This is a genomic window from Mycoplasma tracheobuteonis (genome assembly GCF_054456995.1).
On record NZ_JBTKTG010000001.1, the window covers coordinates 115,343 to 168,912 of the forward strand.

Genomic DNA, 53,570 nt, shown 5'->3' on the forward strand with positions numbered 1-53,570 from the left:
CAAATATCTTTAATGCAAAATTCAATCCTAAGAATGGAAAAATTAAATTACTTGGAAAAGAATTTAAAACTATTCACGAAGTTGATGAATTTGCTCCTAATGAAATGTTAGATGCTTTAATTCGTCCTGAGGATATTGATATTAATGCAAATCCATCAACAACCAAAGATAAAATTGCAGGAAAAATAGTAGATATCTCATATCGTGGTTCATACTACTATTTAAAAGTTGAAATTGCTGATGAAGAATACATTTATGTTGAAACAGCCAAAAAATTTGATTTAGATGAAAAAGTATATATGAGTTGAACAATTGACTCAATTCACTTAATGAAAAAAGATCCTAAGTGAGATTATTCAAATCATGATTTCCAAAATTAAAGAAAAATTAACGCTTAATCGCAAGCTTTATTTGGCGCTACCATACATTCTAGTAGCTATTCTTCTTATAATCCTTCCACTAATTATGATTATTTATTCAGCATTTTCTGTTTCAGGAAATGACTTTAATTCATGAGAATTAGTAACAAGTAAAAACACTTGAAGAATAATGGGACGTAGCTTGTGAATTGGGTTGGTATCAGCGATTTTTTGCCTTATTATTGGCTTTCCGTATGCATACTTTATTTCAACATCTAAATCCAAAGTTTTCAGAATTTATGCTTTAAGCTTAATTCTTTCTCCAATGGCAATTTTCACTATCGCTAGAGTTTATTCAATTAAAGCCTTATTTTTAGCGATATTTGCTTCAGATCCTAAAAGCTTAAATAATGAAATGTTTATAGTTTTCGGACTTACATACTTAAATTTACCTTTAATGATTATGCCTTTATACACAGTGTTTAAGGATATGCCTAAAAACATTGTGGAAGCAAGTAATGATTTAGGATACAACAATGTGCAAACTATCTTTAAAGTAATTATTCCTTATGGAACTAAAGCTATTTTAAGTGGACTAGCAATGATATTTCTAGCTAGTGCAACCACCTTTATTATTTCGGCTAAATTACTACCAGATGGTTCTCAACACCAGTTAATTGGAGATATTATTAACTCTAAAATTAATCCAGGTAACAAGTTTGATCTTTCTGCAGGATCTTCTCTTGTTATTGTTGTTTCTTTAGTCTTTATTTCAATTTATGCTTTAATGCTCTTTATTCCTAAACTAATCTTTAAGCTTAAGAAAGGAGCACACTATGAGTAAACTTGGAAGTTTTTTAAGAAAAACATACATATACATCATTTTATCAATTGTATATATACCACTATTTTTTGGTGCTATCTTTACCTTTAACCAAGCCACACCGAAAGGTTTATTTAACACAACTTGAACTAAGGGTACTGTAGAAAACTGAATCCATTTATTTGATAATGATCGTATTTCTGCTTTAGTTAACTCAGTGTTACTAGCTATTATTGTTTCATTCTTAGTGTGCTGTATTTCACTTGTTACAGTTTATGCACTTTATCGTCAAAAGAACCGTGCAGTAAGAGGATTTGTTACAGCGAGCTCAAATATTCCTTTAATTAATCCAGATAACATTACAGCTATTGGGCTTGTACTTGTGTTTGGAGCTTTCTTTGGAGTAGTTCAAACAGATAATGAAGGATTTATTCGTGTAATTATTGCTCATACAGTTATGGCACTTCCATATGGTATTTCTTTAATGCTACCACGTAGTGAAAAATTCAATAATAACCTATTTGAAGCAAGTCAAGATTTAGGATATTCAAAAATTAGATCTTGATTTAGAACATACTTTGTTTATATGATACCTTCAATCATTATGGCTGTAGTGGTATCTTCTGTATTAAGTTTTGATGACTTCATTATTACTCGTACAGTATCAAACTCACCTACTCTTGGAACTAAATTATACGAAGGTTCATTTGAACCTTGAGGACTTGTTTTAGGAACTATTATTCTCTTTATTACAATAGTTGCTAACATAATTTATACTTTAGTTAAAAAGAACAAAAAATAATGAAAAAGTTATATCGTAATTTATTAATTAGTTCCACATTACTTGCTTCAGGAGTAGTTGTAGGAAGTGCAATAGCTTACAAAGTAACACATCAATATAAACCTGCTTTTTATAATTTCAAATCATATATGTCTGAAGATAACCAAACTATCTTAAGAAAACACTTTACCTATACACAATTCAGTGAAGTAGGAGAGTTCAATAATGCTTTAATCAATCACAAAGCAGCTGCTGGTGTAGGAACAGACTTTTTAGCAGCTCAATTAGTTACCAAAGGGCTAATAGGAAAAATTGATTATGCAACCTTATTTAAAGATGAAAGCTTAAGAGATAATCCTACTAAAACCAAAAATATCGTACGTTTATTTCTAAGAGATGAAATCTGAAACCATCTTGCTTCATATAATGAATATTTAGCAAAATATAACAAAGGTGAACTATGAGAATACTTTTTTCCATACTATTCTCAAGATACTGTTATAGCTTATAACACTAGAAAGAATCCTATAGCAGAATCACGTAGAGAAGATAAAGAAGATCCTTTATCAGGTATATCTACATCTTGAATTAAACAGCAAAATTTCGCTAATGGCGAAGCTTACAATTCCTTTATTAATGTCCTAAAAGCTGTAAGTTGAAATGGTTTTGATACATATGTAATAACGGATGCAATGCGCGATAATATGCTTTATGGTTCATCATACTGATTACTTCCAGATGGAGAAAGAACTTCTTCTCGTTTTACAGGAGACGTAAATTCAGATACTTATAAAATACTTATTGATTCATTTAAACAACTAATTAAAGATGGAACTGGTTATGATGTTAGAAACAATCGTCACATTTCTTTTGAAGGTGATGGTTTAGAACTTTTAAACCAATTAATTAACCCTAAACGTCCTGATATCAAAGCTGCTATTATGTATAATGGTGACGCAATTGATGCTTATTATGGATCAGATAATTATCCAGCTACTGAATGAGAAAAAAATAATGGATTTACTCATGATGGTGATATTAGAGTTATCAAACCTAAACAAAATCTTCTTTTAGTTGACGGAATTATGCTTTCTGCATCTAATTCAGAAGAAGAAAATAATCAATATATCGATATCTTAAGTAATAGTGTCTATAGCAATTTAAATCGTTATTGAGAATTAGGAAAAGATAAGGTAAAATTAGAATCCTACAGTAAAGAGGAAAAAGCTAAATTTAATGAAAACTTAGTTGCTCTAACTTGAAAACAAATTCAACAAGAAGGTGCTTTTAATCAACTATGAGATCCTAAATTCTTGAGTAAAGATATCTCACAAGTTCAAATTAATAACGTTATTACTAAATACAGTGATCTAATTAATTTATCACTACCTGCTAATGCTAAATGACTTGAAGAATACAATAAAGCTCAAACTAAAGAAGATAATGAGATAGAAAACTATGATGATAAAATAAATATCGCTCCAAGTATTCTTCAAAAGTACTTTTTAGCTAATTTATCAACTTTATTAGATCGGTTTTTAGAATTTACAAATAATCAAAACGCTTCTGTACTAGATATAAAAGGTGATCAGGAAGCTCAAATATTATCTGCTATAGTGCAAAGTAATAAATCTGAAATTAAAAGCTTTCTTTCTGATAATGAATCAGAGGAGCTCAAAGATGTTTTAGCCTTGTATTTAGCTAGAAAAATAGCATTTATTGATATTTCTAATGAAGAAAATATCGAAGGTTGAGGCAACTTAACTAATTTCAACTATATCAATTATGTACCGACACAAGAAATAGATTATCAATTAGTGTTGCGCAACTATTTTGCAGATGTGATTGATGGGCAAGATAAAAACGTTATAGATATATATAAAATTAGCGATATATCTAGCAATTATGATAAATTAGAAATATTTGTAAAAGAATTACAAATTCTAATTAATCAATATGAACAAAAAACTAATAATACCCATGAAATAGCTGAATATCTAATTCAAGCTAAAGAAAAACTTGCTGAAATTAATCAAGCATTAGTAAAAAATCAAGAAAGTGAATTAGATGATTTAATAAATAATATTGAAAAAGAAAAGAACAATGTTATTATCGCTAAGGCATGAAAAAATAATGGCATTATCGAACATAAAGCTTTATCACCTGTAAGCGAACAAATTTCATCAGAATCATCACAATATTATTTTATGGAAACAAAAAGTTAAGATCGGGTATTCGGTCTTTTCTTTTGCAATATATCATTTAACTTTATACAAGTAATTAAGAATGCATAATTACGGATAACACTATGATATAGGAATATATGTATTTATAATATTTTAAACTCCGAAATTCTAAATTTATTTTTAAACAATGTTTTATGTTGATTTTACTAGCTAAAATAGCTCAGTAAAAGAGTAAAAGCCATATATTTAATATGTTCCACATTAGATTTCCATTTTCATCTATTTTGTAGAGATTAAAGTACAATATATAAATATAAAAGAAAGGTATTTTATGTTTGATAAGAAAAATAAAAATTGGTTTATAGTTTTCTCTATTTTATTAGCTATAATGATCGTGTTTGTGATTGCATGTTTTACATTAATAATTTTAGGATCAACAAAATATGCTAATACTGATTTATTTGAGCCATTACTTTATTCAGGCTTAGGTTTCAGCCTTGGTGTTGCATTGATTAGAATAGTAACTATGTTTTACTTTTCAGCTTTCCGTGATACATATAGCGATAACTGATATGATGCAGCTAAATATTATATGAATCTAAATAAATTTGCAAAAGCAATTTATGTATTAATGATTCTATTTTATGGATTTATGTGAGGATATTCAATGCTCAACAAAAGTATTGATGATGTTAAAAATAATAGAAAACCAGAAGATAGTCAAAATGTCACAATGTTTAAAGATTAATTTAATACTTTAAAAGTATTCATTATAAGATAAAAACCGAATAGTCTTGCTTATGGGACTATTCGGACTTAATTGCAATCTCCAGTGCAACACTTTTATTAAGGTGTAATAAAAGTGGAGCACTGTTTTTTATGCTCCACCGAAAACCCCTCAGAAAGAATTTCATATAAATTATACAAGAATAACTTTGAAAATAAGGTATCTTATAGAAACCTTATTAAAAGAAAATTATTCAATAAATGAAATAGCAGAAATTACCAAATTTAATAAAAGTTCTATATCAAGAGAGATAGAATTAAACTCAGATTTGTATGGATATTCAGCAGAATATGCAGAAGAAAAAGCACGAATTAGATATCATTGAAAATGCTATTTTCAATTAAGAAATGAAATCGAAAGTTATCCTGAATTTACTGATGTCTTTATCCATAAATACAATAAAAAGACTTTTGGAATTAAGTTAACTTATATGTATATTAAGTTTAACTATTCATTCAAAATGTCTTCTTTGAGAACAGTTTTTAACTGAATTAATTCATATGCATGAGATATAACCAGGCAAGAAAGATTAAGAAGATTCTACAAAAAAGGTGGCAAAAGAGTAAAAAGTGCATCTGAGAAATTAGTTGGACTAAGAAGATTAAGACCATTTTGGTGTAGACCTCAAAAAATAAACGATAGATCTGACTTTGGTCATTGAGAAATCGACTTTATTATAGGCAAATCTGGAAAAGATAACTACAATTTAATCACTTTTACAGAGCGAATGACTCGATATGGATTCATCATCAAATACAAAGGAAAAAATCCTTGAAATGTAGGAAAAGTTATTTGAGTTCTCATTCGAAAAAAAGAATTAAATGTTAAAAGTATTACCTGTGATAATGGAGTTGAATTTTCAAAATTGTTTTATCTTGCTTATCGACTTAACATATACATTTATCGAGCTGTTCCTTATGCTTCATTTCAAAAAGGTAGCAATGAACATTTTAATGGATTAGTCAGAAGAGAATATCCTAAAGGCACTAATTTTAATAAAATTCCCGAAGAAGAAATATTGCAAACACAGAACAGAATAAATTCAATGCCGAGGGAAATTCATGATTGGCAATCAGCTGATGAATTATTTTTTGACTGGAATTATTATAAGGATAAATGAACACCAATTCCAAGTGATGAAAAATACTTTATTAGGTCAAAACTAAAACAACCATCTAATACCAAAAGAAACAAATTTTTTAAAAATAAATACTAAATGGAAAATTGAAGGAAAGAAAAATATCTGGTGTAAAAGCCAGATATTTTGGTGTTGCAATGGAAATTGCATTTTAGTAAGTGGAGCACTTTTTTTGTGTTCCACCAAAACCCCTTCGAAAGGATTTCATATAAATTATACAAGAATAATCTTGAAAATAAGGTAGCTCATAGAAGCTTTATTAAAAAATATTCAATAAATGGAATAGCATAGCACAAATCACCAAATTTAACAAAAGGTCTATATAAAGAAAGCTGGAATTAAACTCAGATATATATATGGATATCCAGCAGAATACATACTGAATCCCTGTTTTTATGCCACTTTATTTAAGTAATCATTTCGATGCTCCACTGAAGTTCAGTAGATTCCATGAGATGAATAATAATATATTAACTCTAAATTAAAACGACCATCAAATACCAAAAGTTTTATTTTAATATTTTGAATCAATAACTCAAGAGTCATTTATTTTAGCACCACTATACTTATCGTTTATTTGGAATTTTTGTAAAGAAGGAATCTTCATTAATTGTTCGCTTATTGCTTCCGCTCCATCTTCATTAAGAGATGGATTATCTATAATAAATTCTTTTAGATTAGTAATTGAAGCAAAGTCTGTATTAAGTATGTTTAATTCTTTTAAATTCGGCAAGTGAATTTTTTCTAAATTATCTGCCTCTTTTAATAACATCCCATTAAATGATTCAATTGATTCATTATAATATTCCTTAGCATCACCTTTATAATATAATAGTGTATTTCCAACCACGAGTTCATCTTGGGCGCTATTTTCCATAAGGGTATTTTTAAAACAGATATTATGAGTGAAACCTGGAATGTCGATAACATTAACAGGAACTTCGGATGATATGTTGAGTGTGTGTTGTATATGGTCGAGATATCTAAATGTACTTTTTATATATTCTCAATATTTATTATCTCAATTAGGAATGTGTATTTCTCGAATACTGTCTGCTCCACAAAATGAATTTCAGTTGCAAAATTTTACATTTTCTAAATATATTTTGTTTACATATATATTATTTTTAAATGCATTCGATGCCACAAAATATGCCTCATTGTCTATAAACGTTTCGTCTTTTGTGCTACATTTAACAAGCGTAGAATTGATATGTACAACTTCAGGCATTGAAGTGTATTCTCAATCAAATTGAATATTAGGTATTTTTAATTCTGGTGATAGTTTTATTTCTTTTAATGAAAAATTATATTTGAGAAATTCATCAAGAAAAATGTTCATGTTTTCTCTCATTTTGCATTTATATGGTATAACTCCCTTGTACGAATCTAATTCGAGTGTTTCCAATTTCACAGCTCCACTGAATGCCTCGTTTCCGATGCTTCATACATTTTTCAACTTAATACTTTTTATATATTTATTATTTTTAAATGCTTCATTTGCTACTACTGTTACATATTCATTTTCAAAGTGTTCTTGATTTTTTTGATACTTAAACAAAATTTTTCCTAAAATTAATTCATCCGGAAGAAAATCATTAGTAAATATTGGTTCTTCATTAGGAACCGAATTTAATTTTGGGATGTTATAACTTTTTAAGTTGCAACATCCAATAAAAGCCCCTGATCAAATCCCTAATACGTTAGGCAAATCAACAGATTCTAAATTTAAACATCCCGCAAAAGCTTCAATTCCGATTTTTGTTGCGTTAGGAAATGAAATGTGTTTAACATATTTATTTTTAAAAAATGCTCTTTCAAATATTTCTTCTACATCATTTAGTTCTACTTTTTCATCTTTAGCTTGATATTTCAATAATATCCCGTTAATAATCGTAACTTCAGGGAGAGCTTCATAATTAAATGAATCTGAAAAAATAAAGTCTATATCTATATTAGTAGGAATATTTTAAGGTGCTGGATGCCTTTGCATCGCTCTGATAATATTATAACACAAAAAAATAAAATCCTTATAATTTTTTTATAAAATTTTTATAATTTTTTTAGAATTATTTTTTTAAGTGAATGTATTTAAATATATAAAAATATAATTATTATGAGCATTAGGAAACTAGTTGCTCACACAATTATTTTCGATTATAGGAAGTTAACTGAATTAATTTATTTATGTGCTTACATAAATTTGTTTTATATTGTTATGCTTATTTTTTCTTGGATTTCATTTCATTAAATTTGGAACGTTAAATCTTTAGGTTATCGAAGTTATTTGTATTTATAAATTTCTTTTTCTTAAATCGCCCTTACTGATATTACTCTTCATTTCTTTCTTAGCATTGTATGTAGTTTTATTTCGGTGATATATATAAATTAGTAAGGGTGTTATATGGGAGAAAATCTCCCACCAACTTTTCGCTATTTTGATTATAGATCACACATTTAAGATTGTTATAATTCAGATAATTGAATTGTTAAAACCTTATCTAGATTATTCTACATTGATTCACTAAATTCGCACACTTCGGTGTGCTTTTCTTTTGCTGATGATGTAAGGGGGTAGATGGTTGCTTCTTTCTTAATGCTTTAGAATTAAAAAAGTTTTTAGGATGATGATGGGTGCAAGAAGTTGCTTGGGTTGAGTTGAGTTGACTGAGAAGAGTTGGTAGAAGTTGATGCACTTAAGGGTGTAGGGGTATGGGGGGTGTGAAAAAAAAGTCGGTTTCTAGATTTATCCCACCACTGTTTGAGTCTTCCGTGCAGTTTTTCTGATTTTCAAAATCCAAAACCTCAAAATTTCGGGAATTTCTTAAATATACAGAATTAAAAAAATGAATTATGTTATAAAATACTATAAAATACTATTTTTTTACTTTTTTAATTTTATATGGTAGAATTATAACAGATAAAACACACCTATTTCTCTCTTTTATCTCTATTTTTTGCTACTATTCTTTTATTATTTAATATATAATATAAATATATAAATATACATATAAATATATAAATTAATAATAGAAAATAGAGAAAATAGGTATATAAAAAAGGAATGTAAGGTAGGAGTTCAAAACTTTTTTGAGTGTTTTTAATTTTATATATTAAAGAAAAAGGAGCTAAAACAATGAGAAAAATAAATAAAAACTGTTTTACATCTGAAGAACTTCTTAATCATCTAGAAGCAAAAATCAATGAAGCAAATATGGAGCTGTGATGCGACTTATTCTATTCTGATGTAACTCAATGAATAGAACAAAATAAAAGATTTCTAAAGTTCGAAGACTTTAACTATCTTCATTATTTAAAAACTCACAATGCTAAAAAAATAAAAGACATCCTTAACGATGAAAGAAACTGGACCAATTTTGTATTCATCAGAAAATGGAGAAATTTAAAAGCTCAGCAACGGACAGAAAATTACTCAGCTGAAAAATTCAGAGTGGTATTCTGTGAGAAAGCTCAAACTCTTGTGCATCGTGCTTTATTCTTATCTATTTACGAGTTTATTCAGAGTCGTGTTAAGTTATTAAGAGTGGCTTGGAATTATGATGTCAGCACATCTCAATTTATTCAGACACTTTTCAATATAAAGTCAGCGACTCAAGTTACAATGCTTAAAAATTTCAATACTCAGCCCGTTAATAGGCAGTACCCGTCTTTAATTGACTTATATCAAGTGCTGGCTTATTTTGTTGCTACTTTTGGTGATATTGCTCAAAAAACAATTAAGACTCTTTTTTATAATCATCTAAAAAACCACTTTTATTTATATCCAGAAGACAATGGAACACTGATGGACATAATAACAGTCACCTACCGTGTGCTAGATAACTTAACGGCTTTATATTATTGAAATGAAGACAATAAGCAAGGGGAACCTAAATTGAGATGGCACGGAGATAAACGGTACAGCTATATTTCTAAAAAGCTTTAGTCTATTTATATTTTTATATATGTTATAATTAAATTATGAAGAAAAACAGCAGAGAGAGTTGTAACCGTAAAGAGTTAGAGAGCTTTTTGTGTGATAAAATAAAATCGCTAGAACTCTCTTCAGCACTTGAAATTTTCAGCAGTGAAATAAAAAAAGGGATGGAAGAAAATAATAAGTTCCTAAATATTGAGTGCTATTCTCTATGAAAAGAATTTAACCAGAAGAAATACAAGACAATTCAGAACCTTAAAGAAATAGAAACAGACTGAACGAAGTACATCATATACAGAAGATGAAGAGTGAAACCAGCTCAAGAAAAAAAGAAAGATCCCAGCAATGTTGTGTTTTCTGTGATATTTAAAGAAAGAATGAACACCGTAATTCATAGAGCATTATTTCTTGCCCTTTTTGATTACATCAGCACAGAAATAACACAAATAAAAGAAAAGTGGACAATAACAGCGACAGCTTCTCAAATTATGATGGTTATTTTTAACATTAAGTATCCAATTTTAATAAGCAAATTAAAGAATTACAAAAACGAGCCAATAAGCAAACAGTACCCATCCTTGTTAGAACTTTATAAAGCTATTTTTTTACTCATTAAAGAAATGGGGGTGTTTTGTGGCTATATTATTGCTGGACTTTTTCTAAAACATTTAGAAGAATACCACTCAAATTTTCCTAATGATGATAGCATAACAAAGCAACTAGAAGAGACGACTCTTCAGTTTATAAATTACATAAATAAATTAGACTGTTAATCTCAAACGGGAGCAGTTTAATATGGAATTAAAAAACAAAAGACAATTAGAGAACCTCAAGAACAGCATCAGTCAAGAAACAGAAGTAGACTGGGGCGAGTTTTCTAATTCTTTAATGTTGTATGTTATTGACGATATAATCAGCAAAATAAACGAGATAAATAAGCTCCATAGGTATTTTATTAATGAAGTAAAGCCGAGCCGTATAAAGGCCCTAAATGAGCTAATTAAAGAGAAGAATAAACAACTCAAAGTGTTAGAACAAAGACTGAAAGCCGAACAGCAACTGATTTCCCCAGATTTCATTAAAAGCCTGACCCCAGAAAGTGTGAATGAAGTAATTTTTTACGATAACAATAAAAAGTGGCTGGAGAAGAGTATTAAGTTAATAAATGAGCTAAAAAACCAAGTTAAGAAACACACTGAAGAAATAATGCAACTGGAAAACAGTAATGAGGGCTTCGTGGTTGATGAAGATGGGAAGACAACATCAAGAAACGATGAACTTCAGCGAAGTTATAAAATAATAGCTGACCACATCGTTAATAATTTACAAATTCAAATAAGTAAAGAGAAACTCCAAGCAATTCTGGAAAAATACAAAGATGATAGCGAGGATGATTTTGACTTTTAGAGACTTGTACAAAATTCATCCATTATGGAAGAAAGTAGAAAAAGAAGTCAACACTTGAGATTTCTCTAATTTAGATGAGCCGACCCAATATGCTTACAGTGTAGCATACCGACAAGAAAAAGACAAAGAGAAAATTGTAGCCAGCAAGATGGTATTTTTCCAGTGTGCTAGACACTTGCTGTTTTTATATCAGCAAAAACACAACGAGAATTTTCCCTTAAAATATCGCCCCGAGTTTTTTAATGCTATAAAGAATTATGCTAGCAAAATAATAATCCCCCAAATTAATAAGCCGTTCGTTTTTACTGATTTCAGAAAATTCCAGACTGGTTTTATATGGGGCTGAGTTTATAAGAATGAAGAAGACCACTTTTTAACAAACGAAGTGTTCGACATTGAAGCCCGTAAGCAATGAAAGAGTAGCTTTTGAGCTATGATCTCTCTCTGTGTAAGTATGGGTCTTCTTAGAGATGGGAACCCTGAAATTTATTTTGCAGGACCTACAAGAGACAGTAGCAGAATACCGTACGAAATCGCACTGAATTACATTTTTAAAAGCCCGAAAATAGCAAAGGATTACCAAAAAGCAAACACCATCCAAATTTTAAGCAAGAAACGGGGAAAAATTAAGGCGATACCGTTCGACACGGCCGCGCTGGAGGGTAAAAATCCGTCTATGGTTATCCTTACTGAGTACCATCTACACAAAGATGACACAATGCAGAAATCAGCCAAATATGCTAAAAATACAAGTAGGAAGAACCTAATGCTGGTATATGATACTACCAAAGGGACTAAAACAGACTCTGTGTGCTTTATTAGAGAACAAGCATACAAAGGGTTCCTAGAGCAACAAATAGCTCAGCCAGATAAACTTCACGAGAATGCTAATATTTTTCTCTTTTGTGCTGAGCTTGATGAAGAAGACTATGAAAACTGGCGAGACATATCATTATGAAAAAAAGCCAATCCTGGCCTTGATATAACCGTGGCTCTCTCTGACTTAAAAAATGAATACACACAAATAACCAGCAGAAGTCAAGAGACTGAATTTAAGGTAAAGAGACTGGGGATGTGAGTAAATAACGCCAGCAGTTATTTCAGTCTGTTCGATATTCTAGACAATCAAAAAGAAAACGAAGAAAAAGTCAAGCCGTACATTGATACTAATTTCAAAGACTTACAGCCATTGATGGGAGTTGACTTATCCAGCATCCACGATGTAACAGCCGTGGTTCAGCATTGAGAAATACCACAAGAAGATGGGGACAGCATCTGAGTATTTAAGGCGATGGGATTTCTTCCAGAACATAACATAGAGAGAAAAGAATACCTTGACCACGTTCCATATAAAGAGTGAGAACAGAAGAATTTCCTAACTCTCACAAAAGGCGATGTGGTTGACTATAGCGAGTTAAAAAACTACATAAAATTATGAAAAGACACGTTTTATGGTACAATATTGATGTACGATAATTGATGCTTTAACATCGTAAAAAGGTACTTATTAGACGAGAATATTTTTAGAAAAGAAGAGCTGATTCCAGTTAAACAAGGTGTGTACCTAACACCAGCATTTAAAGAATTAGACAGAAAAATAAGATTGAGAAAAATTTATATACTTGATAACAACGAAATGATGATCAATCATTTACTAAATGTAGCAGTCAAAGAAACACAGATGGGAAATTATTACCTTAAGAAAATAAGCCCGTTCCGTAGAATTGACTTAGCTATGGCACTGTTAAACAGTGTGGCTTATAGACACCGTTACAATGAAGAAAAAGAGCAGACAAATTATTACAACCTTATAAATTAATTCAGTTATTACCACGGGAGACACATTGCGTGATAACTGATTCATTAGACTATTCAAACCTAAAAGCATTGCTTATAACTCAAATGGTTATGAGCGTTTTTCCACGTCTTTACAATATAATACCGAGAGCAAATTAATAAGAACCTTAACACCACCCGAACTATTGACTTATTCCAGTGTAGTTCGTTCGTTCCAGATGCTTGCTAATGATATAGCAAAAGTGAATTTTCAATTCATTCAAGAAAATAACGGAACGAAAAACATCCAGCAGAATAATATAACATACATACTTAACAAAAAACCGTGCAAAGACTTAACACCGTGAGAATTTAAAAAGGTAATAGTGTGAAATTTACTCATTCACGGAACAGCACCTATTTTTATCGAACGGGACAATAAGGGAGAAATTACTCAGCTTGTTCCAGCTCATCCTAGCTTTATCAGTAAAAACGAAGATGGTACATTTTTACTCAAGAAAAGCGACACCAATCCAATAACATTGCCAGAAGATTCTGTTATCTGAATAGAGTATGAATTAATAGGTGGACTGGAAGACACTAGCTTTAGACAATTGTTTAAGAGTACAATAAGCAAAGTCAGAGAGAACGAACTAGCTATGCTGAATGCTATAAAAAACGACTTCAGTTATTCAATGTTCTTGAAAATCCAAAACGCGACTGACCAAAAGCAAAGAGAGCAAGCCAATAAGGCAATGCAAGAAATGCTGGAAATGCAGAAACGGGAAGGTCGCTTCGCTGTTGTTATTGATGAAAAGTGGGACTTTGGGAATGCTATGAATACAGCCAGTGGAAAAATAGACTTCCAAACGAGAAACAGCATAGGGAGAGAGTTCGCCAGCTGTCTAGGTATTCCACCAGCTAAACTAGGTTACGACGACCCTAATAAATACAATAGCAGTAGCGAACTAAATAAGGCTTATATTGATAACAGTCTAAAACCCTTACTCATTAATATAACTCAACGGTTGACCTATGCTTTATGTACTCAGCCAAATGAAGAAATTAATTTCAAAATTATTGACTTATTAAGCATCGACTTGAAAGCATTACAAGAATTCGCTGCCAGTGGTATTAATAGTGGATACCTAACCCCGAACGAAGTACGGGAACTTATCGGACTACCTAAACACCCAGACGGGGACATTCTATTAGCTAACGGAACACTTACACCCGTTAACATCCTAGGTAGTCAGACAGATATAAAAAGAAAGGAGGTAGACGTTGGAAAATAAAGTAATTTATATGAATAGTCCACTGGCTGAAGTAATCAGCAGAAACGTGGAAAATACTCAAGACAATAAACAAGAGAGAACAATAGAACTAACGATTGAATTAGACAGCTGAAGCCCAGAATACCCGTTGGGAAATGATGGAAAAAAATACAGAGAAAAGCTGGACCTTAATTGTTTTGATTTTGAAAAACCCGTGGAACAGCTTGAGCTAAATAGCTACCTAGACCACAAAATCGGAATCGAACACCTAATAGCATCAACCAAAGATGGAACAATGTCAGTTCAAAAAGAAGGATCTAAAATCATCGCACGGTTAAAAGTAAACGAAGCAGATCCGTTATCAAAAAAGACGGCTGACTTAATTCAAAAGGGAGTCATTACTTCTAACAGTTTTATATTCAAGCCAGAAGAGCGAGACTTTAAATGATACAAGGAAGAAGAGACAGAAAATGGTGTAACACTTGAAGTCATCCACAAAAAGGCAAAACTCATCAGCATAGACCCTGTGTTCGCTGGATTTTATCCACAAGACAAGTGCCGAGCATATGATGAGAATAATAAATTTCTAGGAAAGGAATATATGGCAGAAATTAATCAAGAGCAACAAACACAAGAAGAAAGAGTTCTAGAAACTCAATCACAACCAGAACCACAAGAAGCAGTAGAAAAAAGAGCAGAGAAAGACAAAGAGTTCGACATTAAATTACCCGATGAAATTAATAGCAAAATAGCTGAAGTAGTCAGTGAGATGAAAGAAATAGTGTCAAAAATCAATGAAAAAGCAAACACACTTTTAAATGAATCTCAAGAAGAAAAAACAGAAGAGAATTCTGTAACAAGAGCAATTCTCAACACAATACAAAAAGGAGAAAAAAACGTGGATATTAAAGAAATAAAAACAAAAATCAAAACACGCCAAAAATTATCAGCTGAAGAATTAGACGCATTTTATTTAGCTAATGCGAAAATTAATGAAGAAGTTAAAAGAGAAGTGGGACTAATTGCCCCAAACAGCAACGAAATTTTAGAAAACTTGACAGCTAGAGCATTAGATGGGACAACAAATCTCAAAGGGCTTGCCGTTGTTGAAACCTTAACAGAACCAGGAATTTTAACAGAAGCATCAGCAGTCTTCCCAGAATTGACTGAGTTCGCCAGAAGAGTACCACTCACGGGACTAGATAAGCTATCAACAAGAGTGTTAGTAGGAGACAAAAAATTGCCTGGAGTAATTGCCGAAGCTGAAGAGTCAACTGATATGAGTGGTAGCACTTTTGCCGTTACATTATTACCAGACAGAAGAAGTGTCAAAATTCAGCAAAACTCATCCCTTACACTCAAGGAACAACTTCTATCAGCTCAAGTACAAAATGTGTCAAACCAAATCTTGGAAGCAGTACGGAAAGACTTATATACAGACATTTTCAAGAATGCTGGAAAGGTATTCAATGCTGAAGACTATACTGGGGGAGCAACTTCAGAAGCTAAACGTTTAACAAACGAAACAAACAAAATCACTTTTGCTGATGTAGACAGAGTAGCAACAGAAATCAGAGCTCAATATGGAGACAACGCCTTAAGCAACTATTTCATTGTACTTCACCCAGATGTTTATGCTGAGCTAAAACGTTCACTAATCAACGACACACAGTCAGCATTAATTAAAGATCTTTACGACATCAAAAACGATACATTTAAAGGTGCCAAAATTATCGTGACAGATAAATACCCAGAAAAAGAATGATCAAAAGGGAAAAAGCCAGTCTTATTCTTACCAAAAGACCAAGTGCTTGTGTATGGTTTAGCAATCGTAGCACAAGACGACCCTTATACAGGCCTAAGCCGTGGTGTTCATTATACAATCGTCTCAACACGGGGACAAGTCAAATTAGTTGACCCATTCATCTATACTAGATTCATAGAAGTAAAATAGAAAGGAGTAGCAAGTTAATTACCAAAATTTTTAGCTTGCTTCTTTTTTATAAATGTACGAAGAAAATAATATAGCAATAGACCCCAATGTTTTACTTGACTGAGTAGAGAGCCTTAAGCAGAGACTAGCAATTGCTGATGATTATTCAGACGATACATTAGCAGAATACATAGCAATAGCCCACAGAAACGTGTGGACACAGTATTATCAGCTTGAGCTTAATCAGTACGAAGCCGTACCACACGAGCACCCGTGAGCCTATGATTTCGTTACAAAGCAAGGGACATTACATTTAGCAGCATTATATTTCTCAAACCCTACAACAACCACAGAAACAAACGTAACCGTGATAGACCAAAGAATGCTGTACAAAATTCTAGGGAGCAGAATAAATTATGGCTAGAATACTATACACAAACCCCAGAGACTACCGAGAACCCTTTATAATCATCAAAATAAAGAAGCAAAACCACCTAGGAATGATAGAAGCCCAACAGCAAGGCGAAACACTCTACAGCCGTTTAATTTATGCTTCTATTATGCGAGAGAGAAATCTACAGACAGATGGAGATGGAAGAACCGAGACCGATACTTTAAGCATTAAGTTCAGAAAGACAGAGTTAAATATAGAAATAGGGGATTATATCTATAGAGACAAAAAAATTTATAACATCATTTCTATTGATAAGGACCTATTCAACCTTCAAGAGCAAAAAGTGACAGCAGTCTTTTACAAAAATTTAGAAGCAATGCCAATAATAAAAAATTATCTTCAAAATTTACAGAATGAAGAAATTAAAAAGGCAGACACTTTACTCATTAAAGATGCAGAGTCAATAACAAAAGACATTAATAATATCAGACAAGAAATAAGAGAACTAAAAGAATACATAACAGAACAAATTAATCAGCTCAACCAAAAACAGGAAACGCTTAACGAGATTCAAAAGTCTACAGACACAGTCAAACAGCTGATACATAATGAATTAAATGAAGAAATTCAAAAACTTAAAAGCAAATAGAAGAAAATATGGACGACGAACTTTTTAAACTTGAGAACGTTAAATTCATTCTCGATCCTAGCTTAAAAAATAAATTAGCTGACTTCAGCAAAAAGCCAGAAGCCCACGACATTTTAAGGAGAAGAGGTCAGACTATTTATTCAGAAGTTAAAGCACAGTTGCCATATGATATGCGACCAAATAGAGCAAAATACAACCAGCAGAAGCATATGCGTGACCGTTTTAAAATTACCGAGAGAATTTCTAGAAAGAAAGCAACAAACGGGGAATTGCGTGTTACTCTAGGTTTTAGAGGCATCAATAAAGAAAAAGACGCTAGAAGCATATACCCACTGGTGCAATTATGGGGCTCACGTAGAAAATATCAAGGAAGCTCCAGCTGAATCCAATTCAAGACAAGTAGAAACCCCGACCTATTAAGAAAAACAGCAAAAACACAAATGCAAGGAATAAAAAGCGAAGTAATTCAAGCTTACGAAAATTATGCTAGTGAGATAAATAAGAAAGGAGAGAATTAATGCGAAGCCTAGGAAATGTAATCAGCAGTCAAATTTATAATGCTATAAGCATACAAAACAAGCCTCCGTACTGATATCAGTTGCTAGAAGAGAACACGGATGCTATATTTTTCAAACAAGAAAAGCCGACAGTGTTCAGCCGTTATCTAAATAACGATGTTAATGTTTTAAGTTTTCAAATTTACTTCATTCAAGACTCGCTCTCTCATATAGAACAGCTCAATAGCTATAAAGAAATGTATCAGCAACTGACACAACTCACTGAATTAAAAGACTACATCATAATAGCCAAAGCACTTAATAATTTAATTATAGACAACAACGAGTACATAGCACAAGCAGACAACATCGTTACAAACAGTTACGATCTTAATTCTCAAGCCTATGTAATCAATTACGAAATCCTAATCAAAGCAAAGGAGCAAAATGTTAAAGACTAATAACGGGAATAAGCTACTAATTGCCTTATATCCTACAACATCAACAACAAAGGACACAGCTCAGTACGAAGAGCTCAAATTTATAACCGAGTTAAAATTAAATTACTCAAGCAAAAAAGAAGATCGTAATTACTTCCATAATGGGGGAGAAACTACCAGCATTATAACGGGGAAATCTTCTTCTCTATCTGTTAGTGTTGATTACGATAATACAAACGAGCTTCACCAGTATTTAGTTCACTTGTTAATTAGTGAGCCTTATAAATGTAATAATCAATTCATTAAACTAGAACTTAACGGAGTAAATAAGGCGACTGCATCATCATCCAAAAACCAAGCTGTTACAACTTTAAGTGGTAAAGCAGTGATCCAATTCAAAAACGGAATCCCAAGTGGTAACGTAGACGACCTTGTTAAGTTACAATTCGACATCATCCCCCAAGATGATAAGTGAGAATATAAATAGAAAGAAGAAACGATGAGCATCTTAAAAATAGACGACATTATAAAACTAGGGGAAGATCACTATATTGAGTTCAGAAGACAAAAGTTCGCACTTGATACAAGTTTTTTAAGTGTAGCAAGACTGGAGAAATTTCTCAAGGAAAACAAGGATGTAACAAACCCAGAAGACTTTATAGGCAAAGGCGAGGAGTTTTTAAAAATCTTTTTCAAATATCCAGAACAGTATAGAGACTTCATATCATTAGTGAAACACACACTGCTCAACCCGAAACAGCAAGAGATTATTTTTCTGAATGTTTTCCAATTTTGAGAAGAGAATACATTCCCTAAAGTGGATGGGGATACTGATGAAAAAAAGTCCCCAAGCTCATTGACTTCTCAGTCGATATAGATTTCATTGTTGCTGATTTCAGAAGATTTTACCAATTACAACCAGCCGAAATTCTCTCTCTGAATTTTAAAATATTTATGTGCTATCTTAACTCATTACCAGAAGACGCTTCACTGTCTAAAATAATTCAGCTAAGAAGTATGAGTGAATTAGATATCCACGATGACAAAATTCTTGAGCTTAAGAGAAAATTCACACTGGAACAAAAAGAAGCAAATACTGAAATTCTAAGCATCTGAGCAAGCCAATTAGCAAAGGAGTAACAAATGAGTGTAGGAAGAGTAGAACTTAGCATCGGGCTAGATGTTAAAAGCATAGACAAAACACTGAAACGGATGCAGAAGAAATTCACCCGTTCAATTAATAATCTCAAAAATATGTTTATGGCAGCCAAACTAGGGAGCTATTTATTTATAGGAGCCGACAAAAGCATTCAAGAATATATGGCAAAAATGCGACAAATAGCAGCACTGAATGAAGCTGGATTCGGTAAGGATATAAGTAACAGATTGTTTGAAATCACGAACAATTTTGAAAAGCTAGGGTATTCAGCTGATATGGCAAATGATTCTTTTACTCAGTTCATTACCACGGGAAAAGCAACATCGTTACAAACTATAGGAATCTATTTAGATAAGAATACAAAACAGACACTGACTAACGCATCAGCTCAAGAAAGGCTGAATTATCTTCTTAAGAACGGTAACCGTTTATATAATCAGCAAGCAAACGCGATGCCACCAGCCATAGCTAATATGATAAAAATGAAAAAGGCTGGGGAAGATGTTCAGAAAGCACTAGGGCAAGCATTTCTGGCTACTATTAATGCTGTTATTAATGCTCTAGGGGGAATAACCCCAGCCCTTAAAACGGCGATTTGAGCTTTTACAGCATACAAAACGGCAATGATACTGGGAAACATCGGAATCGGTATTTCTAAAGCAATCGCAATCGGGAGTGTATGAAGTGCGCCAGCAGCGTTACTTATGGGGGCATCGGCACTGGCATCAATTAGTGCCTTAATAGGTGGTGCAGCAATTGCTACATCGGCACTCAATAATATGGAAATAGATAAGGCACCAACTCAAGGCAACCAAGATGGTGGAAATTTAAATATTAAAATAGTGCAAGACCGTTATGGAAGTATTAATGAAGTCAGCAGAGCAAATGGAAATAATAGAAAAGTTCAAACAAATTATGGAAGTGGAAACTAGATGAATATAAAAGCTTTCAGCCGTAATTTAGTGCTTACCATAAACGGGGATTCTAATTGAATTTTTAACGATAATATAAAATTCGACTATCACGCATTTAACTACTCAAAAGTAAACATCAACAATGTAATCCACCGTTCTCAACTAAACGGGAAACATCTTGAGTATTCCAATGTACTAAATAAGATCCCACTTCATTCTATCGCCACTTTATCAAGTAACGGACTGGTATTCTTCACGGGCATAATTACATCACTGGGGAGACTATCACTCAAACCCGATAAGGTTAAAGACTTCAGCATTGAAATAACCGACATACGGGAATGATTAAGCAAGAAGACCCCAGCAGATATTCAATTCTTAAACATGAAGCCAGCAAAGGCACTTACTTCATTCATAGAAGCACTAGATGAGCCAAAAATTAAAATAGGTAGTGTAAATTTTACAAATAACGAGAATATAATAGCCTATGACACTGTTAACAAAAATGCCTACAGCATTCTGAAAGAAATCATAGCAACTCAAACGAAGAGTTTCCTATATTTCACAACAGACAAAAACGGGAATGTGCTAATTAATTACAAAAGCGAGAACGATTTTTTACAACAGCAATCCGTTGAGATTACCCCACAAAATTGAGCAAGCTTAAAAATTACAGAACTCTCTTTAGATACTAATACAGACAAATATATAAATAGGATAAGGTTCGAGAGCGAGAATATAATCAGCAACAAACCCGTTCGGGAAACTAAAGTGCTAAACAAGAACACGACCAGCATCAGTCTAAAGAACGATGTAGCTTACTGAGATGAAGACCAGTCTTATAACTTTTATATAGATACAGCAACAGAAGACAAAGAACCCCAGCCACTTATAATCATCTCAAAGGATAAAGCTTCAGAAGGCTATAATTATCATTTTTATTTTACTCAAGGAAATAACGAGCTGACTAAACACCCAGAGTTCACAGCAGAGAACAAGGTAATAACATACAGCTATTACACAAAAAGAAAGACAGCCGTTACAATTGAGAACACTAAAGAAATAAGAAGAATAAACGAACTGACACAATTCCGTGGAGATGTTTATTCATATGATAAATATAACGACTTTTCAAGTATTGACGACTTATACAAGTTCGCTAAACACGAGCTGGAAATAAAATCAAAGATGATTGTAAATATCAGCCTACACTGTGAGGTTCCATTCCTTAACATCGGGGATGCTATCTTCTTACATTATGGAGACAGTAATTTAGATGGTAAATATATTGCCCACTCATTTACGGGAGAATATAACGGAGCAAGCGACACCTTAAAAATTAATTACCTACTGTCTTCTTCTCTTGATGCTGATACCATTCTGAATTATTACGATAATCAAGCCTTCCGTGATAATCCAGTCAAAAGAAAAGACAAAATTCAAAGCAAGTACCAAGACGTTAAAAATCTTTTTAATTTTTTACAAATCAGCAAAAAAGAGACATCACAGAAAACGGCTCAACTAGCTTCAATATCTTACAAACTTCCACAGCTTTTACCGTACGGAAATCTCTACCACTTGAATATGGAAAAAGTTAAGGAGCTAGAAAAACAAAGTGGAAAAATTCAAATAATAAGGATATAAAAAACCACCTTTAGTGGTTAACGGTTTGTGTGTATTTCTCTTGAGCATTCTTTACTATTTTGAGTTGTCTAAAATACACAATTCTGTAAAGATAAAAATAAGCAAATAAATAAAACGGACAGCATACTAAAACGAGAGCAATAGAATAGAAAGCAACAGCCCCAAGTGTTCCAGCATAAAATAAATAATGCTTATTATAAACAAATAACGGTGTTACATCATCGTAAACAGCATACTGAAAAGTGGGGAAGTGTTCGTACTGATACACCTTAAGTTTTGCCGAGAAAGTGCTAGGAATTAAAACAAGAATCCACAACACAACAAAGATGGCTGTAATAGATAAGGTTCCAGCTATTATTCATTTTATTTTCTTGAGTTGTTTTCTACTTCTCTTCAAGTCAGAGAACTTCTTATTTATTTCAATTGCTTTAGGAGTTAAGTCTTTATTATTCATATTTTAATTATAGCATTAAGAAAGGGAAGTAATGAAAAAAATACCAGCCACAAGTTACGAAGATTTTAAAAATCAGCCACAGTCTGAAAATTCAGAAGAGTGAGTCTCTAAACTATTCAGCTTTATGTTTTCAGAAGGTACATCATTACCGAAGCGAGCTAATAGCATACTAACAAAAGACCAGAGCTTATTTCATCAGCTAGAAGAACAAAAACAAATATTTTTCCGTTTTCCTTATTTTGCTGATACTTTTCCAAGCTTTTTACAATATTACACGACTGAGTACAAAGACTTATATAAATCTATGATGTTTGAAAAGTCTAGCAAGTTAAAAGAAAAAGGGCAGAATATTGTAATAAATTTTTTACTTAATATGACACCCCAGTCACAGTTGAGCAACTTAATAACCCGTGGAATTATTTCAGAACTCAAGGAACAGACAGAGTTAAGGGAATTATTTAACTCATACGCAGATGAAGACAGCATCGTTTTTAATAAATACATTCACAGCCACAATGTTTTAATCCAGTGGAGAGTTTTAAAAAATGCTGAAAAGAAATTCTCGCACCTATTACTCTCATATAATAATTTTGAAATAAGAAACGGAGAAAACACACCAGCAACAATTAGAAATGTTTTAGTGTATGGAGATAATAAAGACCCCGAACCGTTGCCGATACCTTGAAAAGTAAAGCTCTCAAAATTGAATTATTTACTCATTCTCGACCGTGATGGATATTTTTACAAGTTAAACGACTTCATAGACAATCCAGAATTTAAAACCGTACGGCACTTGTTTAAATTTAATCTGTGAGAACTCACATTCAGTAAAGAGACAATGAGCAAGCAGAAGAGCTTAAGAGAAGAGTACGAGAACAGAATAAAAGAACAAGAGACAAGACAAAAAGCTTACAACATTTTGAAGGCTCAATATGATAAGAACGAGAAGTCTTCAAATTTCCGTGGGGATTATATCACCGACCCAGATAACGGACAAAAAGTATGAAGAAATAACATAGAGTGAATTAAATCTGTCAAAAGTGTATTAGAAAATTCTAAAGCTGAGCTGGAAAATTTATCCTTAATCATTTCAGAATTAAAGAAAGAAATAGAAAACGGTTCAGATGGTAGAGCATTACCCCCACGGATTTCAGATGTTAAATATCTTGACTTTATGGAAAGCGAACAAGAAACAGACACTTACGACTTTACATTCTACACAAAAAACGGCCGTGTATGATATGGAAGAATTAAGGTGGATATTTTATCCAATACAGTTCAAATCATCCGTGGTGGTTGAGTAACTTTAGAACCTAAAGCAGACAGCCCTAATATCTATGCTGTTTATTCAGATGCTACTGGCATTTCTTTATGTAATTATTATGATGAAAACAGAGACCTAGAATACACCCGTCTTATGATGCTACCAAATTCAAATGAAGAGCAACAAAGCGAGTTCAGACACCTTTTTGAAGTCAATGGAGAATCGGGACAATATAATGCTGTAAGAAGATACCAAGCAAGTGGAGCAAACTGAAACACAACAGACAGTGAATTGTTACAAAGACAACGAGACTGAGAAGAGAGATGAAAAGGAAATTACGGACTGGAAGCAATGGAAAAAAGACCGATCCTAGGTTATGTTTTAAGCAATAAATTCCAGCCAAAAAGCGATAGAAAACTGGGGGTGTTTACACCCGAGCCACACGACTATACAAACCGTCCAGAGTGAAGAAAATTGTTCGCCCATTTATTCTTGAGCTATAACACAAGAACAGAAAACAATAAAAAAATCGCATTCAGGTTCAACATTGACTTCTTAAACCCTGAGCTAGATAACGGGGAGTTCATTCTAAATAAAGAGCATAATGTTAAGCTGAACAAAAGAACGATCGTGAATGAAAATTGAGATGTTCACACATTAGAATTCTCTATATCATACACACCAGAAGAATTTAAAACAATCTGACTGGAGAAATTTATAGAAATCAGCAAGCTGGAGAAATATCTTCCAGAAATGCTTACAGAAGAAAATTATTTAGCAATAGAGCAAACTGTTATAAATCTCACAACCTTAAAGCAGTCAGACAAGTTTAAGACAGAGTACAAAATCAGAAAAAATGCTGGAGAAAATAATAGGCATATAATGGAGATATATTTAGCTGGAGTTAAGTTCCTAGAACTCACTCTTCCTTACTCAACCGTAGACAGTGGATACAACACAACAAATAAGTCGCACTGTGTATTCAGATTCAACAATTTCGGAATCGATATCCCAGCACACACTACACAAATAAACAAATACAAATTTATAGAAAAGAAACCGTTCGCCTTACTCATTAAAGAAGATAGCTCAAGAGCATTCCAGCTCAACTTCATCGCAGAGCAGTGTTATAATGATGATAACATCGCCGATAATAGAAAATTCGAACCGATAAAAATAGAAGACAAATGGCTTTATTATTCTACTAATCTAGATTACTTTTATAACCTATTTTCGTTCGACTTATCTCAAGACAATTCAGAAACCGAACGGGGACAAGAAATTAAACAGCTAGATGTAGCAGAAGATGGCTATTATATTTATGATGGAGAAGAAATCGAGAAAATTCTAAAAATTTCCTACCAAAATAAGGAGTCTTTTGTAATCATTAAAAACAACGGCACAGACATTGAAAACAGAGAATACGGAATTGACTTATTTACAAAAAGCGGGGATCGTACTCAGTCAAATAAGTGAATAAAAATTAGCGACAAAACAAACGGCAGTCTTATATCAGAAAACAGAAAATTGAGTGATGTAAGTCTTGCGTTTTGAGAAGAAAATTCTCTTCATATAGTCTGGGATGGTTCAAAAGTGTATACAACTCTTTACAACACTAAACCGTTCAGCATCATCCAGAGCCCATTCTTATATACCTATAGGAATAACAACTACCAATTCCTTGCTGATGCTATTGAGCCAGCCCGTTTTGAGAGTGCTAATAAGCTCATTTCGTTACCTATTGAAGATGTTAGACAAATAGAGAACAAAATAACAGCCTATGCTTATCTTAACGAGAACACTCTTAATTACATCAGCAACAACAGCATAGACAAGCAGTGGTGTTTAATCGGTAACGATGGAGTAGCAAGGCTCTCAAAGTTTAATAATAAAATAATTAAAACACGGCAAGAAAACATAACATTCACAGCTACAATAGAAGTCAATTTCGCTTATTATAATGCTGATACAGATACAATGGTGCCAGATATGGATTCCAGCATTCTTCTTGCTTCTATCTTTTCAAATTCAGACAATCTTACAAAATTAAAATCTAACATCTTAAGTTTTGAAATATGGAAACAAGAAAATGGGGAGAAAATTCTAAAGGTTCCAGCTTACTCAATCAATTTAGCTCAATGCGAAAAGACAATAAAAAACAATGCTGTCTGAGTTCGTGTGCCGATGCTGTTAGCTGATACAACTTCACAGACTTCTACTTATTTCTTTAAAAATTTCAAAATAGGGGATGGTAATCAGTTTAGAAAATTCTCTCAATGAAGTGATGAAATTAAGATCGAAAGTAATAAAGAAGTAATTCTTAAGGACATAATCTACAGTCTAAATATATAAGGAGCAAAATGGAAAAAGTAAAATTCAGCAATAAAAGGAACACCGTAAAGGCGACTGGATTAAACCCAGAAGAGATAATTAGGGCAGAAGATATAAACGAGCTAAAAACCGTTTTAAATAGCACTGTCGACGCTATAGAGAGCCTTGAAAGCAATCAGCAAAACTATCGGCAAAAGGTTGAAACATTACAGAGCAATATATCAAGGCTCCAAGAAGTCACCCAAAGCCTTAAACCAAAAAAGACAATAACAAAAAGCAAGGACTGTCCTAATTATAAGAGTGAAGTAAATCTCTATTATTTAACTGATAACGATGGGGATACCGTTAATGCTATAACGATAACGATAAAATTCAAAAACGGAGAAGAGAAATGCGTCACCATCATCCCGACTGATGGTCTTAAAAAATTCAGTTTTGATGTAACTGGAAATGACCACGACGCAGCTTGAGTTTGATATTTTGAAGTTCGCCCATACAATACAAGTTCGGCAAAAGGTTGAAGAGATATCTATGTTAAGTTTATGGGGGCTCACTCATTATTTAACGGAACGTGGGGAACTAATCCACATAACGCTATTAAAGAAATTGTGGCTACTTCATTATTTACGCCAAAATAGAAAGGAGCAAAATGATACTATTTATAGCATTCGTCATCTTGTATTTTTTACCAGCTTCAGATGGGCAAATTGTTAGCAAGATACCGAACATAGCAACTCAAGAACAACTGGAGCAATTTAAAGCCATCAGCGATTTTACACAGTGGAGCATTCTAGGGCGAGCTGCCAGAGCTTCATTTATTCTGGCGATGTGTATTGAGTTGCTTATAGAGTGTTCTACATTCTTACTCAAGGGGCTTCCTATTCTGTGAAGATGAGCGTTTAACAGAAATGCCAGAACACTTAAAACGGTTGAACAGCTTAAACTCATAAAGGAAAAAATAGAAATGAACGCAAGGCTCACGAGAAGAGAGCAAAGACTTTACGACAAGTGAATAACAACAAAAACAGACAACAAGAAAGGAGGCAATGATGAAGACAATTAAAACACTTTTACTAGGTTCAGTATTAATTTCTACAGCATTAATTCCAGCTGTAACTGTAGTGTCTTGTTCTAAAGCTAAAAAGAACCCATTCAAGACAATCATCGACAAAACAAAAGACTGAACAAAAGGAAAAAACAAAAACACACCAGCTGAAACAGCAACACCAGCACCAGCTGAAACAACTCAAGGTGGTAAATAATGCTGAAGTGATTACAGACACTGTCAAAAACTAAACAGAGAGTTATTTATATAAGTGCGATTCTTATTTCTATTTTAAGTTTTTGCCTTATCATAGCAAGCATAGCCCACGATGGATATAACGAGTTCGCTAAAGCTTTTTACATTTATAAACAAGAACCAATAGTAGACCCACGGTGGGAAGAGTTTAACAAATTAGCTCAGGACAATAAATTAGCCCCAGAAGTTATATCAAAAATAAAAGAAATATATGGGACAACATTTTACACGGAAACAGAACAGCAGAACGCACTAGGATTCGGATTCTTCATAGCAACGATGACACTTCTTTTCGCTATTTGTTTAATGATTACAAGTTCGTTAAGTTATGTAAGCATCGGCTTAATTAAGTACAACATCCACACAGCATACCGTGAAAATATGATCCCAGAAGAAGAGTTCACTCAACTTCTTAACATTTTCGAACTCATAGAAGTAAAAGAAAGAAAAAGCAAAAGGAAAGCACTTGCCTTATTAAATGAAGCAATACAAGAAGAAGAACAAAAAGGAGCTCAAGACAATGAAGAATAATCCACTGGACTTTTTTCACTTAAATAAAAAACCGTTATCAAGTAAAACAAAGAAAACATTGGTGGGGATTTTTGTCTTTTCTATCTTCTTATTATTTACGTTGCTTATGTTGCTCATTCCATTCAAGGATGGTTCAACGTTTGAAATATTGCTGGGGATGTTCCAGTCTAACAATTGAAATTCAGCCAACATTTCGCAATTAGTAAGTGCAGTGGGAGTTTGAATTTTCTTCGCTTGAGGTTTTACATTGAAAGTCTCTCAGACTTTAACATTAAGAAAATACAAAAAGAAGATGAAAGAAGAACTCTTCAAGAAAGAAGACCTTACCTTATCAAAGGAAGAAATAAAGGAGAAAAAACAAGAAATGCTGAAGACATATATAAAGAACGAAAGCAAAATAGATAAGCTCATCAACTTGTTAGCCACTACCCTTATCAAGCTCAACCACAGAGTGGATGCTAACACGATGTTTGAAATTAGAGACATCCTTGAGAGCTTAAACGACAGCAGTAAAATAAAACGGCACAAAATTACTCAGCTATTACAAGCCGTGGGAATAGATACAGAAACAAAAGAACTCAAGAGTGTAATCAATCAAATATAGCTGTATAGCTGTAAGCCCTTAACGGGCTTTTTTATATAAATTTTATTTTTATATTTTTTTATATGTTATATAATATGAATGGGAGATGGTTATGTTTAACAAAATAAATGAATTTATTAAGTATAGTCAAAAAAAGAATTTAACTGGTAAAACTGTATTATTATATAAATATATTCTAGAAAATTATAAAGACTGTAGCACTATAGATGAAGTGAAAAAAAGACTGATAAACATAAAAATGAAACCACAGACCAAAAAGGTACACAAGGTTGTACTGTCTTTATATTTTAAGCATATAAAAAAATACAATTATGTAGAAGAAATCTCTCTTATTAAATTAGAATCAGAAGGGCAAATTTATAGAACTGTACTCACTAAAGAACAAATAGAGAATAGCCTTAAGGAATCAAGTTACGATGATGATACCACCCGTTTTTATAAGCATCTGTTTTTGTTTATGTTTCAAACTGGAATAAGGGCTGGTGAAGTCAACAGCATTACAGAAAACGGCACAAATTTATATGTTAAAGGAAAAGGAAGAAAAACAAGAGAGATCCTATATAAGAGAGAAGTCTGGCTGATGATTAGAAAAGAGATGCTCAAGCCTAATAACCCACTTCTCAAATATGAAGCCTTACGCCACCAACTTAAAAAAATTTTTAGAAAGAAAATAGGACTCCACACTTTAAGACGTTCGTTTGCTACTCATATGCTACTGAGTGGAGCAAATCCAAAAACAGTACAAATGCAAATGGGACACAGTAACATAAATACCACCTATACCTATTTAAATGTAAGCAAGAGAAAAAATCAAGAAGAGTACGACAAGTATATGTAGCTAAAAAGCTACTTTTTTATTTCTTTAAATTGTAAAAATCTTTTTACTTTTATTTTAATCTAATATATTACTGTTTAGTAATATAAGGAAATCAGTAAGAAAAACACACCGTAACTGGTGTGCTAATTAGATTCTAAAAACTTAAGCTGGTAGAGTCCGTTCTCTGGTACCTTGACTACTTGTAAATTTAGATGGTTATAAATTTGTAACACTTCAGCCTTGAAATTATTCAGTGTGACTTTCTTATTGTTAGAACTCTCGCAGAATGTTTTATACTGCTCATACAAGTTCAGCACACTTTTGTTGATTACTATTTCCCCGTTAAGGAAGTCTTCGTCTCTAAACTCTGGTGACTGCTTAAAGAATAAAATAACACTGTTATTACTTTCTGAATACTCTTTTAAGGTGCTTTCTGATGCTTCGCACTCTGTGAAGTGTTTTTGCTTTCTTAATCTTTGTAGACCTTCCAGTGCTAAATAAAACAGTGCTGTCATATTTTCTTTGGTGAGTAATCTGTCTAAAATGTTGATGTCTCTTTTTTCTCCACGGAAATCATTATCAAAATTGGCAATAATGAACCGTCTAAAGAATCCGTCTGACTTGTCGCTTGTGGTTGGTAGTTTGTTCGTTGCAAAAATGTTTTTAGCTCTGTTTTTAAATGAGAAGATGTCTTTCCCCTTGAACTCGGTTGACATAGGGTCTCCCGTTACAGCTTTCTTAAACTCTGCTGGCTCTTGGATGTGATTTGTAGAAATATCTCCCCCGATATTGAGCATCTTGTCTAATAGCTGAGCTGTTTTGAACCGTCTCTCGTAATCTTCAAGCGATAGGTTCGAAATATTCTCTCCACTAAAGAAATATTGCAACACTTCCAAGAATGTACTTTTACCGTTTGACGCACTTGGACCGTAAATGAGTAAGGATTTCTGGAATTTAAGATCGAACGTCAAACAATAGCCTATGAACTCGTAAATAACTTTAATAAGCTGAGCATCCCCGTTACATACTTCATTAATAAATTTATTAATTTCTTCTGAATTGCTTCTGTTATTTGAGTACCATACATTGATTTTATTAATAACAAAATAAACGGGGCTGAACGGTTTAGCTTCATACCTTTCAACATCGAACAAACAGTCTTGTAAGGCTATTATATTTTTCTCTGGTTCTCTGTCTGGAACTGCTGAATTAATTCTGAAGTTATTAAGGATCTCGTTTAATTTAGCAACGGACAGCTGTGGCATTAATTCATACAGTTTCCCTTGGAGCTTTGCTTCATCTCTTATATAAATGTTTTTATTATCATCATAAAAATAGACTTGAGATGCGTAACGGGTAATTCTAAATTCTTTAATACAAAAGGCAATAAATTTATGAAGTGAGAACTTCCCATTTTCATCTGTTCACTCTTGTTCTTTTTGGTGGAAAAACTCGTCAAAATTTGAAAAACATCCTAGCACTTCCCCATCACTTAAGGGAACGGCAAAAAAGTATGAATTAATTAGCTGAGCTATTCTCTTAATTGTTTCCTTTGGTAATCCTTCACGAACTAAATAAGGAATCCTTTGGAATAAATTGTCCCTTCTGCCACCTTGCTGTAAATTTGTTGGGCAGGGTATATTTGTGTAAGAATTGTCTTTATTCATCGGGGTCAACTCAATTGGCAACTTGTCTACGTTTTCCCCATAGAATTTTATTCAGTTTCTGAATGCTCCACCTTTTTTAATAACTACATAAGAATTATTTACAGTCTTGATGTCAGCCCTTATCCCTAACGGTAACATAACATCCACGGCGTTCTTGAAATCCTTTGGGGCTTTGAATCAAAAGTGGTGTCCCCGTTCTGTCTTCATTATGTTAACTACTCACCGTTCTTTTTCAATTAGCTGAATTAGCTTCTCAGATGATAACGGATCATCCTTGTTATCTACATCGATAACGATTCAGTCGTCTTCTAGGATAATCCCCAGATTACTCTCGCTCGCACAGTTGCTGAATGTTTGCCAGTTGCTTTTGCTTTTGATGCTTGCTTTCGGTACCTTGTTCTCGTTGAGTACTAAAAAATTACTTTTATTATAAAATTTGAGAATTTTGTCTCGCATCTGTGTTTGCTCCATAATTTTCTCCTTATTGTTTTATATAGCATTCCATACAGACTTCATTATCATACACGTAACGCACCACCGTTTCATTCATTAAACTAGCTCCACAGAGAAAACATTCGAACGCATCTCCACTGTAAGCTGTTGTAAGTGTCTCTTTGCTTCCTGTCCCATATTTGTACAGATTTATTCTGTTAAGTGCGATGGCTTCATAATATGAATAATCTAGGTCAATGCTTTCGGGTGTGAGCTTTCTAATATCGGTGGTGATTATCGTGTTCCGTTCGCTACTTTGTGGGACTTTGTCTTTCTTTCATTGTCCGTTTATTTTGTAGGCTTTAAATATCGGGAATCCGTTTTTAGTGTAGAAAATTCTTCACACTTTCCGTGGTTTAAGTAATTGCTCTCCGTAAAATGTATCTGTAAAATTACCGTTTATGGTAAAAACGAACTGGAACCTTATTAGCTCTTTTTCTGCCTTGAGTGTTTCAATTACTGGAATATTATAAACAAAATAATTAACCACACACTTGTCGATAATAGTAAGGTTATTATTAACATTCCCCCGAACGGTATTGTATTCTAAATTGTCGAACTGCTTGTCTCAGTATTTGACTTGAGCTCCCTTGGCTTTGATTTTATCTTTGTTATTTATTAGAATGTAATTATTAACATCCTTTTGGATAATTCTCTTATTAAAATCTCACTCCAGCCCCATTTTGGTTTCTGCTTCCCACAGCTGAGTAAGTTCCTTAATTTTGTCCATATTTTTTTCATCATCTAAACGGAAATATATTCCATCGGTATTGACTTGTAAAAAATAAACATAAGGACTCAACATAACAGTGAGTAGGAAAATAATCAGCTGTCCCGTTATACATATGCTCTGTCTTTGTTGTGGGTCCCAGAGTGGATTAAATTTGTAATCCATAGCCCCGAACGGTCTAACAATTAAGTCCTTAAGGTATGCTGACTTTATTTTGTCGATGTGCTTAATTTTGACTCTCTGGTTGAATAGATCCTGCATTTGTTTGCTCATTTGTTTTGTGGCTCTGCTACCATAATTGTATTTTGCTATAAGGGCTCCGTAATTACTCGTGATATCTATCGTGACTATATTTTCTTCCTTGCTACTGATATAATTCTCTACTGCTCCGTGTAATCCCCCACTGGCGAATTTTAGCTTCATATCTTGAAAAGGAAGATCGAACTCAATTTGTTCCTTAACATAGTCGCTGGCATATTGAGTTTTGTAGGTTACTGATTCGAACTTTTGAATAATTCAATAATATTGGGGTGCTAGCTTCTTATACAGCTCCTTTATGTTTTCTGGTGCTTTATATTTATAATAAGCATAGTGTGGGAGCTTATTTTTATCAGCTTGGAAAATTATCGCCGTTATTTGACTGTTTGTTTTGCTCAGTGTGTTTGTAGGTAAATTATAATCGGTAATAAGATTCATTTTAATGACTAGCTGGTCAATAAATTTAGCAAGTAAATAAGCAGTTGCCTTAACATCATAAACGTTATATTTTCTGACTGCTTCTGCTTGCTGTGGTGTAAGTTTGTCTGGATAATCAAAAGGCACGTCACTTTCTTCAATTGATATCCCCAGAAATGCTTCGTACTTCTTTAAACTTATACGGGTTGGGGAAATTAAGTCAGCAACATCAAAAGTAGCAACTGGAAGTGGTTTGAGTGGTATTCCTTTATATTCTCACGGTGCTTTCTTGTCTCTGATTATTCACTGAGATAAATTGAACGGATTAGCATTTTGAAGTAGTGCCTTAAGGATTCAGTCATCATATCTTACTGAGTTAAAACCACCAAGAATTCCTTTAATTTTAAAACGCATCAACTGTTTAAGGGTATTGTAATCATTCTCAACGGTAATGAGTTCTCTCGTTTTTAAATTTAAAAAAGTAATACATCAATACTGTTTGAAGACTTCAATATCATACACTCACACTTCACACGGTAAAGAGTCCAGCTTTTGTTTTAGTTCTAATGTATTCATTAGATTAGCCTTAAAAATCCCCGAACGTGTGTCGTTGTCATCTGGTATGAGTTAGCGATGAAAACATAAGTCCACATTCTTTTTAGTCAGCCTCTACACTGTCCTACTTTTGTTATTTCTCTGGATGTTGAAAAGTTAGCATCAAGCACTGGAATAAATTGTCTGTCTGTCGCGATTCATACATCATAATAAAATTCTTCTTTTTTTCTTTCTATTAAAATGATGCTAGCATCCTTAATTATCGGGATTCTTACTTCTATAAATTTAACACCTTGAATTTTTTCTTCATTCATGATGTAGACAACTCCCTTAAGAGTTCCCCCAGCTTTCTTCATCATCTCCAGAATTAATTTGTGGGCTGTTTTTCGTGTGTCTATTCGTTGGGTAATGCTTTCCCTTAACCTTATGTTATTTGGTTGCTCTATGTAGTTTTTTAAGGCTTTTATTCTTGTCTTCATTTCTTCCCCTTTATTTATTTCGCATTGCTTGTTTTAACATTCTTATTTGCTTCTTTAATTCTTTTATTTCTTCGCTTTGTTTTTCTTGTTCTAGTATCATTTCTGCTATTATCCTTGTCGTTTTTCTTCTTCAACTTGAGAACATTTTTTTCTGATTAGGATTCTGTTAAATTTCTGTCTTCCATTTATATAATTAAGGTTTTTGTCCAGTATGCTTATAACTTCATACTGGCTTTTGTCCTTATCATATCAAAACAGAAAAGTCACTGGAACTCCTAGAAGTCCTTCATAATTTGCGTAATCAGTTTTTAATTCTTCTAATTTATCAATGTTGATAATGTTCGTGTTATCGAAATACACTGGGCCGTTATTCTTCTTCTTCTTCTCTATTTCTTCTCTCATCTCAAAATTAATAGGTAGGTTTGTAATAAAACAAGTCATCCCACTTAACTTAACTCTAGCACTCTCTTCACTTATTCCACTGGCTTCTGGATATTTAAGGAAATACTTAGGATGTGAATAGCATATGTTGTAACTCTTTGCTAAAAAGTCTGGCAGAATTGATTTATATCCTACTGACAATTTGTTCCCGATAACTATAAAGTCGATCCTATTTTCCTTGAGTACTGGGTACCACTTGCTCCATAAAGAAAACGGTGGGTTCGTGATGGTTAAGTCGTGTGTCTTCATTAGCTCAATTATTTCTGGGCTAAAAAAGTCCCCATTGCTTTGTAGTGGTGTTTTTACATAATCAAAAATATTAGCATCATCCCCGCCACTGTATTCATACATATAGGCTGTTTCTTCCGCTTCATTCTTTAAATAAGTTGCCGCGATTTTCTTCAGTCCTAGATGGCTAAAATTTAAGTGGAAGTAGTTTCAAAACTGTGAAGAAGTTCGTTCTGATATTTCTCCCATCAGTTCCCGTTCTACTCTATCACTCGGCATTATTACTGTCTTACCTTTGAAAAAGTCAGGATCTAGCTCAAGTCAGTACTTAAACTCTTCGTCTATAATTTCGTATGGTGTATAAAATTCATCCATTTTGACTTTGGCAGCTTTATTCATTGCTCCGTTATCAGTCTCGTGTTTTCTTTGTCACTGTGTAAAGTTCTCAAGTATGTTGGAAGTTCTCTCGTGGTCGTTTGTTTGCTTAACTTCTTCTCAGTTGGTAAATTTTTCGTTACTCATTAAACTAAGTCGAAAAGACTATCGTAATTTTCTGTATTAATTTCGTTTTTTCTTTCTGTTCTTAAGTTCTTGAGTTCGTTTGCTTGTTTTAATGCTGTTGAACTTTGGGGGCTTTTTAGACTATTAATTTTTACATTATAATAAGTCTTCCCGTTTGTGTTCTTTTCGCTGATTTCTACAGCGACTGGTGTTTGTTGCTTTTTAAGCTCAAAAAGTACAGTAATAAGTTCTAATTCATCCTTGTAGCATTTACCTAGCTCAATAAAGAAGAGATCTAATTCCTTTTGGTCTCTTTCTACTCTTCAGCTGTATTTGTAAGCATTATCAAGAATATAAAGTTTTTTAACAGTTTTATTACTGTATTCAGTTGGGTTGGTAAGTTGTACCACTAGCTCCACGGCTTGGTATCTGCTTCCATCTTGTTCCTTTGTGATAAGTCCAGCATCCTTAACTTCTCCGTGATAAGTTCCAGCTGGTATTTTGTTTTGTTCTTTTGAGTTGAGTTCTAAAACTCTCTTTTCTCAGTCTGTGCTAAAATTTATAGCCATTTTATTTGTCTCCTTTTGTGTTGAGTTTTTTTTCTATTGTTCCTAGTTGTGGTGCTGTTGAGCTAAATGTTGTAAAGTTACATAGCCTTTTAGCATTCTGGATTAGCAAGTTCTCTAAATTGTTCCCGTTGATTTTATAAAGTTCTGCCACTCTGTTTGGTGAGTAAATTAGCTCTGGCTCGTTTATCTTAACAAGATAATGCTCCCCACTGTCTTTGTCTTCTATTACTGCGTACTTATAAATAAGTTCCATCTAGTCTCCTTTATTGAAATAATTCTGTTCGAAAATTTTCAGTGTGTAATTTTCTGACTTTTTTAAGGTTGTATATATATCGTTCTCAATGCTGTTGCCTGCTACTATAAAAATATATTTACAGTCTTCTTTTTGTCCTATTCTGTGTATTCTCTTAATACTTTGCTTAAATAATTCTCCACTTAATGGTGGTGAAAAATAGACTTGTAATTTGCTGATGTCTTGAAGACCATCAATTCCCCTTGCTCCACTTTGGAACTGGATAAGCACCACACATCTGCCTTGGTGTTGTCTAGCTTCTTGTAATTCATTCTCTTCCCCATTAATTTTAAAAACGGGGATTTCTAGCTCATTCAATACAGACTCAATGTAGGCAAGTTCGGAGCGATAATTATAAAACACAGTTATATTTTCGTTTGTTGTTTTAATGATTTCAGCAAGTGCTTTCAGTTTGTTTCAGCTGACTAATTTAAATTGTCCCGTTTTTGTCTGAATTACTCCACTGGCTAATTGTCTTAATCCGTGTAGAAGACTGATGCTGTTATCGGCTAAATATTGTGTGGGCTGATTAAAATCGAACACTCTCTCCTTGTTGAGTTGATAATACTCTGAACAAGTTTCTACCACTACAACTTCTTGCTGTCTCTTTGGTAATTGAATAGCGTCTTCAGACTTAAGGAAATAGCTTCGCTGGTGAAGTAATTCAATAAGCTTGTCTTCATTCTTGTAACCAGTCACGATTTTAATTTGTGAAGTATATCCCCAGCCTAGTTTTTTTGCTAATGTGTAATGTTTGGTGTACTGTTCTAAAAAGTCGTCATATTTCATTTTAGGCTCGAACAAGTGTAGAAGCTTCATCAGCACGAACAAGTTCTCGTAACCGTTTGAGAGTGGGTCTCCACTGAGCAATAAAACACGATTATAATAAGGATCATATTTAAGCATTTGCTTACTGATGAGTGACTTTACATTTTTAAGGGCTTGAGCTTCATCCACTATTAAATTATGTGGCTGAGTAAGGTCCAGCTTTTTTTCCTTGAGTAGATTTGTTAAAACTCTGTAGCTGATTATAAAAATATAATTCTCTAGGTTTTTAACTTGCTCGAAATCTTTGGAACTTTTTACCGTTGCAATATTGTTAAACTTAAAGAATAAAGACTCGGTGTATCAATCATCCACTTTCTTACTGTCTACAATAATGAGTGTAGGTGTTTGCTCATTCAGTTTATTTTTCAAAATATGTAAATAATAAAGTGCCGTGAATGTTTTTCCCAGTCCCATATCTAAAGCAAGAAGAAACCGTTTATTTTCTAGTGCTTGAATTACACCGTTCTTTTGGTAATCATATAAAGTTTTAGTCATTTTCATTTTCTCACTGTTCTGGGTGTGCTTCTTTATCTTGCTCCAGCTCTAATTCATACTGTGTCTTTTTCTCTCCATTTTCTAAAATATAAATTTTTTGAATAGAGAATTGGTTCTTAATATCTTCATAGGTAAAATCTCTAAAATTTAGGCAGTCTGTGTCTAACTGTAAAGTGTTCTCCTTAATTCTTAAATTATCTGGAAAATTAAATAAATAATCCACAATATATTTTGACATCGCTTCTTCTAATTGTCTTATGGTTTTATACTCTCCATAAAGCTCAAAATTGTCGCTGTCTTCTGGATTATCATCGATATTTCACAGTGTCCATAATCCATACACAAAATTCTCTGGGTACTTGTATTTCATTATTTGCTCCATTCTTCCAGCTGATGCTGTGAGATTTCTTTAACTTTTTCAGCATCGTTTTTAATGATTAGTGGCAGTATTTCTTTATAATTTTCTTCATCTATAAAAATATAAATAACATTATTACTAAATTCTCTCGCCTTGGCGACTTGTAGTTTTGTCGGCTGATTTCTTTTGAAGTTTCTCTTTATTTCCATAGCATACGCCGTGAAATGATTAAAGACTCACAAGTCAGCAAGACCTGCCCCTTGTATTCCGTTGCTGAATAATTTAAAGTAGTTTATACCGTTATTTTTTAATATTCTTTTAATCTTGTTCTCTAGGTTTTTCTCTGTTATCACAGTTATAAAGGTGAATCCCTAGTGGTTGTACTCTTTGAATGTTAAATTCTGGAAATGCTTGTGTTATTTTGTTGTCTTCTTTTTCCATATTGTAATTCGTTAAGGATGCGTGTAATAGGTAAATATTACACTGTGGGTTTATTTTTCTTTTTACTTTTTTAAGAAATTCCACGGCTTGTTCGTGTGAAAAGTGTCCCCAGTCACTATACTGAATTTCTTCCTTTATACTGTTTGGCAATTTTTTTGCAGTATGATTAAGCTCCATCATTAGAAGATCGCAATTATTAAAAATGTCTAAATTAAGAGTCGTGTATGGTAATGAGCCACAGTCAGTAAAGAACCCTATTTTTTTATATTCCCCAGACTTTCTGAAGTGAATAATATAACCGTTATTTGCTTGGGAATTGTGTCTAACTTTAAATGCAGTCACTTTTATTGTTTCGTCGCTTCAGTTTTCTCCATCATCTAAAAAGATGAACCTTCACACGTGGCTTCTTATTCAGCCCGTTTTGTCTTTTATTTTCAGCAAGTTGTAGCACTTCCTATTAATAAAGATTTTCCCGTTGTAATTGTTTTTTAAAAATGTAATTAGGTACTTTGTGTGGTCTTCGTGTTCGTGTGATATAAATAAATACTTGAGAAATTTTCACGCCATCAGATTTCTTGAGCCGTTGAAGGGATTCTTTCCTATGTCGAATCCTAGATTAACGCCGTTATGATGAACGATGTAACAGTTCCCACTTGAGTTGCTTCCATAGCTTACAAATTTCATTATGATTCCACCTTTGTTATAAGTATCTGCTGTCTGTATTTTGTACTTCATTCCTTAAGGTTTTTGCCATCTATGTGTTCAGCATCATCTAGCAAAATAAAGCCCTTAAAATTAACGATCTTGCTGAATAAAAGACTGAGCTGGATTCCTATTTCTAAACGGCTTGCTGTATTGAGTTCTAAAACATTAATATTTTTATATTTCAGTGTAAGTTCTTCTTTTCCCTTTTCTTCATTTATAAAACTCACTTCAAAAACCTTGTCTTCTTGCTGTAGATGCTTATTTATGTATTCAGCTCACTTATATGACACCAGCTGGTATGCTATTAAGTCTCTGTCTAATTCTTCCAGCCTTATATTTTTCTCTTCTCTTTCCTTGGCTATTTCTTCCCCACACTCTTTAATATAAGGCCCATAGCTAGCAACATAAGGTCCCCATTGGTGTTCTGGATGAGTTGCGAAATACTCAAGCTCTTCAGCTAATTGTTTTGGTACTCCACTAATTATTAAACTCTGCTGGATTTTTTTAATATCTGATCTGATATTTGTAAGCACTTGAGCAATATCGAACTCCACTCTTCTTAATCATTGGAATTTTTTAAGTTCTAGAAATTCAGTCAGAGAATTTTCGAAATCATTCCCGTACCGTTCTGCGAACACTTGCATAAACACTTCCCGTTTTTCTTTGGGGCTTAAGTTGTAAAAATATGCTGGGGAAATTAATGCGAGAAGGTATTTCTGTGATATTTTCAACAGTGCTGAAATAGTGTCAAAATATTTACGGGCTGGAATTTCAGCATCATTAATAAAATAATTTTTATTTTTATAACTCAATATGTAAGGCTTGCTGTCAATTTGAATTGTTAGTTCTGCCACTGGTGTTTTTGTATTGTTAACGTTTTGGGGGTTTAGTTTTCTCCCTAGTAAGTCTCTACCAGTCAGCATAAAACACACAGCATCCAGCACGGTTGTTTTTCCTATTCCATTGCCACCCTTAATTAATGGGGTTGGCAGTTTTATTGTGCTGATATCGGTAGAATTATAGAATTCCACTCCTTTAAAATTTTGTAGAAATAGGTGCTTAATTTCACACTTCATTCTTCCCCTTTCTTAATAACTTTTTTAATTCTCTTATTTTCTTATTTTGTTCCTTGAGTATGCTGTCGCAGTCTACATATCATTCTACACAGCTTAGGCAAGCCCCGTGTCTTATCTTACAGACCTTGAGTTGGATTCAGTGCTTGAGTTTTTTGCTAATTGCTTGGATTCTTCATTTCATTACATTTTTACCGTTTCTGCGTGTTCTTCTATCACTTCTCAGCCTTTCTCCATTCATTGACTTCTTATTTCTTTCTCTTTAAAAGTCTTATAACAAAATAAGGATCACACTGCCTTGAGCCTTTTAACGATGTCTTCGTTACTCTTATCATTCTCCTTATTTTTACAACTTTGGAAGAGTTTTATAATGATGTTAAAAGAGTCTCTTAACTGTCTATTTGTTAAACTTTTAAGGATTTTGTTTCATCTCTTTTCTTTAGCAAAACCACTTTCTTCCAGCTGAATATAATCAGCAAAAACTTCAACGCCATCAACCATTAAACGAACGGCTACGATATTTCTAATGTGTGGAACTATATTGAATAGAGTACGGTCGTTTTTATTCATTTATTTTCTCCTTTTGTAGGTATTTAATAATTTCATTTATGTAATGAGTACCGACGTTATATCACTCTTTTTTATTGTCTTCATTCTTGAGAAAATTACTGCAGAATAATTTTCAAGTTCTTCCAGCTATTTCTAATTTTGAAATAACAGCTAAACGGTTCCCCTTGTTTTCTATATAAAGCTCTAAAACTTTTCCTAGCAACTTTTCATATTCTTTTATTTGCTTCTTTTCATATGCTTCCAAAGTTGTTTTAGTTGTTGAATTTATTTCTTTGCTGAGCTTTTTAAAGTCGGGGTCGTTGACTATTGTTTTATAAGAATGATAAAGCACGGCACAAGCTGTTAGTTCCTTGAGTTGTTGTGTAAACTCTCACAGCTTCGTTTCAATTGGTAACGGTGTTGGTTTCATATTTTGCTCCTATTGTTTTATAATTTCACTATGATAAATTGAAAATTCCCTTATATGTCTAAAGAGTGGAATGAGCTAAGAGAAAAGCACTTGACAGCCCATCCTTTTTGTTCTATTTGCCAGACTACTTTTAGGCTACAAGTAGACCACATCATTGAACACGGCAACGACTTGAGTTATTTCCTTAATGAGAAAAATTTGAGAACTCTTTGTATCCGTTGCCACTCTCGCAAGACAAGAAGAACACAACAGCTTCGGCTTCTTCGTAATGATATGAGCAAGAAAATAAGACTGGTATTTAATTCTCCCCGTGGTTTAGAAGTGTCTTCCAGCTATTTTTTTACTCAGTCTTTTACTTCCTATTATCAAGTCGGCAATGTTATATTTTTCTACTTTTCTAAAGATTTTAATAATTACACTATTCAAGAGATTGAATTAATTTGCAACTTCCTTTGTGATTTTTTCTGCTTCATTGGATGAAGAACGAACAACATCGATAACGAAGTTATTTGTAGAAATATCAAAACGAAAATGCTCGAAAATTCTAAGTAGAAAGCTTCCCTTAACGGGTTGCTTCTTTTATAAAGTTTTGAAATTTTTCGTCTTGGTAGTATAAGTCGTACACAGCTCTAATGTAATTAACTGTCAACACTACTCAAGCGTTAAATTCATCATCGTTTGTTTGATTTTCTAGGATTTCCATTTGTTTTTGTGTTTCGCCTTGCTTGTCTCAGTTCAAACTTAATAAGTAGTCGTTTACAATGCTTAAGGCTTTGCTTATTGTTTTCATTGTGCTTTCTTTTGTTTCTAATGAGATTCCTAGTTCATTAAATCCTTCCACAATATTTCAGTCAAATTCTTTAAGGTTTTTATTAAATTCTTTTAGGATTTCACTTTCATCAGCTTCTCTGTCTGTGTAGTTATAAAATAAAACATCTCCGATTCTTGTTTTGATGTAGATAAGTTTGTCGTTAGCTGTTGCTATTAGGTTTTTGTTTATTGTTGCCATAATGTTCTCCGTTTGTATTCATATAAGGTTTTCTTTTTCTTTGAGCTTTTAAATAAAAAGCCCAGTCAATTGAGCGACTGGGACCAGCGTTTTCCTACTTATATATATTAGGGAGATTAATTTTTTTTAATGCCTTTATTCTTGAAAATGCTTTTTGACCTATCTCAACTACATTAGGCAAATCAATATTTTCAAGATTATCGAAAGCAATAAATGCTTTGCTTAAGATTACTTTTAAGGTTGTAGAATGTAATTCAGTAATTTTGCTTTCATCTATTTTTCAACTAGCTATATCTTCTGGGCCAATTTCTTCTAAAAAAATATATAGTTTATTATCGAAAATTTCATAGTCTTTGTGTTGTTTTTCCATAACAATTCTCCTTAGTTGTTTGTTTTATTTTGAATATAATTTCCAAATGAAAATCTATCTTTTAATTCGTTAAAAATATTTTGTCTTCTATTGTTGTAAAAATCTTCAAAATTTTTTACATTTCACTCTTCTCATTTATCAACTATTCTTTCGTTATTTTCAACCTTATGAACTTCTGAATATTTGACTTTATTTTCGTTGCTTTCGGATAATCATTGTTCAATTGTCTTATCTTTTTTACTTTGATTTTCATTTTGTGTAAGTAACTGTAAATTAGGAAGTTTATCCTTAAGAATAGTTCATTCTTCTTGTTTCTTAGTTATTATTTCTCTTTCTCTATCATTCACTTCTTGTCATTGACTATAGACTTTTTCAAAATGTCATTTTGAAAATAATGCTTGTGCAAAGATATGGTCTTGATGCAATGATATAGTTTCTTTTCCTACTACATTTTGATATTCTTTTAGATTTGCTAAAACAATTAGAGTCATATTGTTTTTAGATAACTTATCCAATATATTGTTGATATTTTCTTCTGTTAAACAAAATCTCTCAGTTCCTCTAATCTTAATAAAATCACTATTATAGAATTTCTCTACTGTGAATTTCTTATCATTATTCTTATTAATAAATCACATATCGATTTCATTTTTTGCTTGAGCTAGAATTGTATATGGACCATTACTGAAGGCATTTTTAACAAAGGAAATAAATAAAAAGTCTCGGGCGTTATCTCTAAATTCTCTTCCATCAGCTATATCTTTAAAATAATCATAATAGTTCTTATTAAACTTGTATACATAATACATTATTGGCAATAATGGATAAAAAGAAGGTATTTTAATGTGTTTGTAAAACATATGTAGTAGATTAGCAGCTACTTCAAAAGCTTGAACAATATTTTTTCAATCATTTCTTATGCGATGAACTATTTTAGCTGTTAATTCCTTGGATTCAATAATTTTGTCGGCCCTTATTATCGTATCGTCAGCAACTAAATAAATACAGCTGCTGATAATAAATCCTCTATCAAATTTATTTCCAGTTTGAGCTTCTCTAGTGAAGTCTTCACTAAGCTTATCTATTTTTTCTTTTCCACCTTCTCAATTTGCAATCAATCTTGAGTAAATTAATTCTCAAGAATCCAATGGTGTTCCTCCGTTATTTAGTCTAATAAAAATATCTATAACATCGTTAAATTCCTTATCTGTGCTGATATTCATTTTGTGAATGATGTTTTTAGATGTAAAAACATCGTAGAGTTTTATTATTCTTTCTTTGCCTTCATCATCAATGTTATTTTCTAAAATATATTTATTAATTTTTTCTAAAGATTCATTTTCACTTTCGCAGTATGCAGTAATGTCTTGCATATCAGAAACTTTAAAATAATCTTGTTTTTTATCTAGTTCTGAGTCGATAAAATGAAATTGGATATTATCTTTATCGTTTCTTTTGTCTAGAGATAAATATAAGGCATATGAAGTTTCTGAATTCTTATTTTTAACTGTTAATTTTTTCTTTGTAAGTTCACCTGTAAAAGCTATATAAATCGATGTTAGTCTTTGCTGTCCGTCAAAAATTATGTCTAATTTTTGATCTTTATCTTTTGAAGCTAAGTTAGTTGGCTTGCTTTTAGAAACTGGGCTATTTTCTATAAAATCTCTATTAAACTTAAATAAATCACATTTACTAATATCGCCACCAGATACTTTTGAAGCATATTCTTTCGCAGTTATATTTCAAGAAAGTACTGGAGGACAAGGATAATTATTTAAAAGTGAATCCATAAATATTTCAATATCTCTTTTATTTCAAACAAAACGTCTTTGGATGTGAGGAATTAGTACATTAGATTCATCCATTCCTTTAATTCATTCTTTAATTGATATTTGATTCATATAAATATTGCTTTTGCAACAACCTCCTATAACTAATTTACAAAAAAAAAAAAAAACAGAAGCAAATGGAACAAATTTTCCATATCTCCAAGTCTAATAAGCGCCATACTCGCCTAAAATTCAAAATTAAAAACTGACTATTAAGCCAGTTTAAAAATAATTGTTTTTATTGCTCTTTTTTAGGATTTTTAACTAAAGAATACAGAGTTTTAACTTCTTTAATGCTTAATGGACGATATTTACCTACCGGTATGTTTTTGCAAGTAATTCCACCATATTCAACACGCTTAAGGTTAATTACTTCTCTATCAACTGTTTTAAATAATTCTTTAACGTGGTGGTATGTTCCTTGGGTTAAAATAACAAAGTAGCTTTTAACATCGGCTTGTAATACAGTTTGCTTAGATCAAGTACCATTAATCATAACTGGTTTATTTAGTTTAGCCATTTGACGTTTATCAAGTGGTTCGTTTAATCTTGCACGATAAACTCTAACAACACCATAAGAGGGGTGTGTTAGTTTACTTGCAAGTTCTCCATCATTTGTTAAAATTAACACTCCAGTTGTATCATAATCAAGTCTTCCAACAGGAAAAATACGATAAGGTGTGTCAATTAAATCTGTAACAATTGTACGATTAAAGTTATCTTTAAGTGTACATACTGTTTTAGGTGGTTTATTAAGCACGAAATAAACTTTTTGTTCTTCTCCTTGAATAGGTTGACCATCTACTAAAATTGTGTCTTTAAATGAACCTTTATCACCTAATTTAGCTTGACGACCATTTATTTTTACACGACCTGCTAAAATCATGCTTTCTGCTTCTCTTCTAGAAGCAATTCCTGCTTGTGCAAGTAATTTTTGTAGTCTTTCTTCTTTGACCATATTATTTGTTTCCATTTCTATATTTATCGTAAATTTTCTTTTGTTCTGGTGTAAAAACAACACCCTTATTTATATTATATTCATAAGCTTCTTGTACAACTTTGCTAAATCCTGCTTCTAAATCTTCAAAGCATAATTCACGTGTTTTTTGAATTCCGAGGTATCTTCTTCCTTGACAAATTTTATCTGCTATAAAAAGAATTTTATCAAGTCAAGACATATTTAAACGCATAGATGTGTGGCATAAAATAGCTTGAGTGATTTCTTCATCTGTAATTTTATATCCATATTTTACTCAGATATATCCAGCTGTTTGATGGTATTTATATTTAGGAAGATTTTTCCCTAAAATAGGTTCATATTTTTCTATAAGGTATAAAGCTTGTTCATCTTCAAATTCTTTAGCAATATCGTGTAATAAACCTGCTACATAGGCTTTTTTGGCGTCATAATGATGTTTTTTAGCAAGTTCAGCTGCAAATCAAGCTGTAGAAACACAGTGTTTTGCGCGCTTAGCTGAAAGAATATTATGTACTAATTGTTCTAAGTATAAATTATGTTGAGCAATATAATGAGCTACTTTTACATCCACTAGAGAAAAATCACCTTTTTTAAAATCAGTTGAAGAAGCTTCAAAAATAGGGTTATCTAGCAATCTACCATTGAATTTCTTGATGTTAATCTTATTAATTTTTCTATCTCTACGCACTACTATGATTTTAGTTAGTTTAGCAATTTGTTCAATATCTTTTCATCTAGGTAAACTAGGAACGTGATCGCTACCAATAATTAAGTATAATTCAGCATCAGGATATTTATTAGCTAAATATTTAACTGTATCTATGGTATAAGATACTCCTCCACGTTTTAATTCAAAATCGCAAAGTTCCATTTTGTCTTCAAGAACTAACTCAACCATATTTTTTCTATCTTCATCACCTGCTTTTTTACCTTTTGTTTTAAAAGGCGAGCTAGCTGCTGGAACAAAAAGTAATTTATCAAGTTCTAATTTATTAATTACATAACGAGCTGTTTTGATGTGCCCTTTGTGAATAGGATCAAATGATCCACCATAAATTCCTATTTTCATAATTCCTACTTTCTAAAAATCATCTTTTTGAAGCGATAAGCTCCATTTTTTAGATTACTTTGTTTTATTTCTTCTTCATCCAGCACTTTAAGTGTAGGATTAGCAAAAAGTTTTTTGACTTCTGCAATAACTTCCCTAACCATATTATCTTGGATATCAGGCATATTGCTATTGATTAAACTAATGGGTAAATACATGTTGTTAAGATCTATTAAGTTAGTAACTCTTACGCCAATTCCAATAAAATCCATCTCAGAGAAATTATGGATAAAGAGATTGTAAACAACTTTGTAAATATCATTAACTGAATTTACATAAGTAGCTATTTTTTGTTGTTTATTAGTTCATTTCTTTGACCTAGAACGAATTGTTAAGGTAATTACATTACCTGCTAGATTATCACTTATTAAACGATTAGAAACCTTTTGACATAACTTTATAAGGTGTTCGATTTTCATATCATAAGGAAGATCATAATGTTCAAATGTGATTTCATTACCTATCCCCAAGGCTTTTTCATCTTTAAAAGTAATGTGTTCATATACATAAGGATCTAAATTATGTAAAATATCTTGACCAATACGACCAAAGATTGCTCCTATTTCTAAATCGCTAATCTTTTTACTAGCTAAATCTCCAATAGTATTGATATTAACTTCTCTAAGCTTGTTAGCAGTTTTTTTACCTATACCATGGTACTTTTCGATATCTAGATGATGAAAATGTTCTGCAAAATTATCTTCTGTAGTGTATCCAATACCAAAAGGTTTTGATATATTTGTAGTCATTTTAGCTGCAAATTTATTATGTGAGATACCTATTGTAATAGGAATTCTAAACCTAGACATAATATCTCTTTGCAACCTTTGAGCTAGCTGAATAAGTGTTACTTTTCGCTCAGCAACTACTTCTGTGACATCGATGTAACATTCATCAATTGAAGCAATTTGAATATTACCTGTATATTGAGAAGCAATATATTCAAATATTTTGCCAGAAAGATCTTCGTATAGTTCCATATTGCTAGGCACTATAATAGTTTTTGGCTCGATCTCTAAGACTTCATAGTTTTTCATCCCTGCTTTAACACCTTTGTTTTTAAGTTCATAAGAAACAGAAACTGCTATAGCATGAGATGAAGAACGTGAAATAATAACGGGCTTATTATTTAATTCTGGCTGAATTGTCCGAGCAGCCGAAACAAAGTAACAGTCAAAATCAATGTGAAAGATAATTGGTTTATTATCCATTAATAAATGTATTAGGTGTTAATAAAGCACATGCTACTCTATTTAAATGTGTTTTAACGTTATAAAATACTCATAAATCACCTAAAGAAGCAATTTGATCATCACTTAGGTCTTCTTGATTTACAAATTTAGTAAATAAATCTATTAGTAAGGCTATTTCTTCTTTATTTTTCCCTTGAATAAGGCTTAAAAAGATATCTGTAGCAGCCATAAACACAGCGCATCCATGTCCGTTAAATTGAGCTTGAGCTACTTTATCGTTTTCTCAAGTAACTTTTAGCTCTAGTTTATCTGAGCAAGTGTTACTGTAGCAAGTGATAAAGTTATCTTCTAAAGCAACTTTATTTACTGGATTCATATAGTGATTCATAATGATTTCACGAGCTTGGTTTTGATTAAAATGCATAAAAATCACCTCCATTTTTTAATGCATCAATAAGTTTATCGATGTCTTCTTTATTATTGTAAATTCCTAATGAAATTCTTAGGAATGAATATGTTTCTTGAATATTTCTTAAATAAGGTGCACAAAAGATACCGGCAATTGTATAAATATTTTTGGTTCCTAGATATGTGGCTACATCTTGAGCATTAATGTTTTTAACATTAATTAAAGCGATGTAATCTCCAGCACGAGTAAATACTTCAACATTTGGTAGTTGAGCTAACTGATCATGAAGATATTTAGAAAGCTCTTTAAGAATTTCTTGGGTTTGTTTGTATCCTACAGATTGAAAGAAATCTAAGGATTTATCAAACATAAAGAAACCAGCAATATCAGGTGTACCTGGTTCAAATACTGCAATACTTTGTTTAGGATTTCAACAAGCATTCTTATCGATTGCATTTACTGATCCGCCACCAAATTTCACGGGTCTTAATTGTGATAATATATTGCTTCTGATAGCTAAAATACCCATTCCAGTTGGCCCATAAAATTTATTGGTTGAAAAAGCTATAGCATCTACTTCTTTTAAAGAAACTTGTTGATGTGCGATTGCTTGAGCAGCATCATCGAATAAGATAGCTCCAACTTCATGTGCTTTAGCAGCAATTGTTTTAACATCAAAGTTTTGATTAAAGTTATTTGTTTCATGACTTAAGGCTACTACTTTTGTCTTTGGATTAATATCTTGCAATATATTTTGTGAGATTTTGACTTTGGCATTTGATTTTTTTGCAGCTTCTATTCAAGGAATTAAATTTGATGAGTGGTTATAAGCGCTTAATAATACTTCATCGCCTTCTTCAAGTAGACTAGCAAACATATTTACAAATAAATTAATGCTTTCAGTAGTTCCACTAGTAAAAATAATTTCGTTGTCTTGAGCCTCAAGTAGATTAGCAACTTTATTTCTAACGCGATTAATTGTTGAATTAACTTCATTTCCTAAAGGGGTATCAGCTGTACGAGATGAAATTGATTTATTGCAATAGTAATCATAAATTGCATCGGAAGCTTCTTTAGGTTTAAGAACTAATGCAGCTGAATCAAAATAAGTAATTTTATCCAAAATAGGAAATTGCTTTCTAATATCGTTTTGATTCATTATAAGACCTTTCTTAAGATTGCTCTTAGTACAGTGTTGTAACCTGGAATTTTTTGAAATTCATCAAGGAATAAGTAGTAGTATTCACGTTTAACTTTATTTACAATAATTTGAAATTGCTGCTTACGGGTTTTTTTATCTTTATCTAAATCAATACTTTTAAAAACTTCGCCAAGAAAGTTTTTAACTTCTAACTCATCACGATCGTAATATTTAATAAAAAGATCATAAAACAGGTAGTAGTAAAAGTTATAAATCATTTGTTTTTGTTCCGGTGTAACATTGGGGCAAAATTCTAGATCTTTATTGAAGTTATCAATAAAATCATTGATATCTTTACTACGTTCAGCAAATTTCTTGGTTTCAAATTTTTCTAGTTTTTCGTGAGTCAGGATATTTAAATCATGAAATTGTTTATAAGTAAAATTAATTTTGCTTAAGATTCCATAATAATGTGATTTGTAAGCAAAAGATAATACTATCTTAGATCACAATCTTCTATTGTATTTTTTATTCATTACTTTCAGCTTGACTTTCATCAAGTTTTTCAGCTAGTTCAAATGTTTGAATTAACTTTTGGTAATTTTCTAAGATAGCGTTAACAAATTTGTATTGCTTACCTTGTAATGTAGCTGGTTGATCTTTTTCATCTTTTGGGAAATAAATTTTTGTTATTTCAATAGCTTCATTAATTACGATTTTAGGTTCTGTATGGTAAAGCTCAAAAGCACCATTTAGAATGATAGCTCTAATTAATGGTGAAATTCTTTCTCATTTTCAGTTCTTGTTTAATAATGCGTTTAATGATTTACGTAAGAATGCATAATTCTTAGCAATTAAGCTCAATCTTAATAATTCTTCTCTGTCTAAGATAAATTCTTCAAATGCTTCTTCAACATTAATTGATTGCTCTAGTAACTCATATTTATATAAAACAGCAATAACTGCTTTTCTCATTTCTCTTCTTGGTTTTTTGTGTTGCATATATGCTCCTTATTAGTTTCTAAATTATATTATAATTTAGACTTTTTATCCTTAATCTGTTGTAAAAACTAAAAAATTAATTTTAATTAGATATTTAGCTATAAAATCAACTTTTTACTAAATTGAATTTTTTAAATTTCTTCTTTAGTAAAAGGCAATAAAAAAGATCTTTTGCAGACCTTACTTATGATTTTTCTTGTTATTTTCTTCAAAATATTCAGGTGGTAAAGTATGATAAAGTTGATATGTTTGTTCAAATCCAAATAGCTCAGTTACTAAGTTTTTGAAGGCATATTTATCGAAAACGCTTTTGCATTGTGTTTCAAAATAATTTCTAAATTGTGACTTATGATTTTCTAGTTTCTTTTCAATTTGATTTACTAGAGGAACGTTATATAACTTAGAAAAAATAACATAACCAATGAAGCCTATTATTCCTAGAGCCAACATTACATATCCAATGGCTGCTATAGCATAAATAACAACGAAAATTGATCCAACCATAACAACTGCCGGTATTAATAAAACGCTTCTTAAGAAAAGAACTTTTTTATAGTTAGCTAAACAATTTGAAATTATTTGATTTACATCATTTTCTTGATTTATATTTTTTATTTCTTCCATACTATCCTCCTAGAAATCTATTAATTTAATTTTATCATACTGATAAGAATTTTGACAAATGAGCAAATAAAAACATCATCTGCTAAGAAGCAAATGATGTAAAACATACTATATGTTATTTAATGTTGAATGGTGATTTTGAATCGTCTAAGTTTTGATTCATTTTCTTTAATTCAGCTAAGATTAATTCTTCTGTTGTTGGAGCTGGTGCTTCTACTACTGCTTCTTCAACTACAGGATTTTTAAGAGCTTTACGGTATTCTCTATAGTTTTTAATTCAGAAGTAGAAGTATAAAATTCCAAACACTACAAGAGATACGATGATAAATTGGATTAAAGCTGCTAAGAATTTACCGATATAAATTCCTCCAGTAACTTCTCCTTTACCATTAAATACAGGTGCTAAAACTCAGTCATTTGTTGATTTACCAAATGCTCTTGTAATAGCAGACATAATAATATCGTTTGCAAATGATGATACTAATGCTGTAAATACACCACCAATGATGAAACCTATTGCTAACATTAGTAAGTTTCCACGTTTCATTTGAGCTTTAGATTCGGCTCAAGATTTCTTGTGAAGATCTTTGCATGTGTCTTTCTTTGACATAATACTCCTTTTGAATCTTTTAAATATTTTTCCTTATTTTAGCATATTTTTATACAAAAAGTTATTTTTTAGCATTAAAAAACAGTCTATTTTTAAATTTTATTATTTTATGAAATATGTAGAAAATTTTACCTTTATATATTGCTTTTTGCAGTTATTTTAAAATGATAAATACTATTTTTAATTTGGCTTTGTTATTAAAATAGCATCATCAAAACTGATAGTTCAAGCAAAATACAATTTGTTGATGCTTATAGTTATTACATCAATTTTATATCAGATATTTATTTGCGGGATGCTTAGAATAAATCTGTCTAATATTAGGTAATTTTTAATTCATGAAATATTACTTTTATTCCTATATCATAGGTTTTTTCGGAACTTGTTTTTTTTTTTTTTGAAATAATTAACTTATGAAGTTTTTAACAAAAATAAACAGTAACTTCAAGTTATTTTAATTTTATAGGAGAAATGATGAAAACATATAAATTATTTACATTATTAACTGCAACATGTTCGACATCAATTATCACTACACCATTAGTCGCAAGTGCATGTAGTGATAATAATCAAAATAACAACAATAATATCAATAACAAAAAACCCCAAACTACGATAGTAGATACTCCGGATGAGTCAAACCCATTAGATTCAAATTCTGATGTTATGGAAATTACATATCCATTCAGTTGAGTTAAAAAAAGCAATGAAAGAGATGAAGCTTTAATTGAGTATTCAGCTAAAGATAAAAAATTAAGTTTTAAAAACTTTGAGGTAGTTGGCAAAGATGAATTATCTTATGCGAAAAATGCAATCTCAAATAAATACGGTGATAAAATCGACATATTTTTAGACTGCCCAGATGCTAAAATAGTTGATGCTTTGTCTAATGATTTTGATAATATAAAAATAATAAATGTTAATTTACCTAAATTAGAAAAGATAACATATAATGATGCTGATGAACCTATTAAATGACATAAATCATGAATAAATTCACTAACGGATGATAAAGTTGTACAAAATGGTTTTTTATTAAAATGAGATAATGCTAAGGGCGCTATAAAAGATGATACTATAACTAAAATTCTTCCAAGTGCTTTTATAATAGGAAATGGAATTACCTCAATTGACTTTCCGAACCTAAAAATTATTCCAGATAATCTGTTTTCTTGAGGATTAGCTTTGAAGGATGTTAATGTTCCTAGCGTTACAACCATTGGAAAAAATGCTTTTGACCATGCAGAAAATCTAGAAACACTAAATGCTCCTAATTTAAAAGAAATTGGTTTCATGGCATTTTCTAATACTCCAAAGCTAAAAAGTAAAATAGTTGCTAATAAAAAGTTGATTAAATGAGCTGGCGCTAGTGGTGATATTGTTGATGATACCATTACAAGTATTGGAGATGGTGCATTTGAAAATAATCAAAACATTACCTCTGTTTCATTTCCTAATGTCACAAGTGTTGGGTATGGTGCATTCAGTTATGCGACAAATTTAACATCAATAAATATTCCTAAATTAGAAGAAGCAAGGTCAGCATCATTCTATAATACTCCTAAACTTACAGGAAAAATAGTTATTAATAATAAATTATTAAAATGATCTGATGCTAGTGGGGATATTAGCGATGATAATATCACAAGTATTGATGATTATGTGTTTAAGAAAAATAAAAATATTACATCCGTATCATTTCCTAATGTTACCTCTATGGGCAATAATGTATTTTATGATGCAGCCAACTTAACATCAGTTAATATGCCTAAATTAGAAGAACTAGGAGAATCAAATTTTGTTAATACTCCAAAATTAAAAGGAAAAATTGTTCTAAATGGTATTTTAATAAAATGAAGCGATGCGAGTGGAGATATAACTGATGATACGATAACAAAAATTGGAGAATTTGTTTTTATTAATAATAATGATATTACATCCGTTTCATTCCCTAATGTTACAAGCATCGGTCAATATGCATTTGCTGGAGCTATTAATCTAAAAACTGCTTCATTCCCTTCTGCAAAAAAGATTGATTTCAGAGCCTTTGCTAATGCAGAAAAGATGACATTTGCTTTATTCCCTAATGTCGAAAGCATTGATGAACTTGCTTTTCAAGATACAATAAATTTATCTAAATTCGTATTTAATAAATCCAAATTAATTAGTGTTGGTAATGATGCATTTTACAATACTCCTAAACTTGTTATAAAGCCAAGTTAAAATTAACTAATACAAAACAATTCAGTGCTGAGAAGCACTGTTTTTCCTGAGTTTCGGAGTTTCGGGCTAAAAAATATTCAAATTTTGTTAAAAATGTAGATTCATATATCGTAGATATATGGGTCTTTTTAATTACTTGAAAAATTTTTATTTTTTTACTTGTATT

The 53,570-nt window shown here is 31.9% G+C and carries 58 protein-coding genes (1 of these 58 cut by a window edge); 30 read left to right on the forward strand and 28 right to left on the reverse strand.

Annotated features, from left to right (window positions below):
• From ACX1M8_RS00460 to ACX1M8_RS00485, 6 genes are all read left to right on the forward strand, one after another.
• Window positions 1-380, forward strand: the final stretch of a protein-coding gene (locus ACX1M8_RS00460; protein ID WP_458836557.1) for an ABC transporter ATP-binding protein. It extends 1,006 nt beyond the left edge of the window; 380 of the gene's 1,386 nt are visible here — the last part of the coding sequence; its start codon lies off the left edge, out of view; it ends in the stop codon at window positions 378-380.
• On the forward strand, window positions 364-1,203 hold the full coding sequence (locus tag ACX1M8_RS00465; protein WP_458798079.1) for an ABC transporter permease: 840 nt from the start codon (window positions 364-366) through the stop codon (window positions 1,201-1,203). The genes ACX1M8_RS00460 and ACX1M8_RS00465 overlap by 17 nt, the downstream gene beginning before the upstream one ends.
• Window positions 1,196-1,984 (forward strand): ABC transporter permease, encoded by a 789-nt coding sequence (locus ACX1M8_RS00470; RefSeq protein ID WP_458807055.1) that lies wholly within the window; start codon window positions 1,196-1,198, stop codon window positions 1,982-1,984. The genes ACX1M8_RS00465 and ACX1M8_RS00470 overlap by 8 nt, the downstream gene beginning before the upstream one ends.
• The gene (locus tag ACX1M8_RS00475) at window positions 1,984-4,188 is read left to right on the forward strand and encodes a type 2 periplasmic-binding domain-containing protein (RefSeq protein ID WP_458836558.1); all 2,205 of its coding nucleotides are present in this window, start codon (window positions 1,984-1,986) and stop codon (window positions 4,186-4,188) included. Before ACX1M8_RS00470 ends, ACX1M8_RS00475 begins: the two co-directional genes overlap by 1 nt.
• A 349-nt stretch (window positions 4,189-4,537) precedes the next feature.
• A complete protein-coding gene (locus ACX1M8_RS00480) occupies window positions 4,538-4,897 on the forward strand; it encodes a hypothetical protein (protein WP_458798254.1) in 360 nt (119 codons plus the stop codon).
• Between the two features lie 181 nt (window positions 4,898-5,078).
• The gene (locus tag ACX1M8_RS00485) at window positions 5,079-6,152 is read left to right on the forward strand and encodes an IS30 family transposase (protein WP_458836593.1); all 1,074 of its coding nucleotides are present in this window, start codon (window positions 5,079-5,081) and stop codon (window positions 6,150-6,152) included.
• A 436-nt stretch (window positions 6,153-6,588) separates the two neighbouring features.
• Here ACX1M8_RS00485 and ACX1M8_RS00490 read toward each other — a convergent pair whose 3' ends face one another.
• Window positions 6,589-7,950, reverse strand: coding sequence for a leucine-rich repeat protein (locus ACX1M8_RS00490; protein WP_458836559.1), 1,362 nt, complete (start codon window positions 7,948-7,950; stop codon window positions 6,589-6,591).
• A gap of 1,260 nt (window positions 7,951-9,210) precedes the next feature.
• Here ACX1M8_RS00490 and ACX1M8_RS00495 point away from each other — a divergent pair.
• From ACX1M8_RS00495 to ACX1M8_RS00565, 15 genes are all read left to right on the forward strand, one after another.
• Window positions 9,211-10,020 carry a hypothetical protein gene (locus ACX1M8_RS00495; RefSeq protein ID WP_458836560.1) on the forward strand — a complete coding sequence of 270 codons (810 nt, stop codon included), beginning with the start codon at window positions 9,211-9,213 and terminating at the stop codon, window positions 10,018-10,020.
• 35 nt (window positions 10,021-10,055) lie between these two features.
• Window positions 10,056-10,784, forward strand: a complete 729-nt coding sequence (locus tag ACX1M8_RS00500; protein WP_458836561.1) for a hypothetical protein — start codon at window positions 10,056-10,058, stop codon at window positions 10,782-10,784.
• A 115-nt stretch (window positions 10,785-10,899) separates the two neighbouring features.
• Window positions 10,900-11,418, forward strand: a complete 519-nt coding sequence (locus tag ACX1M8_RS00505) for a hypothetical protein (RefSeq protein ID WP_458836562.1) — start codon at window positions 10,900-10,902, stop codon at window positions 11,416-11,418.
• The gene (locus tag ACX1M8_RS00510) at window positions 11,402-13,237 is read left to right on the forward strand and encodes a terminase TerL endonuclease subunit (protein ID WP_458836563.1); all 1,836 of its coding nucleotides are present in this window, start codon (window positions 11,402-11,404) and stop codon (window positions 13,235-13,237) included. Before ACX1M8_RS00505 ends, ACX1M8_RS00510 begins: the two co-directional genes overlap by 17 nt.
• Window positions 13,238-13,262: 25 nt before the next feature.
• Window positions 13,263-14,489, forward strand: a complete 1,227-nt coding sequence (locus ACX1M8_RS00515) for a phage portal protein (protein ID WP_458797989.1) — start codon at window positions 13,263-13,265, stop codon at window positions 14,487-14,489.
• Window positions 14,479-16,422, forward strand: coding sequence for an HK97 family phage prohead protease (locus ACX1M8_RS00520; protein WP_458836564.1), 1,944 nt, complete (start codon window positions 14,479-14,481; stop codon window positions 16,420-16,422). The genes ACX1M8_RS00515 and ACX1M8_RS00520 overlap by 11 nt, the downstream gene beginning before the upstream one ends.
• A 52-nt stretch (window positions 16,423-16,474) precedes the next feature.
• Window positions 16,475-16,825, forward strand: coding sequence for a hypothetical protein (locus ACX1M8_RS00525; protein WP_458836565.1), 351 nt, complete (start codon window positions 16,475-16,477; stop codon window positions 16,823-16,825).
• On the forward strand, window positions 16,818-17,444 hold the full coding sequence (locus tag ACX1M8_RS00530) for a hypothetical protein (protein WP_458836566.1): 627 nt from the start codon (window positions 16,818-16,820) through the stop codon (window positions 17,442-17,444). The genes ACX1M8_RS00525 and ACX1M8_RS00530 overlap by 8 nt, the downstream gene beginning before the upstream one ends.
• 8 nt (window positions 17,445-17,452) lie before the next feature.
• Complete coding sequence (locus ACX1M8_RS00535; RefSeq protein WP_458836567.1) at window positions 17,453-17,962, forward strand: hypothetical protein; 510 nt, start codon at window positions 17,453-17,455, stop codon at window positions 17,960-17,962.
• Window positions 17,962-18,402 (forward strand): hypothetical protein, encoded by a 441-nt coding sequence (locus ACX1M8_RS00540; protein WP_458797984.1) that lies wholly within the window; start codon window positions 17,962-17,964, stop codon window positions 18,400-18,402. The genes ACX1M8_RS00535 and ACX1M8_RS00540 overlap by 1 nt, the downstream gene beginning before the upstream one ends.
• The gene (locus ACX1M8_RS00545; RefSeq protein ID WP_458797983.1) at window positions 18,389-18,868 is read left to right on the forward strand and encodes a phage tail tube protein; all 480 of its coding nucleotides are present in this window, start codon (window positions 18,389-18,391) and stop codon (window positions 18,866-18,868) included. Before ACX1M8_RS00540 ends, ACX1M8_RS00545 begins: the two co-directional genes overlap by 14 nt.
• Before the next feature lie 12 nt (window positions 18,869-18,880).
• Window positions 18,881-19,258 carry a hypothetical protein gene (locus ACX1M8_RS00550; protein ID WP_458836568.1) on the forward strand — a complete coding sequence of 126 codons (378 nt, stop codon included), beginning with the start codon at window positions 18,881-18,883 and terminating at the stop codon, window positions 19,256-19,258.
• Between the two features lie 5 nt (window positions 19,259-19,263).
• Complete coding sequence (locus ACX1M8_RS00555; protein ID WP_458835239.1) at window positions 19,264-19,521, forward strand: Gp15 family bacteriophage protein; 258 nt, start codon at window positions 19,264-19,266, stop codon at window positions 19,519-19,521.
• Window positions 19,522-19,635: 114 nt separating this feature from the next.
• Entirely contained in the window at window positions 19,636-20,472 is an 837-nt protein-coding gene (locus ACX1M8_RS00560; RefSeq protein ID WP_458836569.1) for a hypothetical protein, read from the forward strand.
• Complete coding sequence (locus ACX1M8_RS00565) at window positions 20,473-22,098, forward strand: hypothetical protein (protein ID WP_458836570.1); 1,626 nt, start codon at window positions 20,473-20,475, stop codon at window positions 22,096-22,098. It begins immediately after the preceding gene.
• Between the two features lie 10 nt (window positions 22,099-22,108).
• Here the strand turns inward: ACX1M8_RS00565 and ACX1M8_RS00570 are convergent, their stop codons facing one another.
• Window positions 22,109-22,552, reverse strand: a complete 444-nt coding sequence (locus ACX1M8_RS00570; protein WP_458797978.1) for a hypothetical protein — start codon at window positions 22,550-22,552, stop codon at window positions 22,109-22,111.
• A 31-nt stretch (window positions 22,553-22,583) separates the two neighbouring features.
• On the opposite strand from ACX1M8_RS00570, the gene ACX1M8_RS00575 reads away from it, so the two are divergent.
• From ACX1M8_RS00575 to ACX1M8_RS00605, 7 genes are all read left to right on the forward strand, one after another.
• On the forward strand, window positions 22,584-26,168 hold the full coding sequence (locus tag ACX1M8_RS00575) for a hypothetical protein (protein WP_458836571.1): 3,585 nt from the start codon (window positions 22,584-22,586) through the stop codon (window positions 26,166-26,168).
• An 8-nt stretch (window positions 26,169-26,176) separates the two neighbouring features.
• Window positions 26,177-26,785, forward strand: a complete 609-nt coding sequence (locus ACX1M8_RS00580; protein ID WP_458836572.1) for a hypothetical protein — start codon at window positions 26,177-26,179, stop codon at window positions 26,783-26,785.
• 38 nt (window positions 26,786-26,823) lie between these two features.
• Window positions 26,824-27,210, forward strand: coding sequence for a hypothetical protein (locus ACX1M8_RS00585; protein ID WP_458836573.1), 387 nt, complete (start codon window positions 26,824-26,826; stop codon window positions 27,208-27,210).
• On the forward strand, window positions 27,197-27,409 hold the full coding sequence (locus ACX1M8_RS00590) for a hypothetical protein (RefSeq protein ID WP_458797972.1): 213 nt from the start codon (window positions 27,197-27,199) through the stop codon (window positions 27,407-27,409). The genes ACX1M8_RS00585 and ACX1M8_RS00590 overlap by 14 nt, the downstream gene beginning before the upstream one ends.
• Window positions 27,409-27,978, forward strand: coding sequence for a hypothetical protein (locus tag ACX1M8_RS00595; protein ID WP_458797970.1), 570 nt, complete (start codon window positions 27,409-27,411; stop codon window positions 27,976-27,978). The genes ACX1M8_RS00590 and ACX1M8_RS00595 overlap by 1 nt, the downstream gene beginning before the upstream one ends.
• On the forward strand, window positions 27,968-28,582 hold the full coding sequence (locus ACX1M8_RS00600) for a hypothetical protein (protein ID WP_458835217.1): 615 nt from the start codon (window positions 27,968-27,970) through the stop codon (window positions 28,580-28,582). The genes ACX1M8_RS00595 and ACX1M8_RS00600 overlap by 11 nt, the downstream gene beginning before the upstream one ends.
• Window positions 28,583-28,673: 91 nt before the next feature.
• Window positions 28,674-29,420, forward strand: coding sequence for a tyrosine-type recombinase/integrase (locus ACX1M8_RS00605; protein WP_458836574.1), 747 nt, complete (start codon window positions 28,674-28,676; stop codon window positions 29,418-29,420).
• A 122-nt stretch (window positions 29,421-29,542) separates the two neighbouring features.
• Here ACX1M8_RS00605 and ACX1M8_RS00610 read toward each other — a convergent pair whose 3' ends face one another.
• From ACX1M8_RS00610 to ACX1M8_RS00675, 14 genes are all read right to left on the reverse strand, one after another.
• Entirely contained in the window at window positions 29,543-31,537 is a 1,995-nt protein-coding gene (locus ACX1M8_RS00610) for a phage/plasmid primase, P4 family (protein WP_458836575.1), read from the reverse strand.
• A 10-nt stretch (window positions 31,538-31,547) separates the two neighbouring features.
• Entirely contained in the window at window positions 31,548-33,539 is a 1,992-nt protein-coding gene (locus tag ACX1M8_RS00615) for a hypothetical protein (protein ID WP_458836576.1), read from the reverse strand.
• Entirely contained in the window at window positions 33,539-33,997 is a 459-nt protein-coding gene (locus tag ACX1M8_RS00620) for a hypothetical protein (RefSeq protein WP_458836577.1), read from the reverse strand. The genes ACX1M8_RS00615 and ACX1M8_RS00620 overlap by 1 nt, the downstream gene beginning before the upstream one ends.
• Before the next feature lie 108 nt (window positions 33,998-34,105).
• Window positions 34,106-35,188, reverse strand: a complete 1,083-nt coding sequence (locus ACX1M8_RS00625) for an adenine-specific methyltransferase EcoRI family protein (RefSeq protein WP_458836578.1) — start codon at window positions 35,186-35,188, stop codon at window positions 34,106-34,108.
• Window positions 35,188-35,736, reverse strand: a complete 549-nt coding sequence (locus ACX1M8_RS00630) for a DUF669 domain-containing protein (RefSeq protein WP_458836579.1) — start codon at window positions 35,734-35,736, stop codon at window positions 35,188-35,190. The genes ACX1M8_RS00625 and ACX1M8_RS00630 overlap by 1 nt, the downstream gene beginning before the upstream one ends.
• Window position 35,737: 1 nt before the next feature.
• Window positions 35,738-35,989 carry a hypothetical protein gene (locus ACX1M8_RS00635; protein ID WP_458797954.1) on the reverse strand — a complete coding sequence of 84 codons (252 nt, stop codon included), beginning with the start codon at window positions 35,987-35,989 and terminating at the stop codon, window positions 35,738-35,740.
• The gene (locus ACX1M8_RS00640) at window positions 35,990-37,357 is read right to left on the reverse strand and encodes an SNF2-related protein (protein WP_458836580.1); all 1,368 of its coding nucleotides are present in this window, start codon (window positions 37,355-37,357) and stop codon (window positions 35,990-35,992) included.
• Window positions 37,344-37,721: a hypothetical protein gene (locus ACX1M8_RS00645; protein WP_458836581.1), complete on the reverse strand. Its 378-nt coding sequence runs from the start codon at window positions 37,719-37,721 to the stop codon at window positions 37,344-37,346. The genes ACX1M8_RS00640 and ACX1M8_RS00645 overlap by 14 nt, the downstream gene beginning before the upstream one ends.
• A complete protein-coding gene (locus tag ACX1M8_RS00650) occupies window positions 37,721-38,062 on the reverse strand; it encodes a hypothetical protein (protein ID WP_458797948.1) in 342 nt (113 codons plus the stop codon). The genes ACX1M8_RS00645 and ACX1M8_RS00650 overlap by 1 nt, the downstream gene beginning before the upstream one ends.
• Complete coding sequence (locus ACX1M8_RS00655; protein WP_458835226.1) at window positions 38,028-38,834, reverse strand: MBL fold metallo-hydrolase; 807 nt, start codon at window positions 38,832-38,834, stop codon at window positions 38,028-38,030. Before ACX1M8_RS00655 ends, ACX1M8_RS00650 begins: the two co-directional genes overlap by 35 nt.
• The gene (locus ACX1M8_RS00660) at window positions 38,834-39,778 is read right to left on the reverse strand and encodes a hypothetical protein (protein ID WP_458836582.1); all 945 of its coding nucleotides are present in this window, start codon (window positions 39,776-39,778) and stop codon (window positions 38,834-38,836) included. Before ACX1M8_RS00660 ends, ACX1M8_RS00655 begins: the two co-directional genes overlap by 1 nt.
• A gap of 136 nt (window positions 39,779-39,914) precedes the next feature.
• Window positions 39,915-40,112 (reverse strand): hypothetical protein, encoded by a 198-nt coding sequence (locus ACX1M8_RS00665; RefSeq protein ID WP_458836583.1) that lies wholly within the window; start codon window positions 40,110-40,112, stop codon window positions 39,915-39,917.
• The gene (locus ACX1M8_RS00670) at window positions 40,112-40,498 is read right to left on the reverse strand and encodes a hypothetical protein (RefSeq protein WP_458836584.1); all 387 of its coding nucleotides are present in this window, start codon (window positions 40,496-40,498) and stop codon (window positions 40,112-40,114) included. Before ACX1M8_RS00670 ends, ACX1M8_RS00665 begins: the two co-directional genes overlap by 1 nt.
• Window positions 40,491-40,907 carry a hypothetical protein gene (locus tag ACX1M8_RS00675; RefSeq protein WP_458836585.1) on the reverse strand — a complete coding sequence of 139 codons (417 nt, stop codon included), beginning with the start codon at window positions 40,905-40,907 and terminating at the stop codon, window positions 40,491-40,493. Before ACX1M8_RS00675 ends, ACX1M8_RS00670 begins: the two co-directional genes overlap by 8 nt.
• Before the next feature lie 54 nt (window positions 40,908-40,961).
• Between ACX1M8_RS00675 and ACX1M8_RS00680 the strand changes: the two genes are divergently transcribed.
• A complete protein-coding gene (locus ACX1M8_RS00680) occupies window positions 40,962-41,459 on the forward strand; it encodes an HNH endonuclease (protein ID WP_458836586.1) in 498 nt (165 codons plus the stop codon).
• Between the two features lie 10 nt (window positions 41,460-41,469).
• On the opposite strand, the gene ACX1M8_RS00685 is transcribed toward ACX1M8_RS00680, so the two are convergent.
• The 12 genes from ACX1M8_RS00685 to ACX1M8_RS00740 all read right to left on the reverse strand — a co-directional run bounded on the left by ACX1M8_RS00685 (window position 41,470) and on the right by ACX1M8_RS00740 (window position 51,181).
• On the reverse strand, window positions 41,470-41,916 hold the full coding sequence (locus ACX1M8_RS00685) for a hypothetical protein (protein ID WP_458836587.1): 447 nt from the start codon (window positions 41,914-41,916) through the stop codon (window positions 41,470-41,472).
• Between the two features lie 94 nt (window positions 41,917-42,010).
• Entirely contained in the window at window positions 42,011-42,286 is a 276-nt protein-coding gene (locus ACX1M8_RS00690; protein ID WP_458836588.1) for a leucine-rich repeat protein, read from the reverse strand.
• 11 nt (window positions 42,287-42,297) lie between these two features.
• Window positions 42,298-44,187: a DUF262 domain-containing protein gene (locus ACX1M8_RS00695; RefSeq protein ID WP_458836589.1), complete on the reverse strand. Its 1,890-nt coding sequence runs from the start codon at window positions 44,185-44,187 to the stop codon at window positions 42,298-42,300.
• 166 nt (window positions 44,188-44,353) lie between these two features.
• Entirely contained in the window at window positions 44,354-45,088 is a 735-nt protein-coding gene (locus tag ACX1M8_RS00700) for a pseudouridine synthase (protein WP_458617069.1), read from the reverse strand.
• Window positions 45,075-46,163, reverse strand: a complete 1,089-nt coding sequence (locus ACX1M8_RS00705; protein WP_458836590.1) for a nicotinate-nucleotide adenylyltransferase — start codon at window positions 46,161-46,163, stop codon at window positions 45,075-45,077. The genes ACX1M8_RS00700 and ACX1M8_RS00705 overlap by 14 nt, the downstream gene beginning before the upstream one ends.
• 5 nt (window positions 46,164-46,168) lie before the next feature.
• The gene (locus ACX1M8_RS00710; RefSeq protein ID WP_458836591.1) at window positions 46,169-47,413 is read right to left on the reverse strand and encodes a Y-family DNA polymerase; all 1,245 of its coding nucleotides are present in this window, start codon (window positions 47,411-47,413) and stop codon (window positions 46,169-46,171) included.
• Window positions 47,406-47,819: an iron-sulfur cluster assembly scaffold protein gene (locus tag ACX1M8_RS00715; RefSeq protein WP_458807048.1), complete on the reverse strand. Its 414-nt coding sequence runs from the start codon at window positions 47,817-47,819 to the stop codon at window positions 47,406-47,408. The genes ACX1M8_RS00710 and ACX1M8_RS00715 overlap by 8 nt, the downstream gene beginning before the upstream one ends.
• A complete protein-coding gene (locus ACX1M8_RS00720; RefSeq protein ID WP_458836014.1) occupies window positions 47,809-48,963 on the reverse strand; it encodes an aminotransferase class V-fold PLP-dependent enzyme in 1,155 nt (384 codons plus the stop codon). The genes ACX1M8_RS00715 and ACX1M8_RS00720 overlap by 11 nt, the downstream gene beginning before the upstream one ends.
• Window positions 48,963-49,481: a hypothetical protein gene (locus ACX1M8_RS00725; RefSeq protein ID WP_458811106.1), complete on the reverse strand. Its 519-nt coding sequence runs from the start codon at window positions 49,479-49,481 to the stop codon at window positions 48,963-48,965. Before ACX1M8_RS00725 ends, ACX1M8_RS00720 begins: the two co-directional genes overlap by 1 nt.
• On the reverse strand, window positions 49,474-49,947 hold the full coding sequence (locus ACX1M8_RS00730; protein ID WP_458811104.1) for a transcription antitermination factor NusB: 474 nt from the start codon (window positions 49,945-49,947) through the stop codon (window positions 49,474-49,476). Before ACX1M8_RS00730 ends, ACX1M8_RS00725 begins: the two co-directional genes overlap by 8 nt.
• Window positions 49,948-50,127: 180 nt before the next feature.
• Window positions 50,128-50,571 (reverse strand): hypothetical protein, encoded by a 444-nt coding sequence (locus tag ACX1M8_RS00735; RefSeq protein WP_458836013.1) that lies wholly within the window; start codon window positions 50,569-50,571, stop codon window positions 50,128-50,130.
• Window positions 50,572-50,686: 115 nt separating this feature from the next.
• Window positions 50,687-51,181 carry a large conductance mechanosensitive channel protein MscL gene (locus ACX1M8_RS00740; RefSeq protein ID WP_458617085.1) on the reverse strand — a complete coding sequence of 165 codons (495 nt, stop codon included), beginning with the start codon at window positions 51,179-51,181 and terminating at the stop codon, window positions 50,687-50,689.
• A 474-nt stretch (window positions 51,182-51,655) separates the two neighbouring features.
• Here ACX1M8_RS00740 and ACX1M8_RS00745 point away from each other — a divergent pair, with 474 nt between their 5' ends.
• On the forward strand, window positions 51,656-53,404 hold the full coding sequence (locus tag ACX1M8_RS00745) for a leucine-rich repeat domain-containing protein (RefSeq protein ID WP_458836592.1): 1,749 nt from the start codon (window positions 51,656-51,658) through the stop codon (window positions 53,402-53,404).
• The last annotated feature ends 166 nt before the right edge of the window (window positions 53,405-53,570 follow it).